Annotated in this window: 54 protein-coding genes and 3 pseudogenes (2 of these 57 cut by a window edge); 23 read left to right on the forward strand and 34 right to left on the reverse strand. The window is 60.2% G+C overall.

Translation table 11 applies throughout. The features are described 5' to 3' along the window. Together PMI07_RS14340 and PMI07_RS14345 are read right to left on the reverse strand one after the other, a co-directional pair. Positions 1–780 carry the 5' portion of an ABC transporter ATP-binding protein gene (locus PMI07_RS14340; RefSeq protein WP_007763878.1) on the reverse strand. 54 nt of this gene lie to the left of the window's left edge, so the window shows 780 of its 834 coding nt (coding positions 1–780); it begins with the start codon at positions 778–780; the stop codon falls past the left edge of the window. Positions 781–840: 60 nt separating this feature from the next. Beyond that, positions 841–2676 carry an adenine deaminase C-terminal domain-containing protein gene (locus PMI07_RS14345; RefSeq protein ID WP_024163811.1) on the reverse strand — a complete coding sequence of 612 codons (1836 nt, stop codon included), beginning with the start codon at positions 2674–2676 and terminating at the stop codon, positions 841–843. A 112-nt stretch (positions 2677–2788) separates the two neighbouring features. On the opposite strand from PMI07_RS14345, the gene PMI07_RS14350 reads away from it, so the two are divergent. Together PMI07_RS14350 and PMI07_RS35970 are read left to right on the forward strand one after the other, a co-directional pair. Continuing rightward, positions 2789–3922, forward strand: coding sequence for a LysR family transcriptional regulator (locus PMI07_RS14350; RefSeq protein WP_007767399.1), 1134 nt, complete (start codon positions 2789–2791; stop codon positions 3920–3922). Between the two features lie 210 nt (positions 3923–4132). Further along, a pseudogene (locus PMI07_RS35970) lies at positions 4133–4306 on the forward strand (LysR family transcriptional regulator); the annotation flags it as partial. Here the strand turns inward: PMI07_RS35970 and PMI07_RS14355 are convergent. The 6 genes from PMI07_RS14355 to PMI07_RS14380 are packed head-to-tail and all read right to left on the reverse strand — an operon-like array spanning position 4228 to position 9889. Beyond that, a complete protein-coding gene (locus tag PMI07_RS14355) occupies positions 4228–5529 on the reverse strand; it encodes an LLM class flavin-dependent oxidoreductase (RefSeq protein ID WP_024163812.1) in 1302 nt (433 codons plus the stop codon). The pseudogene PMI07_RS35970 and the gene PMI07_RS14355 sit on opposite strands and share 79 nt — an antisense overlap. 7 nt (positions 5530–5536) lie before the next feature. Beyond that, positions 5537–6298: an ABC transporter permease gene (locus tag PMI07_RS14360; RefSeq protein ID WP_007756855.1), complete on the reverse strand. Its 762-nt coding sequence runs from the start codon at positions 6296–6298 to the stop codon at positions 5537–5539. Next, positions 6295–7092, reverse strand: a complete 798-nt coding sequence (locus PMI07_RS14365) for an ABC transporter permease (RefSeq protein ID WP_007756854.1) — start codon at positions 7090–7092, stop codon at positions 6295–6297. The genes PMI07_RS14360 and PMI07_RS14365 overlap by 4 nt, the downstream gene beginning before the upstream one ends. Beyond that, the gene (locus tag PMI07_RS14370; RefSeq protein ID WP_007756852.1) at positions 7089–8114 is read right to left on the reverse strand and encodes an ABC transporter substrate-binding protein; all 1026 of its coding nucleotides are present in this window, start codon (positions 8112–8114) and stop codon (positions 7089–7091) included. Before PMI07_RS14370 ends, PMI07_RS14365 begins: the two co-directional genes overlap by 4 nt. A gap of 57 nt (positions 8115–8171) precedes the next feature. Next, entirely contained in the window at positions 8172–8942 is a 771-nt protein-coding gene (locus PMI07_RS14375) for a class II aldolase/adducin family protein (protein WP_007756851.1), read from the reverse strand. 17 nt (positions 8943–8959) lie between these two features. Next, a complete protein-coding gene (locus PMI07_RS14380) occupies positions 8960–9889 on the reverse strand; it encodes an ABC transporter ATP-binding protein (protein ID WP_007756847.1) in 930 nt (309 codons plus the stop codon). A 403-nt stretch (positions 9890–10292) separates the two neighbouring features. Here PMI07_RS14380 and PMI07_RS14385 point away from each other — a divergent pair, with 403 nt between their 5' ends. Beyond that, entirely contained in the window at positions 10293–10868 is a 576-nt protein-coding gene (locus PMI07_RS14385) for a hypothetical protein (protein ID WP_007756845.1), read from the forward strand. Further along, positions 10865–11275 carry a hypothetical protein gene (locus PMI07_RS14390; RefSeq protein WP_024163813.1) on the forward strand — a complete coding sequence of 137 codons (411 nt, stop codon included), beginning with the start codon at positions 10865–10867 and terminating at the stop codon, positions 11273–11275. The genes PMI07_RS14385 and PMI07_RS14390 overlap by 4 nt, the downstream gene beginning before the upstream one ends. A 58-nt stretch (positions 11276–11333) precedes the next feature. On the opposite strand, the gene PMI07_RS14395 is transcribed toward PMI07_RS14390, so the two are convergent. From PMI07_RS14395 to PMI07_RS14420, 6 genes are read right to left on the reverse strand one after another with little or no spacing between them, the layout of a single operon-like run. After that, entirely contained in the window at positions 11334–12278 is a 945-nt protein-coding gene (locus PMI07_RS14395; RefSeq protein ID WP_007764255.1) for a nucleoside hydrolase, read from the reverse strand. Between the two features lies 1 nt (position 12279). Further along, positions 12280–13209 (reverse strand): hypothetical protein, encoded by a 930-nt coding sequence (locus tag PMI07_RS14400; protein ID WP_024163814.1) that lies wholly within the window; start codon positions 13207–13209, stop codon positions 12280–12282. After that, entirely contained in the window at positions 13206–14465 is a 1260-nt protein-coding gene (locus tag PMI07_RS14405) for a hydantoinase/carbamoylase family amidase (RefSeq protein WP_024163815.1), read from the reverse strand. The genes PMI07_RS14400 and PMI07_RS14405 overlap by 4 nt, the downstream gene beginning before the upstream one ends. Positions 14466–14469: 4 nt before the next feature. Next, positions 14470–15348: an alpha/beta hydrolase gene (locus PMI07_RS14410; RefSeq protein WP_007756292.1), complete on the reverse strand. Its 879-nt coding sequence runs from the start codon at positions 15346–15348 to the stop codon at positions 14470–14472. Positions 15349–15391: 43 nt separating this feature from the next. Continuing rightward, complete coding sequence (locus tag PMI07_RS14415) at positions 15392–16522, reverse strand: pyridoxal phosphate-dependent aminotransferase (protein WP_007756291.1); 1131 nt, start codon at positions 16520–16522, stop codon at positions 15392–15394. Positions 16523–16527: 5 nt separating this feature from the next. Continuing rightward, complete coding sequence (locus tag PMI07_RS14420) at positions 16528–17304, reverse strand: SDR family oxidoreductase (RefSeq protein WP_007756289.1); 777 nt, start codon at positions 17302–17304, stop codon at positions 16528–16530. 317 nt (positions 17305–17621) lie between these two features. Here PMI07_RS14420 and ugpC point away from each other — a divergent pair, with 317 nt between their 5' ends. The 6 genes from ugpC (at position 17622) to PMI07_RS14450 (ending at position 23464) form a co-directional block, all read left to right on the forward strand. Then, positions 17622–18707: a sn-glycerol-3-phosphate ABC transporter ATP-binding protein UgpC gene (ugpC, locus tag PMI07_RS14425; RefSeq protein ID WP_007756288.1), complete on the forward strand. Its 1086-nt coding sequence runs from the start codon at positions 17622–17624 to the stop codon at positions 18705–18707. A 39-nt stretch (positions 18708–18746) separates the two neighbouring features. Beyond that, entirely contained in the window at positions 18747–20051 is a 1305-nt protein-coding gene (locus PMI07_RS14430) for an extracellular solute-binding protein (protein ID WP_007756286.1), read from the forward strand. A gap of 17 nt (positions 20052–20068) precedes the next feature. Further along, entirely contained in the window at positions 20069–21013 is a 945-nt protein-coding gene (locus PMI07_RS14435; RefSeq protein WP_007756282.1) for a sugar ABC transporter permease, read from the forward strand. Between the two features lies 1 nt (position 21014). Then, positions 21015–21860: a carbohydrate ABC transporter permease gene (locus tag PMI07_RS14440; protein WP_007756279.1), complete on the forward strand. Its 846-nt coding sequence runs from the start codon at positions 21015–21017 to the stop codon at positions 21858–21860. 4 nt (positions 21861–21864) lie between these two features. Then, positions 21865–22662 (forward strand): alpha/beta hydrolase, encoded by a 798-nt coding sequence (locus PMI07_RS33595; protein ID WP_007756277.1) that lies wholly within the window; start codon positions 21865–21867, stop codon positions 22660–22662. Between the two features lie 94 nt (positions 22663–22756). Then, positions 22757–23464, forward strand: a complete 708-nt coding sequence (locus PMI07_RS14450; protein WP_197032496.1) for a GntR family transcriptional regulator — start codon at positions 22757–22759, stop codon at positions 23462–23464. 503 nt (positions 23465–23967) lie between these two features. Here PMI07_RS14450 and PMI07_RS14455 read toward each other — a convergent pair. Together PMI07_RS14455 and PMI07_RS35975 are read right to left on the reverse strand one after the other, a co-directional pair. After that, a complete protein-coding gene (locus tag PMI07_RS14455; protein WP_007756271.1) occupies positions 23968–24219 on the reverse strand; it encodes a hypothetical protein in 252 nt (83 codons plus the stop codon). Between the two features lie 626 nt (positions 24220–24845). Next, on the reverse strand, positions 24846–24980 hold the full coding sequence (locus PMI07_RS35975; RefSeq protein WP_280949764.1) for a hypothetical protein: 135 nt from the start codon (positions 24978–24980) through the stop codon (positions 24846–24848). Positions 24981–25176: 196 nt separating this feature from the next. Between PMI07_RS35975 and PMI07_RS14460 the strand changes: the two genes are divergently transcribed. Next, a complete protein-coding gene (locus tag PMI07_RS14460; protein WP_007756265.1) occupies positions 25177–25944 on the forward strand; it encodes a class I SAM-dependent methyltransferase in 768 nt (255 codons plus the stop codon). A 251-nt stretch (positions 25945–26195) separates the two neighbouring features. On the opposite strand, the pseudogene PMI07_RS35635 reads toward PMI07_RS14460, so the two are convergent. After that, positions 26196–26449: pseudogene (locus PMI07_RS35635) on the reverse strand (hypothetical protein); the annotation flags it as partial. A gap of 301 nt (positions 26450–26750) precedes the next feature. On the opposite strand from PMI07_RS35635, the gene PMI07_RS14465 reads away from it, so the two are divergent. Further along, a complete protein-coding gene (locus PMI07_RS14465; RefSeq protein ID WP_007756263.1) occupies positions 26751–27596 on the forward strand; it encodes a TIM barrel protein in 846 nt (281 codons plus the stop codon). Positions 27597–27675: 79 nt separating this feature from the next. Further along, positions 27676–28408 (forward strand): annotated as a pseudogene (locus PMI07_RS34060) (IS6 family transposase). Positions 28409–28622: 214 nt separating this feature from the next. Here PMI07_RS34060 and PMI07_RS14480 read toward each other — a convergent pair. From PMI07_RS14480 to PMI07_RS14530, 11 genes are all read right to left on the reverse strand, one after another. After that, the gene (locus PMI07_RS14480; RefSeq protein ID WP_007756260.1) at positions 28623–29213 is read right to left on the reverse strand and encodes a dimethylsulfonioproprionate lyase family protein; all 591 of its coding nucleotides are present in this window, start codon (positions 29211–29213) and stop codon (positions 28623–28625) included. Positions 29214–29275: 62 nt separating this feature from the next. Then, positions 29276–30151 carry a CoA ester lyase gene (locus PMI07_RS14485; RefSeq protein WP_024163816.1) on the reverse strand — a complete coding sequence of 292 codons (876 nt, stop codon included), beginning with the start codon at positions 30149–30151 and terminating at the stop codon, positions 29276–29278. Beyond that, on the reverse strand, positions 30151–30606 hold the full coding sequence (locus PMI07_RS14490; RefSeq protein ID WP_007771600.1) for a MaoC family dehydratase: 456 nt from the start codon (positions 30604–30606) through the stop codon (positions 30151–30153). Before PMI07_RS14490 ends, PMI07_RS14485 begins: the two co-directional genes overlap by 1 nt. Before the next feature lie 17 nt (positions 30607–30623). After that, a complete protein-coding gene (locus PMI07_RS14495) occupies positions 30624–32240 on the reverse strand; it encodes an ABC transporter ATP-binding protein (RefSeq protein ID WP_007771601.1) in 1617 nt (538 codons plus the stop codon). After that, the gene (locus PMI07_RS14500) at positions 32237–33115 is read right to left on the reverse strand and encodes an ABC transporter permease (protein ID WP_007771602.1); all 879 of its coding nucleotides are present in this window, start codon (positions 33113–33115) and stop codon (positions 32237–32239) included. The genes PMI07_RS14495 and PMI07_RS14500 overlap by 4 nt, the downstream gene beginning before the upstream one ends. A 10-nt stretch (positions 33116–33125) precedes the next feature. Then, on the reverse strand, positions 33126–34067 hold the full coding sequence (locus PMI07_RS14505; RefSeq protein WP_007771603.1) for an ABC transporter permease: 942 nt from the start codon (positions 34065–34067) through the stop codon (positions 33126–33128). Next, positions 34067–35650, reverse strand: coding sequence for an ABC transporter substrate-binding protein (locus PMI07_RS14510; RefSeq protein WP_007771604.1), 1584 nt, complete (start codon positions 35648–35650; stop codon positions 34067–34069). Before PMI07_RS14510 ends, PMI07_RS14505 begins: the two co-directional genes overlap by 1 nt. Before the next feature lie 43 nt (positions 35651–35693). Continuing rightward, positions 35694–37337, reverse strand: coding sequence for a gamma-glutamyltransferase (ggt, locus tag PMI07_RS14515; RefSeq protein WP_280949765.1), 1644 nt, complete (start codon positions 37335–37337; stop codon positions 35694–35696). A 225-nt stretch (positions 37338–37562) separates the two neighbouring features. After that, complete coding sequence (locus PMI07_RS14520; RefSeq protein WP_245277140.1) at positions 37563–38531, reverse strand: LysR family transcriptional regulator; 969 nt, start codon at positions 38529–38531, stop codon at positions 37563–37565. Positions 38532–38606: 75 nt separating this feature from the next. Continuing rightward, positions 38607–39815, reverse strand: coding sequence for a CoA transferase (locus tag PMI07_RS14525; RefSeq protein WP_007771607.1), 1209 nt, complete (start codon positions 39813–39815; stop codon positions 38607–38609). A gap of 23 nt (positions 39816–39838) precedes the next feature. Then, positions 39839–42133 carry a molybdopterin-dependent oxidoreductase gene (locus tag PMI07_RS14530; RefSeq protein ID WP_007771608.1) on the reverse strand — a complete coding sequence of 765 codons (2295 nt, stop codon included), beginning with the start codon at positions 42131–42133 and terminating at the stop codon, positions 39839–39841. A 211-nt stretch (positions 42134–42344) separates the two neighbouring features. On the opposite strand from PMI07_RS14530, the gene PMI07_RS14535 reads away from it, so the two are divergent. Then, the gene (locus PMI07_RS14535) at positions 42345–43640 is read left to right on the forward strand and encodes an FAD-binding oxidoreductase (RefSeq protein WP_007771609.1); all 1296 of its coding nucleotides are present in this window, start codon (positions 42345–42347) and stop codon (positions 43638–43640) included. Between the two features lie 220 nt (positions 43641–43860). On the opposite strand, the gene PMI07_RS14540 is transcribed toward PMI07_RS14535, so the two are convergent. The 4 genes from PMI07_RS14540 to PMI07_RS14555 form a co-directional block, all read right to left on the reverse strand. Next, positions 43861–44226 (reverse strand): cupin domain-containing protein, encoded by a 366-nt coding sequence (locus PMI07_RS14540; RefSeq protein WP_007771610.1) that lies wholly within the window; start codon positions 44224–44226, stop codon positions 43861–43863. Positions 44227–44288: 62 nt separating this feature from the next. Then, positions 44289–45578, reverse strand: a complete 1290-nt coding sequence (locus PMI07_RS14545; protein ID WP_024163817.1) for an FAD-binding oxidoreductase — start codon at positions 45576–45578, stop codon at positions 44289–44291. A 5-nt stretch (positions 45579–45583) separates the two neighbouring features. Beyond that, the gene (dapA, locus tag PMI07_RS14550; RefSeq protein ID WP_007767624.1) at positions 45584–46507 is read right to left on the reverse strand and encodes a 4-hydroxy-tetrahydrodipicolinate synthase; all 924 of its coding nucleotides are present in this window, start codon (positions 46505–46507) and stop codon (positions 45584–45586) included. A gap of 24 nt (positions 46508–46531) precedes the next feature. Then, positions 46532–48025, reverse strand: coding sequence for an aldehyde dehydrogenase (locus PMI07_RS14555; RefSeq protein WP_007767623.1), 1494 nt, complete (start codon positions 48023–48025; stop codon positions 46532–46534). A 188-nt stretch (positions 48026–48213) separates the two neighbouring features. Between PMI07_RS14555 and PMI07_RS14560 the strand changes: the two genes are divergently transcribed. The 7 genes from PMI07_RS14560 (at position 48214) to PMI07_RS14590 (ending at position 55596) form a co-directional block, all read left to right on the forward strand. After that, on the forward strand, positions 48214–48843 hold the full coding sequence (locus tag PMI07_RS14560; RefSeq protein WP_007767610.1) for an XRE family transcriptional regulator: 630 nt from the start codon (positions 48214–48216) through the stop codon (positions 48841–48843). A 139-nt stretch (positions 48844–48982) separates the two neighbouring features. Continuing rightward, positions 48983–49834, forward strand: coding sequence for an ABC transporter permease (locus tag PMI07_RS14565; RefSeq protein WP_007767604.1), 852 nt, complete (start codon positions 48983–48985; stop codon positions 49832–49834). Then, entirely contained in the window at positions 49831–50640 is an 810-nt protein-coding gene (locus PMI07_RS14570) for an ABC transporter permease (protein WP_007767600.1), read from the forward strand. Before PMI07_RS14565 ends, PMI07_RS14570 begins: the two co-directional genes overlap by 4 nt. A gap of 14 nt (positions 50641–50654) precedes the next feature. Further along, a complete protein-coding gene (locus PMI07_RS14575) occupies positions 50655–51836 on the forward strand; it encodes an ABC transporter ATP-binding protein (protein ID WP_245277141.1) in 1182 nt (393 codons plus the stop codon). Between the two features lie 33 nt (positions 51837–51869). Continuing rightward, positions 51870–52934: an ABC transporter substrate-binding protein gene (locus PMI07_RS14580; RefSeq protein WP_007767596.1), complete on the forward strand. Its 1065-nt coding sequence runs from the start codon at positions 51870–51872 to the stop codon at positions 52932–52934. Positions 52935–53009: 75 nt separating this feature from the next. Continuing rightward, a complete protein-coding gene (locus PMI07_RS14585) occupies positions 53010–54440 on the forward strand; it encodes an FAD-binding oxidoreductase (RefSeq protein ID WP_024163818.1) in 1431 nt (476 codons plus the stop codon). A 19-nt stretch (positions 54441–54459) separates the two neighbouring features. Continuing rightward, the gene (locus tag PMI07_RS14590) at positions 54460–55596 is read left to right on the forward strand and encodes an alpha-hydroxy acid oxidase (protein ID WP_007758198.1); all 1137 of its coding nucleotides are present in this window, start codon (positions 54460–54462) and stop codon (positions 55594–55596) included. Positions 55597–55671: 75 nt separating this feature from the next. Here the strand turns inward: PMI07_RS14590 and PMI07_RS34065 are convergent, their stop codons facing one another. After that, positions 55672–55944 (reverse strand): substrate-binding domain-containing protein, encoded by a 273-nt coding sequence (locus PMI07_RS34065; RefSeq protein ID WP_081760741.1) that lies wholly within the window; start codon positions 55942–55944, stop codon positions 55672–55674. On the opposite strand from PMI07_RS34065, the gene PMI07_RS35330 reads away from it, so the two are divergent. Further along, positions 55879–56448, forward strand: a complete 570-nt coding sequence (locus PMI07_RS35330) for a hypothetical protein (RefSeq protein ID WP_007758197.1) — start codon at positions 55879–55881, stop codon at positions 56446–56448. The genes PMI07_RS34065 and PMI07_RS35330 overlap by 66 nt on opposite strands. Here PMI07_RS35330 and PMI07_RS14595 read toward each other — a convergent pair. After that, the gene (locus PMI07_RS14595; protein ID WP_245277142.1) at positions 56431–57069 is read right to left on the reverse strand and encodes a TetR/AcrR family transcriptional regulator; all 639 of its coding nucleotides are present in this window, start codon (positions 57067–57069) and stop codon (positions 56431–56433) included. The genes PMI07_RS35330 and PMI07_RS14595 overlap by 18 nt on opposite strands. A gap of 105 nt (positions 57070–57174) precedes the next feature. Here PMI07_RS14595 and PMI07_RS14600 point away from each other — a divergent pair, with 105 nt between their 5' ends. Further along, positions 57175–57378, forward strand: the start of a protein-coding gene (locus PMI07_RS14600; RefSeq protein WP_007758195.1) for an SDR family oxidoreductase. Its footprint extends 537 nt past the window's final position; only the first 204 of its 741 coding nucleotides appear in the window; the start codon lies at positions 57175–57177; its stop codon lies beyond the right edge, outside the window.

The raw sequence follows: 57378 nt of genomic DNA on the forward strand, positions 1-57378 counted from the left end.
GAGGTGGTGAAATTCGACCGTCCGCATCACGTCCGGGTGACGCGGGCGTTCGAACGGAATGGCGACCTCCCGGATGATGTGACCCGGCCGCCCGCTCATCACGATCACCCGGTCGGCCAGAAAGACCGCCTCATCGACCGAATGGGTGACGAGGAGCGTGGTCGTGCGCTGCTCCGACCAGATACGCTGCAGCTCTACATTCATCTGCCGCCGCGTGACCGCATCGAGCGCGCCGAAGGGTTCGTCAAGCAGCAGCACGTCCGGATTGAGAAGCAAGGCCCGGGCGATCGCCGCGCGCTGCCGCATGCCGCCGGACAGTTGCTTCGGCCGCGCCTTTTCGAAGCCGGCGAGGCCGACAAGGTCTATGAGTTGTGCGACCCGACCCGGATCGGCCTTGAGATGCGCAAGCCTGTAAGGCAGCGCGACATTGTCGAAGATCGTCAGCCATGGCAGCAGCGCATGGTCCTGAAAGGCGATCCCCATCCTGTGATTGGCGGCGCAATCGGCAGGCGTGGTTCCGAGCACCGACAGCGTGCCTTTCGTTGGCTCGTCGAGCGACGCGATCATTCTCAGGATCGTGCTCTTGCCGCATCCGCTCGGTCCGAGAATGGCGACGAACGCGCCCTTGCCGACGTTCATGGAAACGTCGGAAACTGCCTTGACCTCGCGACGCGCATCGAGCCGGAAATTCTTCCCCACCCGATCGAGGTTGATGGCCGGGATGCCGGCGGTCCCAATGATCGGTTCCGGGGCAGTCGGCTGTATTGACGCTACGCTCATGGGGCTTCCCCTGCCATCTGGAAGAGCGAAGAATATTTCCAGGCCAAAGGCTTATATGCTTCAGTGCGCGCAGCCATCATGGTCTTCGGCTTCCAATTCAAAACGTCCGATAGGTTCGATGACCGTGTCCCGGATCGCCATTTCCTGTGCGTCTATGAGGCCGAAATCCGTAAAGCCAAAGTTCGGAATGTTGGCCAGGCTGAAGCCGTTGAGCTTCAGGAGTACGCGGGGAATCGGCGGGCAGCCCAGTTCGTCGATCAGAATGCGCTCGAGCTTGCGGGTCTTGTCGGCGACCGCCTCCAGCGGCTCTTCCGACATCAGCCCGGCGACCGGCAGGGCGAGTTCGAAGATCAGCTTGCCGTCCTTGACCAGCGCGTAGCCGCCGCCACGGCGGATCACCTCGTTGGCCGCTTGCGCCATGTCGTCGTGATTGGCGCCCACCACCATCAGATTGTGCGCATCGTGGCTGACGGTGCAGGCGATCGCCCCGTATTTGACATGGACGCCACCCATGAACCCGCGGCCGATGTGACGCGTCTCGCGATGGCGATCGATGACGGCGACCGCGGAAATACCCTGATCGGCATCGGGCATCACAAACCCGCTCTCCGTGTCGAGCACAAATTCCTGCGCCGATTTCGGGCTGGTGGTCATGATCGCCCAGACTTTCGTCTTTGGTGCGTTGTGCGGCACGCGCAGCTTGAGGTCCTCGGCCGTCACTTCGCCGCCGACCCGCATCGTGTTCAGCGCCCATTCCGGGTAGCGGAAGCCACGATCCGGGGCATCGTAGATCCCATCCCGGAAAACGAACTTGCCATCGATCATCACTGCGTCGACCGCAACTTTTTCCAGGTCGGACAGGATGATCAGGTCGGCGCATTTGCCAGGCGTCACACTTCCGTAATCGCGGTCGATCCGCAGCCCTTCCGCGACATTTAGCGTGCCGATCTGGAATGCAGTGATCGGATCCATGCCTTCCTCGATCAGCATCCGGATCCGGCAATCGATATGCCCGTCGTCGACGAATTCGTGCGGATAGACATCGTCCGTGCAGAACTGGAAATAACGGGTGTCGAGATTCTTTTCGCGAATGAGACTGCTGAGTTCCCGGAACTGTTCGCGGTCGAGACGATGTTTCGGTCGCCAGGCAAGGACCGAGCGCATGCCGCTGCGGACATTCTCCATCACCTCGGCAATGTTGCCGGCGACATGGTTGTCCTCCGGACCACCCGCGATGAAGGCATTGAGCTTTGCGCCTCTCAGACCCGGGGACTGTCCCGAGACCGTCATGCCGCGATCAATGGTGATGTCGATCTTTTCGAATTGTTCGTCGTCCTGACGAATGATCAGATTGGGATTGATGTCGCCTGCCAGGCACACAGCCTCGGGCCAGTCCATCATGGACTCGGTGTCGGCGATCGAGATCTTGGCGCCGGAAGTCTCCAGCCAATCAGGCATTGCCGGGATGCGGGCGGGAACACGCAGGAGCAGCTTCATGGGCACGGTTGCAGCTTCGTCGAACATTAGCCGCATGCCCGGCAATCCGAGCACATTTCCGATCTCGTGAGGGTCTGCTGCGACCATCGTCACTCCGTGCGAGACGGCGGCGCGGGAATATTCGCGCACGGTAATCATCGACGCTTCGACATGCACATGCGGATCGATGAATCCGGGGGACACATACCGGCCGCCCAGGTCCTCGACCGGGCAGTCCAGCCAGCCACCCTCGCCAGGTTCAGCGATTGCGGCAATCCTGCCGCTCTTGATGGCGATATCGGCCGCGACGATTTCCCGCGTGACGGTGTTGACGATCCGGGCATTTGCCAGCACCAGATCAGGAGCGAGCTTTGCGAGAGCGGTATCCGAAAGAATGCGCCTGAGATCTTTTCTGGCCACTGAATTCTCCTCACGTCACCATGCATGCAATCCCGGCAAGAACTGCCGTAATATCCAAAACACGACAAGCGCAATAAGCGGCACGGTGCGTTGATGATTTGGCTACGACCCGATGGCCGACGCACTCCACAAGCTCGGTGACAAATTTTTAGGCATGACCTCGCGGGGCGTGCCTGTTTTCGGTGCTTCCGTCGTTGCCTTTGGGGCCAGAGCGCAGGATTGGCGGGCGGAAAAGGCCACCTGCATGGCATGCTTCTTGCTTCACTATGTCGAATGGAGAATGGCGATGCTATTGATCTCGCGTGCAGCACTACTCCTGGATGAGGTCGCCCGTGTCGGATCGATCCGCGGTGCAGCGGACAAGCTCAACACCTCGCCGTCCGCCGTTAATCGGCACATTCTCGGCCTCGAGGCGCAATACGGCGTGCGGCTTTTCGAACGCTTGCCAAGAGGCATGCGGCTTACGCCTGCCGGCGAAGTTCTTGTCAGCAACATCCGCCGTTGGCGGCGCGAGCAGGAACAGGGCGATATTCAGGTCCAGGAATTACAGGGCCTTCGAAGAGGGCACGCAAGGGTCGGCATTATCGATTCACTTGCTGACGATCTCATGCCCCGGATCTTCAAGCGGCTCAACGAAACCGATCGACGCGTGACACTGGACGTTTTGGTCGGCGGGACGGCAAAGCTCGCTGAAGAACTCACGGCCGGAACCCTGGATCTTGCGATTTGCTTCAATCTGAAGAGCCGCAAGGAATTCGACGTCGCGCTTGTGCTGCCTTCGCAAGCCGGCGTAGCGGTTCGCCTGGATCATGCGCTTGCCCAGCGAAAGAGCGTCTGCCTGGATGAATTGGCGGCGTATGAACTCATACTGCCGCACTCGTCCTTCGTTCTACGACAGGCGCTGGAGGAAGCCTTCGATCGTCTACCGCTGCGTCCAAAGGAAATCGTCACCACCAATTCCACGATGATCATGAAGGCGCTGATGTCGCAAGGTAATCACGTGGCGGTCATCGGCTCGCTTTCTGTACGTCGCGAGGTACGGGCGGGCGAACTGGTATTCATTCCCATCACCTACGACCGCCCGCTCACCACCGAACTTTCGCTTGCCGTGCAAGCTCACCATTTTCAGACGCCGGCCCGACTCGACCTCGTTGAAATCTTTCGGCAAGAACTCCTCGACCTTGCAAATGATGATCTCGCCCCCCACCTGCCTGCACCACCTCGACATGCGGCCGCTGCGCGATAAGTCGAAGTCGCATCCGTCAGGTGGCTGCGGGTGGCACGCAGCACCCGATTCCTGCGATAGGTGGAGCGGCAGATACCAAGGCCGGCAGCGTGCAAAACAACGATGCTGGGACACAACTGAGGGAACCCGACCCCAGCGATGATCCAGCAGGCCTCCCCTCGCTATTTCCTTCCCGTCGCCGACGCGACGTCCATCTGAGCGGTCAGCCGGCAGATCCAGCAACTGGAGGCGGAAGTGGGTGTGCCGTTGCTCAACCGGTTGCAGCAAGGAGTGGGACTGACGGCGGCCGGCGAGGTGTTCCTACGCTACGCCCGCTCGACACGCACCGGCCTTGCCAGACCCAAGCGGTCGCGCAGCGTCGTGCCCTCGTATTCCGTGCGGTAGAGTCCACGCTGCTGCAGGATCGGTACGACCATATCGACGAAATCCGTCAATCCGCCCAGGAAATGGGACGGCATGATGTTGAAGCCATCCGCCGCACCCGTCGTGAACCACGTCTCCAGCGTATCCGCCACATAGTCCGGCGTGCCGCAGAGAACCCAGTGGCCGCGTGCCGCAGCGACCAGATTGTAGAGGTCCCGCAGGCGCATGTTTTCCCGCTTTGCCTTGTCCAGCATGACCCGCGCAAAGGCATGATAGTTGTCTGAGGGGCCGATATCGGGGATCGGTCCATCGAGATCGAATTGGCTCATGTCCACACCGAAGCGGTCGCTCAGAATCGAAAGCCCGTTGGTCTCGCTGATGTACCCCTGCAACTCCGCGAGCTTGTCGTGGGCCTCACGATCGGTGCGCCCAACGATCGGCATCACGCCCGGCAAGACGACCATGGAATCCGCGGTGCGACCATATTTCGGAAGAAGTCCTTTGACTGAGGCATAGAAGGCGCGCGCCTCATCGAGATCCTGGGTGACGGAGAAGACGACATCGGCGGACTTGGCCGCGAGTTCCTGTCCCGGACCAGAGCCGCCGGCCTGCAAGATGATCGGCTGCCCTTGGGGAGACCGGCTGATGTTGATCGGTCCCTTGACCTTGAAATAGGTGCCGTCGTGATCGAGCGCGCGAACTTTTGCGGCGTCGATATAAACCCCGCTCTCCCGGTCGGCGCGGATCGCGTCATCGGCCCAACAGTCCCACAAACCGCGAACCACGGCCAGGAATTCTTCAGCGATCTCGTAACGTTTGGAATGGTCCGGATGGATCGTTCCGAAATTTGCCGCCGCCGCAGGATTGGCCGTGGTGACCGCATTCCAGGCGGCGCGGCCACCACTGATATGGTCGAGCGAGGCAAATGCGCGGGCGACCGTAAACGGATCGCTGTAGGTCGTCGACATCGTGGCGCCGAGACCGATATGGCGCGTCGCGCCGGCAATCGCCGCCAGCAGCGTCAGCGGCTCGAGCCGCGCCGTGTACGAGGGATGGGCGCCCGGATCCGCATTGAGGTTGTCGCCCATGAAGATCAGATCGAATAGCCCGCGCTCCGCTTCCATGGCAATGCGCCGTACCATCTCGATATCCTGGAAGCTGTCCATCGCCCCCGGTACCCGCCAACCGGCTACGTGGCTGCCGGTTCCAAGGAGAAAGAGTCCGAAGTGAATGCTGCGCGTCATAAGATGGTCATCTCCAGAAAATGTAACGCTGCTCTATGAAACTGATCACGCCAAAGAAGCAGAGGCTGATCGCCGACGCGACGATGATGGCCGCCCAGACCTGCACGAAATCGATCTGCAGCACGGCCTGATAGATCACCCAGCCAAGGCCCCCATAAGCACCCAGCATTTCGGTGACGATGGCGACGATGACGCTGCGGACGGTGGACACACGCATGCCGGCAATGATCAGCGGCAAAGCTGTTGGGAGCCGCAAACGCCAGAGCACCGCCATCCGCCCTGCCCCGAACGAGCGGACCAGATCGATCGATTTACGATCGATGCGATCCAACCCCGCGATGGTGCTGAGGAAGACGGTGAAGCTGACGGCGACGGCGACCATGACGATCTTGGACGTCATGCCGATGCCGAACCAGAGCAGGACGAGCGGCGAATAGGCGACGACCGGCACCGAGTTGATGGCCGTCGCAACCGACATGACGGCGCTGCGGGTGCGAGGGACCATGCTGACCCCGACGGCAACCGCAATGCCGATGACGCAGCCCAGTAGATAGCCGGTCAGGGCCTCGGCGGCGGTGAAGCGGGCGGCGTCGGCGAGTTTGCCCGCATCGGCGAACATGCCGGTAATAATGCTGCTTACGGAAGGCAGGACATAGGCTGGCAGGTTAAAACCGCGGACGCTCAGTTCCCAGATTGCCGCGAGGAGGAAGGCACCGGCAAAACCCCGGCTGATGCGGCGCGCGTTGCTGCTTGCGGTGACGGGGCTCATTGTTCCGCTCCCCAGAAGACGATCCGCCTTTCCGCTTTGGAGACCGCGCCGTAAAGGCCGATCCCCAGGCAGGCAGAGGCGACGATGGTGACCCATATTCCGACGACGTTTTCGTTGTACATAGCCTGCAGCAGCAGCACGCCGAGGCCGGTCGTATCCCCGAACCATTCGCCGACGATCGCTCCGATCAGCGACAGCGACGAGGCGAGCTTGAGGGCGACGAAAATCTGCGGCAGCGCGGCCGGCAGGTAGAGACGCCGCAGGATCTGACCCTCTTTTGCACCGAAGCTGCGCATCAGCGCGACCTGGCGCGGATCGACCGTTGCAAAGCCGAGAAGCGCGTTCACCGTCACTGGTAGGAAGCTGATGTAGAAGGCGATGACGGCCTTGGCGAGCAGCGTATTGCCGAACCACAGGACGACGACGGCGCCGAAGGCGATGACCGGTATGGTTTGTGACACCACGAAGAGTGGAAAGAACAACTCCCTGAGCAGGGTCCAGCGATGGAAAAGAACGCCCATGGCAACGCCAAAAAGGCTGCCGGCGACGAAGCCGATCACCGTTTCCAGCAGCGTGCGCCACATGCTCAACAGATAAGCCTGCGGCGTGGCAAGGAATGCGGCTGCGATCGCGCTTGGTCGTGGCAGGTAATAAGGTCTGATGCCTAGCGCCACGACGATCAGTTCGACTAGCAGCAGAAAGGCCGCGATCCAGATCAGTGACTTCAGGATCGGGACGAACCTGCCCGCCTTTGCAGCGGACAGGGATGCACGGGACAGGCCCGAGAGGCTCACAGGCGCTTCTCCGCAACCGGGATCTTCGACAGGAAGCTGTCGTTGAACGCGGCGTCGAGATCGATGGGCTTAGAGATCACCTTGTATTCAGCGAGCAGGCTGTTGGCAGAGCCGACGGCTGTTTTGTCGATGGCGAAGAGGCCATCACTGCCGCCCTTGCCGGCGACCATCAGCTTCTTGATCTCGGACAGCATCACTTCCTGCTGGGCGCGGTCGAGAGTCGGCGCCACCTTCATGACGATGTCGATCGCTTCTTTTTCGTTGGTCAGGGCGTATTTCCACCCCTTGATGCTGGCGCGCAAGAATTTCTCGACCAGTTCCGGCTTTTCCTTGGCAGTCTGTTCCGACACGATCAAAGTGTCTCGCGGGAAGGAAACACCGCTATCTTCGGGCACGAAGATCCGCAGGTTATCCATGCCGGCGCGTTGTGCGACGATCTGCAGTTCATTGTAGCGGGTTGCGGTCGCGACATCGACCTGCTTGTCGATGAACGGCGTCATCGAGACCTGCTGCGGCTGGACATCGACTTCGCCAGCCTTGATGCCTGCCTTGGCCAACATGGCCGAGAGCACGTGGTTTGCGCCGGTGAACCAAGCGGTCACCTTCTTGCCCTTGAAATCCTGGATGGTTTTGACCGGGCCGTCCTTGTAGGTCACGAAGACGAACGGCGTCACCTGATGCGCAACCCCGATGCAGACGATCGGCAGGCCCTTGTCGCGTGCGGCAAAGACGCTGTCGGTGCCGCCCGAAAGGCCGAACGTGTCGGCGCCGGTCGCCACCAGGTTTTCCGTCAACAGATTGGGGCCGCCGGGGTTGATGGTGAGGTTGATGCCCTCATCCTTGTAATACCCCTTCTCCAGCGCGACGTAGAAGCCGGCGAACTGAGCCTGGGTCAACCATTTGAGACGCAGGCTGGCATTCACTGTCTGCTGGGCAGCAGCCGGGGTTGCGCCGTAGCCCAAGCCCTGAATGCCGATGAACGTTGCGGCAAGCGCCGCCAGAAGCTGTCGTTTTTTAAGCATGGTCCCTCTCTGTCGATTCTTGGTTGGTTATGGTTGCGTTAGTCGTTCTCCTCCCGACTATCGGCGGTAATCCGATCCCTCGCGTTCGAGCTGGCGAAGGAACGCGGGCCATTCCCGTTCCCCCGCAATCAGGATGTCACCCTTGTTCTCCCAGAACTGACGTGCCGCCTTTTCGCAAACCTCGTGCGGCGGGGTCAGAAGCTCGGCACCGGAAGCCTGCAGATCGAGCTGAATGCGCGCGGCGCGCTCGAAATAATAAAGCAGCATGAAGGCTTCGCCCGGCGTGCGACCGAGCGTCATGATGCCATGGTTGCGCATCAGCATCACCCGGTTGTCGCCCATGTCGGCGATGAGGCGGGCCTGTTCGTCCATGTCGATCGCCACACCTTCGTAATCGTGGAAGGCCTGCCGCTGGTAGAAGCGCATGGCAAACTGCGTCAGTGGTAGAAGTCCGTTCTTTTGGCAGGAGATCGCGGTGCTGGCATCGGAATGGGTGTGGAGAACGCAGGCTGCATCATGCACGGCCTTGTGGATGGCGCCATGGATGACGAAAGCGGCCTTGTTGATCGTATAGGGCGTGTTGTCGAGCTTGTTGCCGTCGATATCGATACGCACGAGGCTGGAGGCGGTTATCTCACCGAACAGAAAACCATAGGGGTTGAGAAGGAACTGATCGTCATGCCCCGGTACGCGCATGGAAATGTGGTTGTAGATCAGGTCATCCAGGCCCAGCCGTGCGACCATGCGATAGCAGGCAGCGAGATCGACGCGCGCCTTCCACTCGGCTTCAGAAATGTGGGCGGGACGTTCGGCATATTCACTGGCCATCGTGTTCCTCTTTTATTCTAATGTCCTGAAGTCATGAACGACTTCATGCTTTCCTCCTCGATGGCATCGAGGAGTGTCTTCTTCAGCCCGACGAATTCGGGCGACGTGACGATGTCGGCCTTGCGGGGTCGCGGCAGGTCGATCTTCTGTTCAAGTTTCACTTTGCCCGGCCGGGCCGTCATGACCAGCACGCGGTCGCCGAGGAAAATCGCCTCATCGACGTCGTGGGTGATGAAGAGCACTGTGCGCCGGTGTTTCTGCCAAACGTCGAGCAGCCAGCGCTGCATCATCGTCCGTGTCAGTGCGTCCAGCGCACCGAACGGTTCATCAAGCAGCATGAGATCACGCTTGAAGAGAAAAGTGCGCATCAGGGCCACGCGCTGGCGCATGCCGCCCGAAAGCTGATTGGGATATTGTTTTTCAAACCCGGCAAGCCCGAATTCCGGCAGCATCTTCAGTGCCTCCGCCCGGGCCTGTGCCCGCGGCATGCCTTCGATCTCCAGTGCCAGGATGGCGTTGTCGATGACGTTTCGCCATGGCAGCAGCAGGTCCCTTTGCGGCATGAAAGAAACCTGTCCGAGCAGCTCCGAGGCCGCGGAGCTCTTGCCGCGGAAACGCAGGATATTGCCCGGATCCGGCTCTTCCAGGCCCGCCAGGATGTTGAACAGCGTACTCTTGCCACAGCCGGAAGGGCCGACGACCGTCACCAGTTCACCCGGAAGGATGGTTGCCTCCAAGTTATCCAGCGCCATGACAGGGCCAAAGCTCTTGGATACCTTGCGGAGTTCGATGAGCGGCCCGTCACCCGACACGGTCCAGGCCGGTTCCGCGGCTGGTGCCGCAAGGGCTTTGGTCTTTACCGGCCTCAACAGGCCCGCGAGACCGCGCGCTCCCGGATTCAATCCGCATGCATAGTCCTCACTCCAGGCAATCGACATGTCGGTCATCGAGAAGGCATCTCCTTGCATGCAATTATTACAATTAAGGATGCAAGCAAGCATCGTGCCAAACACACCAGCTTTCCTACTTGCTAAAAAATACCACTAATCGAGGGGTTTTTCGCCCAAGATTGAGCCGTCAAGGCGCTACCATGAGACAAATCACAGCTCAAATATCCAAGAATTAAAATTATGCATACGTATTACGCATATTTTGGACGCAGATTGACCGCTATTGCGGCATTGTGGCGGGTGGCATTTCCCGCGAAGCGTTCAACTCGCCGGAAACGGTCAGGCGCAGGAACAGTGGCATGGCGATTGCATCGAAGACCAATCAAACATGTCAAGCCAACCGCATGGCAGACTTCGACTATCCGTATCGGGCAGATCAAGACATCGGGAGAAGCACATCATGCAGGATGAACCAAGACGAGTAGCCTATGTGGCGCACTGTCTCATGAACCAGAATGCCAAGGTCAGTGAGTTCGCGAAATGCGCCGGCGTTTTTTCTCCCTTGGTCGAGCGGCTGGTCAAGAACGGCTTCGAGCTGCAACAACTGCCCTGCCCGGAGATGAGCCATATGGGTGCCGTCCGGTGGTGGGCATCTCGAGAACAGTACGACACACCTGGTTACCGGCGCCACTGCCGCAACCTGGCAAAAAGCGTCGTGGATCTCGTGATGATGCATCAGGACGCCGGCTACGACGTCGTCATCGTCGGCCTGGACGGCAGTCCGTCGAGCGGCGTCCGTCTCACCAGCACCAAGGCATCCTGGGGTGGCCGACCAGAGGGCGCCGTCCACGGCGGAAGCGACCGCCGACCCGGCATGGGCATCTGGATGGAAGAGCTGAAGTTCGAGTTCGAGGAACGCGGCCTTGCATTCCCGCGCGCGACGGGCGTCGCGATGGATGCGCAGGATTTCGATCTCCAGAAGGCAATGGTCGAGCTCGATGAGTTTCTGACCGAAGGCACGGAGAACGCAGCGTGATCCGGGAAGACCTGAGAAGCCGCCGCATTGCGGTCATCGCCGATTTCGTCGTCAATCCCGGCTCGGCACTTTACGGCAGACAACAAGCACCGCCGAGCGGCTTCATGGATGCGCTGGTGGAGCGCGGCTGGGGCATCATGAAGATGCCGCCGCATGTGGCAAAACCGGAAAGCTGCGAAAGGCTGATCGAGGTTTCCGTAGGCGATCTCATCGATTACCGCAAGAACGGCTATGACGTAGTGATCGCCGCCGTGGAAGACCTGCCGCAGCAAGGCGTCTGGCTGGATGCCATGGCGACCTGCTTCAGGAAGGTCGGCAAGGACATGCCGCCGATCGTCACCATCCGATCGGATGCCACGGCGGCCGATGCCGACGCACTCGATGTCGCCTTGGCGCCGGCGGCCTGAGCCCCGCGGCAACATCGAAACGGATCGGTGGGATCACTTCCGCCGAAACCGCAGGCCTTCAGTTTTCCGCGAATGCCTGCTTCATCATCTTGAGAAAGCCTTCTGTCGACGCCTTTTCGATGATACGGGCGTTGATCTTGTATTCCGGCCAGCGGGTGCCGAGCTTCGGCGGGTGGATGGCGGAGAAACCGCGGGTGATTTCACCCGACGTCTCGATGCGCACCACGGCCTCGCGCGAGGATTCGATCAGATCCGGGTTGAGAGCGCAGGCGCAGGTCAGCGAATCCGGATGGGTGCTGACCGGCCGACCGTAGCGCGCTTCGGCAGTCTCGCGCGGCACCGCAGAAACCTTCCGGTAGAATTCCGAAAGAGGCGTCTGCATCGCGAAGATCTCGTCCAGCTGGTCGCCCTCCAAAAGCCCGGAACGCATGGTCAATGTCCAGGTGGACAGCGTGATATCGAAACCCGCCTCGAAGACGATACGGGCGGCTTCCGGATCGATGAAGAAATTGTATTCGGCGCAGGGCGTGATATTGCCGACCGCGTTGTCGGTGCCGCCCATGATCCAGAGGTGGCGCACCGCCTTGGCGATCCGCGGCTCCTTCATCACCGCCAGCGCGATATTGGTGAGCGGCGCCTGGGCCAGGATATCGATCTGGCCCGGCTCTGCCATCACCCGTTCGATGATGGCATCAACCGCATGCATTGTTTCCGGCCGCTGACGGGCGATCGGCAGGTTAGCGCCGCTCATTCCGTCGTTGCCGTGCATGGTGGATGCTTCCCAGGGCTTCACCATGGGCCGGCGGGCGCCGAGATAGACCGGCACCTTTCCGGAGAAACCGGCCGCCTCGATGGTCGCCAGCGCGTTTTCAACCTGCTGGTCGAAGGGCACGTTGCCGACGCAGATAGTCACCGCCTCCAGCGTCGAGCCGGGGGTGCGCATGGCAAGCAGGAGCGAATAGGTGTCGTCTCCCGCCGTATCGGTGTCTATGATCAGCCGCATATCAGTAGAACTCGAAACCCATCGTGCGGGCATGATAGTGGAAACCGCCGTCCTGGACGATCAGGAATTCGGCGCGGGTATCTCCGTCATTGTGGTGGCTATGCTTGGCGGCCGGAGGTGTCACCAGCGTCGCCCATGGCGACCACGCGCATTTGGCATCCGCCACCATCGAATAAGCCGGATCGCCGTTGACCACCAGGGTGATCGCGGCGGAATTGTGCTTGTGCGGCGGCTGGAAACTCCGCGGCTTCAGCGTGTTCAGCGACAGGGTCATCGTCGTTGCGATATTGCGGCTTGCTTCCGTCTTTTCGGCCGAAAAGATCAGCGCATGGCCGGATGTGCTGGCATTGGCGTTGGTCCCATAGACCACGTCGAGCTGATGGCTGATCTCGCCTGCCGGGTAATGCACGAAGCTGACTGCCGCGTTGTCCCCGATGATCGGCATCGACGCGTCGAACATCAGCTGCGGATCATTGCCCACCAGCCAGAAGATGCTGTCCTCGCTCGCAGTGATGGCAGAGGGCACACCGCCGGGAAGAAGGAAGACATCTGCCTTGCCCAGTACAGCCTTTTCGTCACCTACGACGAGAGTGGCCTTACCCTTGATGACGTACCAGATCGAGGCGGTATTGGTGAGCGTCGTATCCAGGACTTCGCCGGACTTGACCACCGCATAGCGGGCCAGCATCAACGGGGTCGTCGCCGGAAACGGGCACTGCATTTCCGCGGACAGATCGCAGTTGATGAAACCGGTCTTTTCGAGCGCGAAGGCGCTGGTCGGTTCATCGGTGAAGATCTTGCCCGGCACCGATGGAAGCTTGATGTTGAAGGCATTGCCGGAGTTGAAATAGCGGCCCCGCGCCTCGGCAGCATTGGCTGGATTGCGAGGCAGCTGAACCGCCATTTCGGCCATGTCGTTGACGGTGCTCATGATGCATCTCCATATTTCTGTGAAAGACCTGTCTGCTCCAGGAGCAGATCGAGAAGAACGGCCGCGCCGGCTGCGACGTGTTCCGGTTCAGCCCACTCGTCGGGATGATGACTGAGGCCAGCGCGACAGGGGATAAAGATCATCGCACTCGGAGCAAGCGGCGCCATCTGCCGGGCATCATGCCCTGCCGCCGAAAGCAAATCGAGCGCGAAATAGCCGTGGCGGTCGGCGGAATGGCGTATCGCTGCCCTAAGCCCCTCGTCGAACGTGTTCGAGGGAGCATCGACCAGGCGTTTGACACGGAAGCTGCAGGGGTGCGCCTCTTCGGTAACGATCGCCTCCAGGCGCAGGCCGAGCCGGTCGAGCACTGCATTGTCCGGATGCCGAAGATCGATGCGGAAGACCGCGCTGGAGGGCACGACCGATGGTGCGTTGGGTTGGATTTCCAGCCGGCCGATAGTAAATTTCACCACGTCGTCGACCGCCATATCTTGCTGCATGCGCAACGCCATGCGCGCGAACGCCTGCAACGCGTCCTGGCGGCGCTTCATCGGCTCGGTGCCGGCATGCGCCTCGCGTCCGGATATTATGACCTCATAGGTCTTCTTGCCCTGAATACCGGAAACCACGCCGATTATCGCACCGGCACGTTCGAGCACGTCCGCCTGTTCGATATGCGGTTCGATATAGGCGTGGACGGGAAAACCGAGCGGCCGATACTCTATATCCGGAAAGGCGGCATGCACGACGGCCAGCGCCTCGGCGACGGAAATGCCGGCGGCGTCCTTGACCGCCATGACCTCATCCATCGTTCGCTTGCCGGCGAAAAGCTCGGACCCCATCATTCCGGGCGCAAATCGGCTGCCCTCTTCGTTCATCCATGCGACAACCGTGATGGGCCGCTCCGGTATCATGCCCGCCTCGGCTATAGCCGTTACGGCTTCGAGCGCCGCCAGCGTGCCGAATGCCCCATCAAAAAGACCGCCCGTCGGCTGACTGTCGATATGACTGCCGGCGACGACGGGCGACAGGTGGGGAAACTTGCCGTCGAGTGTCAGAAAAAGGTTTCCGGCCGCGTCCGTGGAGGGTTTCAAGCCTTCCTCGGCGCTCCATGCGATGATGCGGCGCCAGCTAAGAATTTCCTCGGCCGACAGGGCCTGGCGATTGACGCCCTTCTCGGGCAGGGCGCCATCTCTGCCGAGTTCCATGAGCCGCGACCACAGCCGCTCCGGGGATATCGAGGCCACGCCGGTCATTGCGCTATTCCGTCCGCATCACCTGTCCCGGATCGGCGCGCGGATCGCGCACTTTCCAGGCGCCCGCTTCCACCTGGCCGATAAAATCGGATACCAGCGTGTTGAACAGGGCGGGTTCCTCGAGATTGAGCGTATGGCCGGTCTTCGGCAGGATCGCGAGGCCGCTGGCGGGAAGCGTCTTCTTCAGGAAGATGCTCGGCTGGAGGCAATGATCGTCCTCGTCGCCGGACATGATCAGGGTCGGAACCATCATCTTCTTCAGTTCGTCTTCCAGGTCCCAGAAAGATGGCCGGCGGCACTGTACGCCGCGCATGGTGTTGGCCGCACCAACGGCAGAGTGCCGCGACAGCCGCTCCGCGAAAGCTGCCCAGCCGCGCGGGTCCTTGTTCTGGAACTGCACGCGGCTTGCGCCGAGCGAATAGATCTTCGAGAAACCAACCGGATCCTTTTCGAAATTATCGGCAACCTTCAGCGACGTGTTGCGGAAATAATCGGCCGTGGCGCGCTCCGTGCCGTAACCGGCGCCGGCGACCGTCAGCGATAGCGCCCGCTCCGGGAAGCGCAGGCCGAAATGCAGTGTCGCAAAGCCGCCCATCGACAGGCCGACGATATGCGCCTTCTCGATGCCGAGACCGTCGAGCACGGTCAGGGCATCTTCTGCCGCCAGCGCCTGCGAATACTGTTCGACATCCGCCGGGATATCGGACGGAGCATAACCGCGGGCCGCATAGGTGATGCAGCGGTTGCGCCGGGGAAAAAAGTTCATCTGCGGTTCCCAGGCGTCGTAATTGCCGCCGAACTCGTGGATGAACAGGATCGGCGTTCCGGTCTCGCCTGCCGTTTCGTAATAGAGCTTGATGCCATCCTTGCTGGTCACGAACATGAATCGGCTACTCCTGTAATATGCTTGGTTCCTAGACCGGCCCCTAGAAGAGGGCCGGCACGTCGTTCAGTGTCCGCGCGGTCGCGATATAGGCGGGCAAGCCTTCGCAGAAGCGCTCGGCCCACGCGCTCGGTACCGAGGTCGAGACCTTGATGAACCGGTCGCCGAAACGCGCTGTGTGGTAGCGCCCTTGGCGGATCATCACGCCCTCGCGGCGGGCAGCCTCGACGATCGCTTCCGGGGAGACGCCGGTTGCCGCGGTCTCTAGCACGAGGAAATTGCCATGTGATGGTTGGACCGGCACGGTTATGCCGGAGGCTTCGGCAGCAGCGACGATCATCGCCTTGTTCGCACGGTCAATGGAGCGCACGTCCTTCATCCACTCGGTCTTGACAGAGAGTCCGGCCATGGCAGCGCGCTGCGCGACGACCGACGCTCCCAGCACGGAGGTCGAGACGGATGAAAACTCGTCGACCAGTGCGGGGGATGCGACAAGCGCGCCGATGCGCATGCCCGCCAGCCCCAGCCACTTGGAGAAACTCAGCGAAACGACGGTGCCTTCCGGCGCGACCTGCAGAACAGGCGTGTGGCCGTCGGCGAAATCGCGGTAGGTGCAGTCGTGGATCATCAAGGCGCCGACCGAACGGGCGATCTCGGCAAAGGCCTCGATTTCCTCGCGGTCGTAACGGATGCCGAGCGGATTGTTGGGATCGACGATGTAGATGATCGCGCAACGGTCATCGACGGCAGCCCGCAGTGCATCCGGGGTCAGTTTGTATTTGGTCTCCGGATCGTAGATCGGGATCTGGATGACCTCGGCACCGGCCTGTTCGGCAAACATGCACGGCCATTTCCAGGTCGGGTCCGTCGTCACCAACGTCGTGCCGGGCTTGGCGCGCGCCTTGCAGATCATCGCAAGCGCATTGACGCCGCCTTCGGTCACCAGCGCTTCGGCTGAAAAGACGCCGAGATCGGCAACGATCCCGGCGCGAAGCGCCTCGAAGCCCATCGGTGGTGCGTAGGCATTGAATTCACCGGCCTCGATGGAACGAATCATGGCCTCGCGCACGGCGGGATGCGCGGGGATATGGTTGGTGTTCTGCCCCATCCACGCCAGATCCGGCGTGGAGAACAGGTCGTCGAAATAGCGGTTTCGAATACGGGCGTCGCTCATGATCGTCAGATCACCGAACCACGCGCGGCGATACCACCGTCGATGGTGACGACCGTGCCGGTAATATAGCCGGCCTTGGGCGAGGCAAGGAAGGCGCAGAGATCAGCGACTTCCTCGGCGGTGGCCGGACGCTTGCCCGGATACTTGTCGTAGAGTTCTTCCCAACGGGATTCATCACCGAGCATGTCGATCGCCTTGCGCTTCATGATCTTGAGCATGCGCGCGGTATCGACCGGGCCCGGATTGACGCCGATGACTCGGATGCCCTGATCGAGACTGCGGCCACCGAGTGCCTTGGTGAAGCTCATCAGGGCTGCGTTGCCGGTCGAGCCTGCAAAATAGGCCGCATCCCAGTTTTCGCCGGAATTGCCGATGACGTTGATGATCACGCCGTCGCGACCCTTGCGGCGCTTCCAGAATTCGCGGGAAAGGGTAATGTAGCCGAAGACCTTGAGATCAAAACCGCGGCGGATGGCTTCGTCGGTGACGTCCTCTATCGAACCGGCCGGGATATCACCGGCGTTGTTCATCAGGATATCATAGTCGCCACAGGCCTTGTCGAGTGCGACCATGGCTTCGGTCGTACCCAGGTCCGCCTCGTGCACCGTGACGTTGACCGGGTACTGGGCGAGTTCCTTCTTGAGGTCCTGCATGGCTGCGCCATTGCGAGCGGCCAAGTGGAGGTGGCATCCTTCAGCGGCCAGGACCTTGGCGATCGCGTAGCCAATGCCCTGTGATGCTCCGGTGATGAGGGCCGTTTTGCCCGCAAGATTGAGTTCCACCCTACGTCTCCTATGATGAATACATATTTGTCTTTTTTGCATACGACATTTCCGTGGCCTGTCCATAGAAATTTTTAAAGGAATTTGGAAGTTTCCGCCGGATAAACTAAACAATTGCCGCCATTACCCCAATTTGCTCCATATATAAGCAACAATCTTGAGAATTCAGCCAAAAAAATGAGCATAAAAAGCGGTTGGCCAAAAAAATCGATGACGTATACATTTATCTCTTGCACGAATACATTTTCCATCCCTAATGTCTGGCTAGCGGGATCAGCGGTCTCGGAAATTTTCAATGGAAAGGCCTTACAGCCGGCATGGCAGACGTTCAGCTTAAAAAGGTGGGCAAGACCTACGAGAGCGCTTCGGCAACCACGATCGATGGACTTGACCTGCACATTCGCAGCGGTGAATTCGTGGTACTTGTCGGCCCCTCGGGCTGCGGCAAGTCCACGACGCTGCGCATGATTGCCGGCCTGGAAGAGGTCAGCAGCGGCGAGATCTGGATTGGCGAGCGCCGGGTTGACGAGCTCGATCCGCGCGAGCGCGATATCGCCATGGTTTTCCAGAACTACGCGCTCTATCCGCATATGACCGTCGCCCAGAACATGAGTTTCGGCCTGCGACTCGCCAAAGTGGACAAGGCGGAAATTCGCCGCAAGGTCGAGGAAGCCGCCAAGGTGCTGGAGATCTCCGCACTGTTGAACCGGCGGCCGAAGCAGCTTTCCGGCGGCCAGCGGCAGCGTGTTGCCATGGGGCGCGCCATGGTTCGCGATCCGGCAGTCTTCCTATTCGACGAACCGCTTTCCAATCTGGACGCCAAGCTGCGCGGACAGATGCGCACGGAAATCCGCCGACTGCACAAGCGCCTGAAGGCGACAACCGTTTACGTGACTCACGACCAGGTCGAGGCGATGACGCTCGCCGATCGCGTCGTGGTGCTGAACAACGGCAAGATCGAGCAGCAGGGCACGCCGCAGGAACTCTATGAACGTCCCGCCACCCGCTTCGTGGCCGGGTTCATCGGTAGCCCCTCGATGAACTTCCTCCCGGCGCAGGTTGCCCTGGACGGCGGGGCGCCGGTGCTGAAACTCAATAATACCACCCTACCGTCGCCAGCCGACCGGCGCGATGCTCTCCTTCCGTATGTGGGCAAGACGGTCGAAGTGGGTCTGAGGCCGGAACACTTCCTGGCCGGTGACGGCGAGCCGGATCTTTCGGTTCCCGTCGATATGGCCGAACTGCTCGGACCCACCACGCTGGTTCACTTCACCCTTGCCGGCGTGCCCTGCGCAGCCATGCTTGCGCCGCAGCACGCGCTCCCCGAAGGAGGTCAGCAGCCGCTCCGCATCGCCCAAGACCGCATGTCGCTTTTCGACCCCGATACCGGCGGCGCCATCTGAAAGACGCTGTCCGATAAAACACCAGAAGGAGAACGGCTGATGAAGATCTATTCTATCGTTTTTGCCAGTCTGCTCGGCGCCACGGCGTTGGGTGCGACCGGCGCCAACGCGCAAAGCACGCCTACCTGCACCGGCGAAACCGTGACGTTGCGCATCCTGCGAACGCCTGGCAACTACCCCTATCCCAAGCCGATGGAAGCCTGGCAGAAGGACAATCCTTGCGTCAAGTTCGAAATCAACGAAGTCCCGTTCCCGCAACTCGCGGACACGATTTCGGTTCAGGCAGCCAGCTCCAATCCGCCTGATATCATCGTTTATGACGGCCCGAACACCCAGTCCTACGCGGCTGCCGGCATCCTGCTGCCGATCACCAAATACCTGCCGAAGGGCTGGGATGCCGACATCCTGCCGGCCACCAAGGCCGAGCACAGCTACAATGGCGAGGTCTATTCGCCAGGCATCGAGCAGACCACCGTTGCCATGTACTACAACAAGAAGCTGGTCGAAGCCGCAGGCGTGAAGCCGCCGCAGACGCTTGCAGAGGCATGGACATGGCCCCAGGCGCTCGAAGCCTTCAAGAAGTGCCAACAGGGTCCGGCAGGTGCCGCCACGGTCTGGGGCCTCGGCCCGACCCGCTTCGGCAACGGGCAGCCGGGTCTCGTCTATCAGGACCTGACCTACCAGCGCTCCGCCGGCGACCCGAAGGCAGCCCCGACCAGCAGCGCCTACAAGACCTTTTGGGCGTTCGCGCCGGACGGCAAGACGGCTGAAGGCTATCTCAATACGCCGGAAGCCGTCGAAGCGCTGAAATTCTACCAGTCGATGTTCAATGCCGAAGGCGTTGCGCCGAAGGTCGGCATTCCGAATGCCTTCTTCGATGCCAAGGCCTGCTTCTACATCGACACTCCGGCCGCCGGCAACGCGCTGATCAAGGATCCGAAGATCGAATGGGGTATCACGCCGCTGCCGTATTTCAAGACGCCGGTCGTGCATACGGGCTCGACCACGTTCGGTGCGACCGCCCGCTCCAAGCATCCCGAGATCGCCGCAAAGTTCGTGGTCGATATGTCATGGGGCGAATATGCCTATATGAACGTCAGCCAGCGCGGCAATCTGCCGACATTGAAGAGCCTGTTCTCCCGCTTCGACGTCTACAACAAATATCCGATGAAGGTGTTCGTCGATCAGCTGCAGTCCTGGGGCCAGCCACGCCCGCCGGGCCCGAAATTCGCCCAGTATGACAAGATCGTCAGCGAGGCTCTTCGCGGCGTTGCCTTCGGCGGCGATCCGGCAGAACTGATGGCGGACGCTGAAAAGAAGGTTCAGCGTATCCTCGACCGATAATGACAATGGACGCGAGAATGTCGACAGGCGAACAGATCCTTACCGTTTCGGCGGGTGCAAAGACCCGGCCACGCAAGGCCGCCACCCGGCGGCAAAAGCAGGAGCGTCTGGTCGCTGTCGGCTTTCTCGCGCCTTTCATGCTGCTGCTGCTGATCTTCCAGTACGTTCCGCTGCTGGTGATGGCGCGAAACAGCTTCTACGACTATTCGCTGCTCAACCCGGCAGCGGAGAAATTTGTCGGCCTGCGCAACTTCGCCGACATGATCGAATACGATGACGCCGGCAGGAGCTTCGGCATCACCTTCCTCTTCGCGTTCGGTGTGGTTGCGTTCGTCATCCCGATCGCTTTTGCGCTCGCACTCTTCCTCAATTCGAAACTGCCGGCGCGCGGCCTGGTCCGCACCATGATCATGCTGCCGGTCGTCACCTCCTCGGTGGTGACCGCGACCATGTGGTCCTTCCTGCTCGATCCGTCGAACGGGTTGATCAACGGCGCGCTGGATATCGTCGGCATCACGCGGCAACCATTTCTGACCAGCACCACCCAGGCGTTACCGTCGCTGATCGCCATGACGCTGTGGCAGCAGGTCGGGTTCGGCACTATTCTCTTTCTCGCAGGCCTTCAGGGCGTGCCTTCCGAACTCGGCGAGGCGGCTCGCATCGATGGCGCCACCCGATGGCAAGTGCTGTGGAACATCACGATACCGCTCCTATCGCGCACCACGCTGTTCGTGGTGGTGATCATGACGGTCTTTTCGCTGCAGACCTTCGCACCGGCATTCTTGATGACCCAGGGCGGGCCGCAGGAAGCAACGAACCTGATCGTCTACCACATCTACAATACCGCCTTCATTATGCAGCAGGCCGGTTATGCCTCGGCGCTTTCCGTCGTCCTGCTGCTCGTCGTCCTCGCCATCTCGATGGTCCAGATGGCACTCCTGCGATCCCGTTGGAACTACTGACATGAGAACGACCCGCATCCGCCGCACCGCCCTCACCCTGGTGATCATCCTGCTGATCATCGCCTGTTTTCTGGCACCCTATGCCTGGGTCGTAGCTTCGTCCTTGAAGAACCAGTTCACCGTGTTCGGCGACGTCACGCCCCTTTCCTGGCGCGCATTCGTGCCGGTCGGCGCGACGATCGAGAACTACGTGTCGCTGTTCGAGCGCACGAATATTCTGAGGGCCTTGCTGAACACCGCGATCGTCGCGATCGGGCAGGTCGCGTTCACCCTGCTTCTCTGCTCGATGGCCGCCTATGCCCTGACCCGCATCAAGTTTCCCGGCGCCCACATCGTCTTCATGCTGATCCTCCTGACTTTCCTGTTGCCGATCGAGGCGATGATGGTGCCCCTCTACCAGGTGGTTTCCGGGCTCGGCCTTTCCAACACGCTGGTCGGGATCATGATCCCCTGGATCGCCAGCCCCTTCGGCCTTTTCCTGCTGAAACAGGCCTTCGAGGAACTGCCGACCGAGTTGGAGGATGCGGCGCGCATCGACGGTGCCGGACATGTGCGCATCTTCTTTTCCATCGTCCTGCCGAACGTCAAGGTACCGATGGTGACGCTTGGGCTCATCACATTCCTGTTCTGTTGGAACAGCTTCCTGTGGCCTCTGGTCATCGTCCAGGATCCGGCGCGACAGATCATCCAGGTGGCGATCGCCCAGCAGGGTTCGCCGACCCAGCTGCCGAACTGGGGTGAGACATTTGCCGGAGCGACGGTCGCCACGGTGCCGCTCATCCTGCTCTTCCTGGTCCTGCAGAAATACTTCACCCAGGGCATGGCCACCAGCGGGATAAAGGGCTGAGCGGATGAGCGATCTTCATCTGCTGGACGCACCTTTCGGCGGCCAGATCGGCTATCGTGCGCTCGGCGCCGCAGGAGATTGGCTGGTGCTGATCCATGGCTGGTGCGGCAGCGCCGATCACTGGGATATCATCGGGCCCGAACTGGCCCGCAATTTCCGGGTCCTTGTACTTTCACATCCCGGTTTCGGTGGCACTGCACCGCCGCCTGCAAGCGGCCAGACAATCGCGGCCATGGGCGCAGCGGTCGCGCATGTCCTCGATCATCTCGACATTTCGGGCGCCATCCTGGTCGGTCACTCCATGGGCGGTCCCATCTCCACGGAGACGGCGATTGCCGCACCGCAGAGAGTGGCCGCGGTGATCGGTCTCGATACGCTGTCCGACCGGGACTATTACGGACGTGTGCCGGATGACGAGATCCGGCGTCGGCACGAGGATTTCCAGGCGGACTATCCAGGCCGGATGCGGGCCATGGTCGATATGATCGTTCATCCCACCACCGAGGAGGCCATGCGAGCCCGGATTACGGAGGGCATGCTGGCCGCGGCACCGGGCGACTTCGCGCTGGATATTAAGGACGACCTGTTCTTCTGGAATGCCGAAGATCGCTGGCCGCTGGTAACCTGTCCGAAAATGCTGCTGAATTCACCTTACGTGGCGCGTCTGGCCCATCCCGATCCCATGCCTTGCTTTGCCGCAACTCCGATAGCCACCTACGATTCCGGCCACTTTCCCATGGTGGAAGCCCCTTCGATGATTGTGGACAAGATCAGAAGTTGCATCGCAAGCCTGGTATACTGATTATATGATATTGAATGCAGCAGAGAAATAAACATATATGCGCGCCACTAAAGCCCGACCGGTCACGAGCAAGGCCGGCAAAGGAGCATTCCAATTGAACCAAGATGCGGTTCGCATATCCGGTGTCGGCACGGCACGTCAGGCGACACGATCGGACGAGTTGCGTGATCATCTCGAGGAGATGATCCTGGACGGCCGTCTGGCGCCCGGAGAGCGGCTGGACGAGATGGAATTGTCGCGCCGGTTCGGGCTTTCGCGCACGCCGGTTCGTGAAGCGATCAAATCGTTGCTCGCCATAGGCCTGATAGAAACGCGCGGACGCCAAGGCACGCATGTCGCCCTTCTGTCGATTCCGGCGATCATCGAGATGTTCGATGTCATGGCTTCACTCGAAGGGCTATGCGCCAAGCTCGCCGCTCGTCGCGCGACGCCGACCGAGCGGGCCGCCATGCGGGCGGTTCATGAAGAACTCGTCAAGGCCTATGAGGTCGGCGATCCGGTCACCTTCTACAAGATCAACCAGCAGTTCCACGACCTACTCTACGATGCAGCCCACACGCATTTCATTGCCGAACAGGCTATCCAACTGCGCCGTCGGATCGGCGCCTACCGGTTGCGTGCCACCTATCAGCCGGGACGTATGCTTGGAACGCTGACCGAGCACGTGCGGATCATGGACGCAATCGACGCGGGCGATCCGGACGCCGCGCAAAAGGCGGCGAGTGACCACGTCCAGCTTTTGGGCGATCAGTTGACCGACTTCATTTCCTCACTGCCGCAACGCATCGGAGTTGCGCAATAGTGTTCCGCTCGTACGGGGGGCGCGACACACTCTGCAAAGCCGGTACGATCAGCTTTGGAAGACGGGGCCCGGCCCGCCGATTCGTATCCGCAGCCTTCCCGGATCACCAGGCAGGGAGTTGTCAGGTTATCGAGTTATGATCGAACGAGCCTGCTACGCCCCGAGATCAGGCAACCGGCCCGTTACGGCTTTCCATTCTATGAGGGAGAGAAGATTGCAGATATCGCCGAGGGCTTGGGCAATGGCGTCGAAGCTGCGGGCGATCGGATTCAGGTCGGCTGAATAGGGCGGCTGGAACTCACTTCCTCCTATTTCTTAGCCAGCCCGTTTGGGATATGTGAGAGGCGGACCCGGCGAGCGGTGATCGGCGACCCGACAACAGATCAACTCCGAGACTTGTTTCTCGACTTCAAGCTCTGGCGTGAGCTGCATCTTGAGCTCGGCCTGCGCGCCGGCCGCCAAGCTGCTACCTTCGGCGGCCGATCATTTTCTTAGTTTGAGCATCAGTCGGAAAGAGGTATACCTTCATTCACGGCCGGCCAATTGTTGTCGCGGCCACCTCTGTTCCTCGCTATGTCGCGAGAATCGCGCTTCTCATCAAAGCTGCCGATGGCGGAGGTGACAATGTAGTCTGGAGCAGAATATCCCGATCGGAAAGTTCCGTCGTAATATTCTCCCTCCTCCGCGGCGGCTACACCTAACGTCGCTGATGCGAAGCCCATCAGAAGCGTCAGGATTGAACACATCTTGAACATCTCGGCATCTCCCATCTGGACACCGACGTCACTGATCTAGACTTGCCGACGCCCGGTGTCTTGACACAGTCATTGGGGTTGTGCGGTCGCATCGGATATCGTCGCTTGCGCCAACGACAAATCAAATCACGCGACCGCCTTCATCTCTGGCCGTGGAATTGATTAATTCAGGTGCTATCGATTTGGCTGGCGACAATAGGGCACTGCCGGGACACGTTTCGATGTTACTCCCATGATCCTGAGAAGCAACCCGGACCGCCTCAACAAGCTGGTCTAGCTACAAGGTGCAATTCCATGAGTGGCGTCGCCCAGGGGAGAAACATTCTTGACCCGGCGATTGCCCACGGCGGTAAAACGGGTCGCTTGACGGCCGGTCGGCAACCCAGCGCACCAGGTCGTTGCGGGGTCCATAGGGACGAGCACAGCCTCGCCAAACGCTATCCTGCTGTGACAGAGAGTGCCCCGCGCGACCTTTCGTTCGTCGTCGCGGCGAACGGCATCCTGTTCTTCACCGCTCACCCCTGAACATGGAAAGCGAAGCCGGCACGGGCAAGCTTGTCCGTTCTTTTCAATCTCTCCAACCCGTGCGGGCACATCGACGGCAGCAGTGGCATCCATATTCCACCTCATTTGCTCTGCGCAATCTTTACATTTACAGCACCCAGCCTGTATTTCCATTTGATGCCATCTGGGATCAGGAACTGCGAAATCGCGACGCCAAAAAGCCCGCTGTCGCGTGCGCGGGCCACATTCGCCGACATGCTTGATGACCGACTTCCTCGGCGACGTCTGTGCGCTGACGGCTCGGCCTCGTCGCGGGAGTCCAGGTTTGCAGGTCGCGGCCGCAACCTGCAAGTTTATCGTGGTGTAGTTCACCATGCCCCTGTTGCCACAGGGCTTTACCACCTACCCCGAGCCGGTGGCGTCAAATCATCAAATATAAGGACTACGACCACCATGAATATCGGTGAACTCTACGATCGGAGCGTCGCGGGCACTTACGATCGCGACGAAAGAGGCCTGCTTTCGGGAGGCAGGAATCTCGCGTTTCAGCAGATCGAAAAGTTTGTGCCTGCAGATGATGTCAGGAATGTCCTGGATCTAGCTGTGGGAACCGGCCAATCGCTTGTCGCGATGCAGAGGTTTTTTCCGCGCGCCGCGCTGCATGGCATAGACCTCTCAGCGGAAATGCTGAGGATCGCCGAAACCAAGCTCGCCTTCCATTCCATCCGTGACGACGTGGCCAACACCGATCGGCACTTTATGCGGAACAGCATGAACTTGTTGCTCATGCATTTTCTGACAACATTTGTGGACGGCGAAGACATTGTGGAGAGCACAGCGAAACTTCTGCAACCTAAAGGCCACTATTCGATAGTCAGCACCACGTTCGAAGCTTTTCCTCGGATATATTCGCTTGCTCGGACGTTGTTCTCGGAAGAATTCATCCAGGAGAAAAATCCGGCACCTGCCAACACCGAAACCATCGTTTCCTTCTGTGCGAATGCCGGGCTCGATGTTGTCTCAGTGGAGCGCTTCACGAAAAAAGTCAGCTTTGTTGACTTCGAGGACTTCTACGATTTCGGGATGAATTCCGGCTTTTTTACCCATGTCCTCTCACATCTCGACGAAGCTCAAATTGCGGGACTAGCCAGCATGGGAGGGGTGTTTCCGCTGGAAGACGAATATAGTGCGTCCGTCGTATTGGCGCGCCGCCCGTGGTGAACGACGCATCGTGGACGGAAAGAGCGTTCTGATCAGTTCCGAGAACTGGTCAGATGCAGCCGTCTCGAAAAACCGCGAGGCAAGCGTGTGGCTCTCGCATGAGGCTATCGCAACGTATTTCACGATGCTCTCGAGAACGATTGACAGAGTGGCTTTCTTCCCTCCCCTGCCCTGGAGCCCGAGTGACTTGGGTAGGTGATCGGGCTAGTCGAATTATTCCCCGCCCGGAACTGAATGCCGAGCCAACTGCGTCAAGTAGGATCGGCGCCCCTTGGCTCACCAGGATTGTGACCGCCTTGTCGATGACATACGATGACCCCCGAGCCTGAGAAGTCGTGGTTTTCGTCGGCATTGGGCGAGAGCGCCGAAAGGATCGCGGATTGACCCCGCAGACCTCGGTTGAGAAGGGCGCCAAAGAGTACTTTGCCTCATTATTGTAAAGTTCGAGCAACAGATCGAATGCAACGTCCTTGATTTCCTGGTGGAGTTCTTTCGTCAGCCGCTTTCGATCGTCCATAAAGAGGCCCCGTGCGGATTGGAAAAAAGAGAGATTCGATGAGGCCTGACCCCTTGGCCCGTTTTACGCGACGCGATGAAAGCGACCGCTGAGTGAGAACGGCGAATCATCTATGCTTCCCCGCGCGACCGCGATCGAGGGTCCGATTTCATCTAGACCGAGACCATGGCCGGGGTTTAGGAGGAGTCGACCGCCGCCCCGGGCAATGGAAAAAAGCGCCTCCTGAAATCTAACATCGATAGTGCGGACACCTGCCCACCGGGCGGCTACCGGCGGAAGGAGAACTGACTTGGCCAGCACGATAAATTTCGCTCTGAACCATATGGCCGCTCCTCGGCTGAACAGCCGCGAGTTGATCGATGTCGCGTCTCAACTCGGCTGCGTCGGCGTCGAACTTCGGAACGACCTTGCCGAGAAGGGCCTCACCACGCGAGTGTTCTTTGATGGCGACAAACCTGGGGCGATCGGCGAATATGCACGCGGCAAGGGCGTTCGGCTGCTGGGCCTTTCCGAGGCCTACGGCTTCAATCGCTGGTCGGATGAGATGAAGGACAAGATCAAGCTTCTGATAGACCAAGCGAAGGAAGCCGGAGCCGAGTCAATCAGTCTCATCCCGAGCAACGCGGGTACAAAGGAGACGGACGAGGAGCGCCTTTCCGATCTACGAGGCGCGCTCGCCCTGATCCTGCCGCTGCTCGACGAGGCGGACCTGATAGCGCTTGTGGAGCCCCTCGGCTTCACGACGTCTTCGCTGCGCCGCAAGCGCGAAGCCATCGAGGCGATCGAGGCGATCGGCGGGAGAGATCGGTTCCGGCTGGTGCACGACACCTTCCATCATCATATCGCGGGTGAAACTGAGTTTTTCCCAGAATGGACCGGGATCGTGCACATCTCCGGCGTGGTCGATCCGACATTGGCGCTTGACGAGATGGAAGACCGGCATCGCGTTCTGATAGACGAGGCCGACCAATTGAGGAATGTCGAGCAGCTCAAGACACTGGCCGGTATGGGCTACGAGGGCGCATATTCCTACGAGCCTTTCGCGCCGGTCGTCCAGGCCGACGCCAACATCCAGACAAGTCTGGGAACGAGCATGCGCTTCATCAAGGAGGCGATCGGTAAAGTGGGCGCCTAGGTCCGTCGAAGGCTCTGTTGCAGAAATTCGGTTTGGTTGGCAAAAGCTACCATTTGATTGTCGAGAGTGGTGATGTCGGATTTCAAGTGGCCATTTTGAGGGCGAGGTCATTCTTTGGGTGATATTGCCGCTATCTTGAACAAACGATGGGTGAGCCCCGCGTCCCTTGTCGATCATTCGACGATCTATCGCTGGGCCCAGAAATACGCACCGGAGATGGAAAAGCGGCTGCGTGGGCATTGGTGGCGACCGCGATCGACGAGTTGGCGCGTCGACGAAACCTATGTGAAAGTCCGCGGCCAATGGACGTACCTCTACCGGGTCGTCGACAAACTCGGCAACACCATTGATTTCCATCTGTCGCCGACGCGCAATGCCAAGGCCGCCAAGAGATTCCTTGGTAAAACCGTGAACGGCCTGAAGGATTGGGAAAAGTTCACAATCATCAACACCGACAAGGCTCCGACCTATGGCATTGCCATTGCGGAATTGAAGGCTGAAGGTAAATGCCGTGAGGAACTTGTGCACCGTTAGGTCAAATATTTGAACAAGGTCGTCGAGGCCGATCACGGCAGGCTGAAACAGTTGATCCGTCCGGTCAGGGGTTTCAAGACGTTGACGACGGCTTACGCGACGATCAAGGTTTCGAGGTAATGCGGGCGCTGCGCAAGGGTCAGGCTGCGATTTTTAACCTGACCGGCGACGTGCGTGGCGAAGCGCGCATCGTCGAACGGGCCTTCGGCATCGGGCCGAGCGCGCTCACAGAGGCCGCGACATTACTCGCTCAACATCTCGAAGGGCAAGCAGCGTGACAGCCATCAGTGCGGAATACCGGTTCCACTAACCAAGCCGATTTTTTTGCAACAGAGCCATGAGGATGCCCCCACCGTGGGCTGAGTCTTTCGCGCTTATCCAGTAAGCATGATAGGCTTGGACCTCCATCTGAACGGACCCTGACGGCACTCGAAACTCGCCTCGATCAAAACATCGAACCGTTCGGAGGGCGCTCGGGGCAGATCCGGAATCTTAGATCAGAGGCAGAGCCCAAAAAGCGAAGAATGGTCGGTCGGTCGAACGCATGGCGTGTTTGATCCCGGGAACGTTGTAGAAAGAACCGCCGACGCCCGGCGAAAACCAGTGGCCCCCTCCCTGCCTGAACTCGCCGGGCGACAGGGCAAGATAGATTTCTTCCGGTGGATGGCCATGGTCCGGGTATCGAACATCCGGCGCCATCAGCGTCACGCCCAGCCACACGTCGTTCCGCTCTTCTATTCCACCCGGTCCGAGGATCATGCCGTTGGCATGCCCTTGCGCGAAATTGGTGCTGGCGGATGTGTCCGGCCGTTCCTTAAGGTCCCAGATCAGACGCGACTCAATAGGACGAAACTTTGCAACCAGATCGGTGAGTTCAGCCTGGCCCATATCGTGATCGAGCGCTTCGTCAAGTATCGCGCAGACCGGAAGACGCAGTCCTTGCCCCTCCCTTTCGCGCGCCGGCGTCTGTAACATAGAAGCCATCCGCTGCAGTGGTTCGCGGCTGCGCCGATCTACCGCAAAGCGGTCATACGCTACGAATGCAGCATCGATAAACTGCTGAAGTGCAATACTTCTCGCCATGGCGTGATACTCCTGACAGTGATCTCGACCTGTTGCTATTCTGGTTTGGCGAAGCGAGGCGATCACGACCTTTGCCGGACCGAACGTGCTGCCTCCAGGATCTTTCGCGCCTGGCGCTGGTGCGGCCTGTCCACCATCTTACCGTCGATACGGATGACGCCGGCTGCGGGCTCGTCGGTAAACGCCGCGGCGACCCGCCGAGCCCAGTCGACCTCCTCGCTGGTCGGGGTGAATGCCCGATTGACCGGATCGACATGGCTTGGATGGATGACCGCCTTGGCGCCAAAACCGTCGCGGCGGGCCTCCCGCACCTCGCTCAAAAGGGCCTCCACGTCGCCAATATTCGTGCAGACCGTATCGATCGCCATCACCCCCGCCGCGGCCGCCCCCGCAAGGCAAAGATTTCTGGCCATCAGGAACGGAGCGGCAAAAAAACCGTCGCCGGTCCGATTGTGCGTCGCGCCAAAAGCCGCGGCCAGATCCTCCGCGCCCCACATCATGCCTGCGAGCCTCGGGCTCGCATCCTTGTAACTGCCGAGATTGAACAGGGACTCGGGCGTTTCCGTAACGATAGCGATGATGTCCGTCGTCCCTGCCTCAATGTCATAGGCTGCCTCAAGCGCATCGAGCCAAGCCGCCAGTTTCCCGACATCGTCTCCATGCGCGGATTTGGGCAGCACTATGCCATCGGGTCGATGCGGCATGGCGGATACCAGATCCGTGAGGCTCAGGCCGGTGTCGAGGGCGTTCACCCGAACGAACAGCTGCTGGCGGTTGCGCGGCGCCTTAAGCATCTCCGCCAGCATTTCTCTTGCCTTGTCCTTGGCGTCGGGTGCAACGGAATCCTCCAGATCGAGGATCAGGGCATCGGCCTCACCGGTGCTCGCCTTCCGGAATTTGGCTATGCTGTCGGCCGGCACGAAAAGGAAGGAACGCATCAGCCTGCGCTCCTCTTGCGCATCATCGCCATGCGCTTGCAAATCGCTACCACCTCGTCGCGTTGATTGAGGCAGGTATGTTCGAACTCTACCAGACCGACATCCCCACGCGACTTGCTTTCGCGCTTCGACAACACGGTGGTGCGGCTGCGCAAAGTATCGCCGTGGAAGACAGGTTTCGGGAACCGAATATCAGACATGCCGAGATTGCCGACAGTCGTGCCGAGCGTCGTATCCTGAACGCTCATGCCTATCATGATCGCCAGAGTGCAGAGACTGTTAAACAAAGGCTGACCCCACTCGCTCTGTGCGGCGAAATGCGCATCGATATGAAGCGGCTGCGGGTTGAGCGTCATAAGGCTGAAGCTCATATTGTCCGCTTCCGTCACCGTGCGGCTCAATTCATGGCGGAATTCGTGGCCAACGACGAACTCCTCGTAATACAATCCGGCCATGGGTTTCCTTTCAGCCGTCAGCGAAGTTCGGAGCCGGGCAGCGCCGCCAGAAGCTCTCGCGTGTAGGCGTTCTGCGGGTTTTCGAAGATCTCCCTCGCCTCTCCCATCTCCACGATCTTGCCGCGGCTCATGACGGCGATGCGGTTGCAGATATTGGAGGCAACGCGGAGATCGTGGGTGATGAAGAGCATTGCGAAACCGAGTTCGCTCTGAAGCGACTTGAACAGTTCGAGGACCTGCGCCTGAACCGTCACGTCGAGCGCCGATACGGCCTCATCGGCGACGATGACGTCTGGTTCCAGAGCGAGCGCCCTGGCGATGCAGAGCCTTTGTCTCTGGCCCCCCGAGAACTCGTGCGGGAAACGGTCCATGGAAGACGGATGCAGGCCCACCAGTTCCAGCAGTTCGACAGCACGCCGGCGTGCCTCGGCCGAAGACTTGCCGTGACGCATCGGGCCTTCGACCAACGACTGGCCGATACGGCGGCGCGGATTGAGCGAGCTATAGGGGTCCTGGAAGATCATCTGGATGCGATGGCGTGTGCCGGCGAGAGCCGTCTGGGATAGCGAAAACAGGTCCTGCTTGCAGAACAGGATCTGGCCGCTGCTCGGGGTCTCGAAGCCCAGCACAGCCTTGGCAAGCGTGCTTTTGCCGGATCCGGATTCGCCTACTATGCCCAGCGTCTGACGTGGCGCGAGCGAGAAACTCACGCCGGCAAGCGCATGAACGGCCTGGCTCTTGCGGATCCAGCCGGCCTGGCGGTAGGTGAGATGGAGGTCCTTCACCTCCAGCATCGGCATCGCCGGTTCCAGATCGGGCAGGTAACGCAGCCGAGGCACAGCCGCTATCAGCTCGCGCGTATAGGCATGCTGCGGATTGCCGAGCACCTGGTCGGGTTTCCCGCTTTCGACCACACGCCCGTGCTGCATCACCGTGACATGGTCCGCGACGTCAGCCACCACGCCGAAATCGTGGGTAATCATCAGGATTGCGCTGTCGTGCTTGACCAGCAGTTCCCGGAACAGCTGCAGGATCTGGGCCTGAGTGGTGACGTCGAGTGCCGTCGTCGGTTCGTCCGCAATAATCAGGGCCGGTTCCATGGCAAGCGCCATGGCGATCATCACCCTCTGGCGCTGTCCGCCGGAGATCTGGTGCGGATACCGCCCGTAGATTGTCTCCGGCGACGGAAGACGCACATCCTCCATCAGTTCCAGGACGCGCTTGCGCACGGCGGTCTTGCCCATTTCCTTCCTGTGCAGTGCCAGCACTTCGGCAATCTGGTCGCCGAGGCGCATTACCGGATTGAGTGCGGTCAGCGGCTCCTGGAAAATCATCGCCATGCGGTTGCCACGCAACGCATTCATGCGTGCTTCCGGCGCCCCGCCGATTTCCTCGCCCTCGAGCTTGATGGAGCCGCCCGCAAGACGCAGCGCATTCGGCAAGAGCCCCATGACCACCGAGGCCGTAACCGATTTGCCCGAACCGGACTCCCCGACCACGCAGGCGATTTCCCGCGGCCTGACCGAGAGCGAGATGCCCTCGACGGCGTAGGCCCGATCCAGGCCGTAAGGAAGAGCGACGCTGAGATCGCTGATCTTGAGGATCGGAACGTCCGTTGACGACGAGGCGGTCATGAATGCACCTTTGCGCGACGAGACAGGGTGGGATCGAGCCAGTCGCGCAGACTATCTCCGAGAAGGTTCACCGACATGACCGTGATGGCGAGAACCATGCCGGGCGCGATGATGGTCCACGGCGCGCGCAGGAAAACCGCGCGGCCTTCCGCGACCACGTTGCCCCAGGTCGGCGTGCCTCGCGGGAACCCGACGCCGAGAAAGCCGAGCACGGCCTCCGAGAGGATGGCGGCCGCGAATATGTAGGTCGTCTGGACGATCAGCGGAGCGATGCAGCTTGGCAGGATGTGGCGTATCAGGATCAGCCGCGCCGGGATCGACATCCCGACTGCCGCATGCACGTAAGGCTCCTCGCGCACGCTCAGGACGACACTGCGGACGAGGCGTACGACGCGCGGGATCTCGTTGAAGACGAGCGCACCGACGATGGTGAGGAGACTGGGGCCAAGCAGGGAGACGACGGCCACCGCGAACAGAATGTTCGGGATCGCCATGATCGCATCCATGATGCGCATGACGAAACCATCGAGCCGGCGAAAATATCCGGTTATCAGCCCGATCGCCGTTCCTACGAGACCACCGCTGACTGCAGTCATGAACCCCACCAGAAGCGAGAGCCTGGCGCCTTCGAGGGTAAGCGCAAACACATCGCGGCCCATGGCATCTGTTCCGAACCAGGCAAGTTCGGACGGGGCCTTGAGACGCATGCGCGGACGCACCATTGTCGCATCACCGGCCACGAACCATGGCCCGATCAGCGACACAAGGATGATGATTAGCAACACCGCGACGCAGGAGAGCATCAGCAGGTTGCGGGAAACAAGAGCTTGCCAGGAAGCCGAGCGACCGGGAAGCGTGGACGTTTGAGATGCCAAAGCCCTGTCCTCAATATCGAATGCGCGGATCGACGATGATGTAGGTAATGTCGATCAGCAGGTTTACGCCGACATAGATGAATGCGAAGAACAGCATCAGCCCCTGTACCACGGGATAATCCCGCGCCAGGATTGCATCGATGGTCAGTCTCCCGATGCCGGGAATATTGAACACGCTCTCGGTCACCACCACGCCGGAAATCAGCAGCGCGATGCCGAGACCTATCACCGTGATGATCGGCACGGCCGCATTTGGCAGCGCATGCCGCCAGAGCATGCGGAAGGCAGGATTGCCCTTAGCCTTCGCCGTGCGGACAAAATCCTGCCCGAGCACTTCGAGAAGACTGGAGCGGGTGACGCGGGCGATAAGCGCCATGAGCACCAGCGCCAGGGTCAGCGATGGCAGTATGAGATGCCGCATCGCCGCCGCCGGGTCGACCAGCGGACTGACATATCCCTGCACCGGCAACAGGCCGGCGCTGATGGAGAAGAACAACATCAGCAGGTAGCCGACCACGAAAGCCGGAATCGAGAAACCGAGGACCGACAGCGTCATAACCACCCAGTCGACCCAGGTATTGTGCCGCCAGGCTGCCAGCGCTCCGAGCGGCACGGCGACCAGAACCGTGACGACGATGGCACAGAGGGCAAGCATCAGCGTCGGTCCCAGGCGATCGGCGATCAGGTCGCTCACCGGCATGCGCGAGAGGATGGATTGCCCCAGATCTCCCTGCACGACGCCTGCGATCCAGGCTAGAAACTGCAGCGGCAAGGGCTGATCCAGCCCCATACTCACCCGTAGACCCTGGATTTCTGCGGGCGTCGCTGCATCACCGGCCATGATCGTCGCCGGATCACCCGGGCTCAGCCGAAGCAGGAGAAACACGATCACGGCGACAATCAACATCACCGGGACGGCCGACGCCGTGCGAAGGATTATTAGTCGCAGCATCAGCTCTTGGCCACGTTCCAGAGAACGACGACTGGAGAGTTGACGTAATCCTTCAACTCCGGCCTCAGCGCGATGAACTGCTTGTAGGTTCCGAGCGGAATGTAGAAGACCTGGTCATAGGCGCGCTTCTGCATTTCCTCGGCGATCGCTTTCTGCTTGGCCGGATCGGGTTCGCGCTGATATTGCGTCTTCAACGTCTCCGTTTCCGTGTCGTCGATGAAACCGGTATAGCCGGCCTTGCCGCGGGCATCGAAATTCATGTTACCCAGCGGCGAGATTAGGTCGATCCCGTCGAAGACAGCATGGGCGAGGTTCCAACCACCCTCAGCCACCGGGCCAGAATTGGCACGCCGCGTCAGGAAGGCGCTCCATTCCATCGTCTGGATTTCGCTTGCGATGCCGATCGAGGCGAGAATCTGCTGGGTCATCGGTGCCAGCGCTGAGAAGGAGGCCACGTCACCAGGCGTGATGATGACGACCTTCTCGCCTTTGTAGCCTGACTCCTTGACCAGTTGTTTCGCCCGTTCCAGGTCCGGAGTACCCTTGTCGGCGAAGCCGGCGGCGGATTCCAGCGGCGTGTCGCAGCCGAACAGCGCGCCACATATGCGGTAGTCGTCGGGATTGCCGACCACGATGTCCAGATAATCTCGCTGGGTCACGGCCGCCTGCACCGCCTGGCGCAGTTTGACGTTGTTGAAGGGGGCCTGCGCCCAGTTGAAGCGGATCGTCGAAACGGTCGGGCTTGCCCTTGCGATGACCGTGATATCGGAACCGTCAAAGATCGGCTTGCGGTCTGGGCTGACCGACTCGATGATATCGAGCTCCTTGTTCTGCAGGGCGCTCATCGCCGTATCCGGGCTCGGAAACCAGATCACCTCGATGCGATCGACGGCTGCCACCTTGCCACCGGACAGCCCATCCGCAGGCTCCTTGCGCGGCACATATTTGTCGTTCTTGACATAGGCCCAGCTGACACCCGGCCGGAACTCCTCCTTGACGAAGCGATAGGGGCCGGAACCGACTACCTCCTCCAGAACGGTCGCCGGCGGGAGATCGGCAATACGCTTCGGCATCACGAAAAGCGGGATAGAAGTCGGTCGTGCGAAAGCCTCTAGCATGATGCCGAAGGGCTCGGTCAGAGACACGCGGAAGCTGCGCTCGTCGGCTGCGGCAATCTCCTTCGTCACGGCCTTGAGGCGCAGGCCGACGACATCCTTCTGCCACCACCGCTTGATGGAGGCAACGACATCGCCGGTCGTCACCGGTGCTCCGTCATGGAAGGCGAGACCCTCTCTGAGATGGAAATCCCAGGTCAGGCCATCATCCGACATTTTCCAAGTATCGACCATCTGCGGCTTCGGCACATAGGCGGAATCCATGCCGAAAAGAGTATCATAGACCATGAAGGCGTGGTTGCGGGTAATGTAGGCATTGGTGGTGACCGGATCGAGGACCCTCAACGCGGCATGCGGCGCGAAACGGATGACGCTTTGCCCCTGTGCGCTGGCGAGACCGGGTCGGGTAGCGGCAAAAAGAAGTGCACTGCTGGTGAACAGCAGCGCTTCACGACGGTTCATATCCATTGCAATTCTCCTCTGAAGTTTCTGTTATCGTTGTTTATTTTTATCAGTACGCCTTGCCGCGGCGCGGGTCCGGCCAGAACGAGGTGTTGGCGCGGGCTGGACCGCCGCCGGCCGCCATTGGCACGCCGTCTGCGCGCCAGCACGAGGCTCCGGTCATCGATCCATCCGCGTGGAACTGGATCGCTCCCATGCCGCCTGCCACATGAGCCGAGGGCACGATCTCGTGTCCCTTCTGCGCGAGCCCCTCCCTGACGGCCTCGGAAAATTCCATCTCGACTTCGACTTCCTGGCCCCAGGTAAAGACCCGCGGGGCTTCGACAGCCTCCTGGATCGACATGCCGTGATCGATGAGGTTGATGACCGCCTGCATTGCCGACGCCGGAATACGATGAGCGCCCGGAAGCCCGAGAGCGAATGCGAGCCTGCCCTCCCTTCTGGCAATAAGGGCGGTTATCCCGCTGGTGATCCGTTTTCCAGGTGACAGCGACAACGCTTTGCCAGGATGAGGGTCAAACAGATACATGTAGTTGTTGGCGATTATTCCGGTTTGCGGAATGACCACGCGCGCTCCAAACAGGCTGTTAATCGTCTGCGTCGATGTCACGACGTTGCCGTCGCCATCCGCGATCGTCACATGCGTAGTGTTGGCCGACTCGTTGCTGAGAATTTTCGCTTCCTGCCGGCGGGCGCGCTCCGGATCGAAGTCCCCATGCCTTTCCTGCGCATAGGCCTTCGATGTCAGCCGTTCCAGCGGCACGTCGACGAACGCCGGATCGGCCGTCACGGCAAGCCGGTCTGCTGCAGCAACCTTCATGGCCTCGATCAGTCGGTGCAGCGTCGATACGGTGCCAAATCCTTCGGCCGACACGTTCGCGGCTTCGAGCAGGTTCAGCACCTGGATGGTCTGTACGCCGCCCGAACATGGGGGTGGCGGGCCTATGATCTCGAAACCGCGATAGATTCCGCGGACGGGTTCGCGTCGGATCACCTTGTAATCGCGGATATCCTTTTCCGTTACCCATGTACCGGAATTCTTCAGGAAAGCGCGGACATCGTTGCCGAGTTCACCCGCCAAAAGCGCTTCAGCCCCTAAATCGGCGATGGCTCTCAGCGTTTCGGCGTAATCCTTCTGGACAAGCATCTCGCCGGCCGCCAGCGGTTTACCGCCCGGCAGGAAGATCGCAGCAATCGCTTCGTCGAGCGCCAGGTCCGGACTGATCTCGCCGATACAGGTGGCAAGATAAGGAGACAGCACAAATCCCTCTTCCGCATAGCGGATCGCCGGATCCAGAACCCGCTTGAGAGGCAGCCGGCCGAAATCAGCCGACATCTGACACCATGCCTTGAGATTTCCCGGTACGGCGATCGCCTTGGGGCCGACCCTGTTTTGCCGGCCTTTGGTTTCCATATAGTCGGGCCAGCTTTCCGAGATCGGCGTGTAGCCGTCAGGTGTTGCGCTTGCAGGTGCCGTTGCCAGGCCGTCAAAGACATGCAGGTCGCCGTTGGCGAGATGGACGACCGAAGTGCCTCCGCCGAAGATCCCGACCATCATAGGCTCGACCACCGTCAGAGCGAATAGCGATGCGACTGTCGCATCGAAGGCATTTCCGCCCGCCGCAAGCATTTCCATCGCAGCCGCAGAGGCCAGCGGATGATTGGTCACGGCCACGCCGCGAGATCCTGTCACCGGGGCCTTCTCACATCGAAAAATAACCCCTGCACGCTGCTGCCAGTCGGACAATTTGCTGCCTTCCACCCTAATGAGAATGCTGGACACATGCGCGCAGGCGATTACGCGGTGCACATTCTGCTGCGATCTCGACTATGGCGGACATTCGAATGCGACCGCCGTCAACATATTAAATGACAGCTGGATGATCATCACAATATTGCTGGAGCTTTAATTTGATAATCAGGACTTATCAGACGAGCCAGAGACAGTGCGTCCCGCTTCGGTCATCTGCTGCATATGATGGCGGGTAATTACAATGAAGGAGCGCACGATCGGCGAATGATCGCCACGCCGGAACGCGACGGCTAGTTCAGCCTTCACGTGCTGCCCCTTGATCGGCCTGTAGACCAGGGATGGCAGCTGGATGCACCGAGTGGAGCGCGGCACAAGCGCCACGCCAAGCCCGATCGAGACCATGCTGGCGATCGTCATGAAATCACGGCCATGCGGCCCGAAGCGCGGTTGGAAGCCGGCTTTCTGGCAGGCAACGGTAGTATGGTGATGAAAGCTGATCTGGGAAGAATGCACGGGGATGATGAAGTCTTCGCCTGCAAGATCCTTCAGATCGACCTCGGCCTGATCAGCCGCGGGATGTCTGGTATTCAGGGCGATATCGAGATCCTCGAAAAGGATGGGGATCGTATCGATGTTGCGGGGCAGCGGTGCGGGCGGGCGGATAAAGCCGATATCCATCCGCCCTTCGGCGATGGCATCGAGCTGGCGCAGCATTTCAAGCTCCGAGATGTGAAGCTCGACCGATGGATGATTTTCCCGGAACTCGCCGATGACCCGCGTCAGCATGCCGGTATAAGCGGCCGACCCGACATAACCGACGGCCAGCCTGCCGACCTCGCCGCGCGCCGCGCGCCGCGCGATCTGGGTCGCGACATCGAGCTGCGTTATGATCTTGCGCGTTTCCTCGTAGAACAGTTCGCCCGCCAGGGTGAAGCTCGGCTTGCGCCGCGAGCGATCGAACAGCCGCACCTCGAGTAGATCTTCGAGGATCTTGATCTGCTGGCTCAGCCCGGGCTGTGCGACCCCCAGGCGCTCGGCGGCCCTTGCAAAACTCATCTCCTCGGCAATCGCCATGAAGTAGCGGAGATGCCGCAACTCGATGTTGCCGAAACCACGGCGTTTTGGCGCGTCCAACTGCAGCCTCGCTTTTTTGCATTCACGGGGCGGCAGCATAGGCGAAGTCCAATCGATATCAATTGCTATCGGACGTCAGGCGGTCTCCGGTGCGACGATCCTGACGGCACCTTCCTTGACGAGGCCTAAGATCTCTTCTTCGGAATAGCCTAGTTCCCGCAGCACATGTTCCGTATCCTGTCCGAGCACCGGTGCCGGCCCCGAATGCTCGGGCTGCGATACGCTCCAGGTCGAAGGAACCCGCATCGTCCTGATCCGGCCCTCCACCGGGTGCTGGCCGTCCTCGAAAAAACCCACAGCTTTGAGGTGGGGATCGTCCATGATGCTGGTCAGGGAATGCAGCGGCATGCAGGGTATGTCGGCCGCATTGAGAAGCTCTTCCCATTGCGCCGTCGTTTTTGTCACAAATATCTCCGTCAGGCACTGGTTCACCTCGTCGATATTCTCCTGGCGCCCCGCAAATGTCCGGTATCTGCTGTCGGCAAGCTTCACTGGGTCGCCCACCAGGGCGCGAAAACGCTGCCAGTGCTGATCCGTATAGATGACGGCACCGAGATAGCCGTCTGCGGTGGCGAAGGGCTTTCGGCCGCGAGAGAGCAGGCGGCGGTAGCCGCCCTGATCGAGCGATGGCTGGAACGACAACCCACCCATATGGTCACCGAGCACGAAGCTCACCATGGTCTCGAACATCGGCATGTCGATGCGTTGCCCGCCACCGGTCAGGTCGCGGTGGCGAAGGCCGGCAACGATTGCAATCGCCGCATGCAGGCCGACGATCCGATCTGCCATGTTGACAGGCACATAGGCGGGTGCCTCGCCGGAAGCCTGGGCAATCAGCATCGGTATCCCCGATGCGGCCTGAATGAGGTCGTCATAGGCGGCGCGATCAGCGTAGGGGCCGTTTTGACCGAAACCGAAGGCGCCGACATAAAGCAGGCCGGGATTGATCGCCGCTACCTTGTCGTAGCCCAGTCCCAGCCGTTCCATCGCCTTCGGACGGATGTTGTAGAAAAGCACATCGCAGGTCTGCGCAATACGCAGCAGCGCATCCAGCCCGCCTTCCGTTTTGAGGTCGAGCACGACACTGCGCTTGCCGATGTTGGAATGCATGAACATGCCACCCATGCTGCCGCCGCGACTGGCACCGGCATGGCGCAATATGTCTCCCCCGACCGGCTCGATCTTGATGACTTCGGCGCCCATGTCGCTGAGGATGGCGGTAGCGTATGGCCCCATCAGAACAGAGGTCATGTCGAGGATGCGTATCCCGTCGAGAGGACGCATGGGCAGTCTCCTAATCGTCTTGCTCAGCAGCCAACCAGTGTTGGTGGGTCGTAGGCCTGGATGGGAGGGAGCGGGCCGTCGTAGCGGCACACATCCACTATGGTCACCTGGCCGGAACATCCCTGGGCTAGTTTCGAGGTGCCGACGTCGCGGGTTACCGTGTTGGGGTTGCCATGGCGGCATTCGGTCCGGTTCACATCATGCTCAATCGGGTCGAACCAGGCACCGGTCGAAAGGTTGATGACACCCGGCATCACGCCGTCGCTCAGCACGGCACCGGCAAGGCAGGCGCCACGCGAGTTGAATATCCGGATGATGTCGCCGTCGCCAATGCCACGTGCAGCCGCATCCTGAGGGTTAAGCCGAGCCGGCTCCCGTCCACGAACCTTCGACGACTGGCTGTAGGCCCCGAAATCGAGCTGGCTGTGCAGCCGCGTCGCGGGTTGATTGGCGACAAGCACGAAAGGATGGTTGCTGTCGGGTTGATCCTCGGGTGCGAACCAGGTGGGATGACCGGGGCAATCATCATACCCGAAATCAGCAATGGTCTTGGAAAACAGTTCAATCCGTCCGCTCGGAGTCGGCAGTGGCGTTGTCTTCGGATCGCACCGGAACGAACGAAGCAGTCCGCCGTCGTCGGGCGCCGAAGGCAGGGCAAGTTCCCCACGCCGCCAGAATTCCTCGAAATCCGGCGCATCCCATCCTCTGTCCGCGAGCGCCTTGCGCGTCGGTTCGTAGAGATGCGCCATCCAACCGCGCGCGTCCCGCCCCTCGGTAAAGGCACGCTCCGTCCCCATCAGCCGTGAAAGCTCTGAAAATATCTCGTAGTCGTCGCGTGCCGCGCCGGCCGGCGGAGCGAGCCTTTTCATGGCGATCAATCTCGGATCGGTCGCCGCAGCGCCGATATCTTCGCGCTCCAGGGTCATCGTCGCCGGAAGCACTATATCGGCGGATCGTGCCATCGGCGTCCAGGCATTCTCCTGAACGATGATCGTCTCCAGCACGGCAAAGGCCTGTTGCAGCCTGTTGAGGTCCTGATGATGATGGAAGGGGTTTCCACCTGCCCAATAGACCAGGTGGATATCCGGGTAGGTCATGTCCCGGCCATCGAACTGATAGGTCGAACCGGGATTCAGCAGCATGTCGCAGATCCGTGCGACCGGAATGAAATTCGCGACGCCGTTGGTCCCCTGCGACAGGGTCGGGATGGGGACGGAATTGAGGCGTCGTCCCGTGTGTCCCATGGCGCCAAGAGCGTAATTGTAGCCGCCGCCGGGCAATCCTATCTGGCCGGCCATGGCCGCGAGCGCGACACCGGCCCAGACGGGTTGTTCGCCGAACCGCGCCCTTTGCAGCGCATGCGCCACCGTCACGAGGGAGCGCCTTTGCGTCATCTCCCGCGCAAGCTCGACGATCGTTTCCACGGGAACGCCGGAAACTGCGCTCGCCCATTGCGCCGTCTTCGGCTGCTTGTCGTCGCGCCCTTCCAAATAGGCGGCAAACACATCGAAACCCGTGCAGTAGCGATCGAGGAAATCTCGATCATGACGTCCCTCTATCAGCATCATATGGCAGAGCCCGAGCATGACCGCGACATCGGTCCCCGGATTTATCGGGTGCCAGATCGCCCCCGCCTCCGGTGGAAAATCGTCTCGCAACGGGCTGAAAAGGTGGAACCTGCAGCCGCAGGCAGCGGCCTGCGCCATGGAGCCCCGTTCGATATGGGAGGTGATGCCGCCGCGGGCGATGTTGGAATTCTTGAGCGCCATGCCGCCGAATGCAAGCACGAGATCCGTGTCCGCGACGACCTGGTCCCAGGTCACGTTGTGGCGCGAGAGCGCCTCGAACGGGCCCATCACCCGCGGCAGGATCACCGACGAAGCACCCGCACTGTAACTGTTGACCGATCGCACGTAGCCGCCGATCGAAACATTCAAAAACCGATGGACCTGGCTCTGAACATGATGGAAGCGCCCGGCGCTCGACCAGCCGTAGGAACCGCCGTAAACGCCTTCAGGCCCATGCCGGTCGCGAACCTCGCCGATCGTTCGGGCAACGATCGGCAGGAGGTCTTCCCATTCCATCTCGACGAAGACATCATCCAGCCGGCGGTGCCCCGAACCCGGCCCCTTCTCCAGCCACCCCTTTCGAACCGCCGGCTTCAGGATACGGGCGCGGTGCCGCAGGACATCACTGAGATTCCCCAGGATCGGAGACGGATCGGGATCGGACGGATGCGGCCGGACGTCCAGCCGCTCGCCATCCCATCTCGCAGTGAACGTACCCCAGTGGGCCGCATGGGAAACATGACCGGACATCGGGCAGCCCTTCCTAAAACCGAAGCGCTTCAGCCAGCAGCTCCGTCACTCGGCTCATTCTGTCGGACCCCGGCACATAGATCCAGTACGTGCAAAACATAACTTCGATAAGTATATCCTATCAAAAAAGGTCGCTTCGCATCCTTGGATGGGGTCATCGCGATAGCTAGGCTCTCGTCGGAGCCCATCGTGAGGTCCACGGAGATGCGTTATGAAACATGCACCTGCCTACAATTCGAGATCAGGGTGGAATGCCTTTCTGCCAACACGTCAACCGAAGACTGACCTGCCCTCAGGCCGGCGTTTTCGTACGATCGTCGTCGGCGCGGGCTTTACCGGACTGGCGATCGCCCGCCGGCTTGCTGAGCTGGCACTGAAAGAGGAAGTTCTGCTGATCGAGGCATCGACGATCGGCGAAGGCGCCTCCGGACGAAATTCCGGGTATCTCCTGATCAACCCCGGCGAACCCAGCGCCAATGCCGCCGGCTTTAGGGAGAACTGGGCAGGCAGGCAGATGGGTCTGGTCGGCGAAGGCTTCGAACTGCTCCGCTCGCTCGTCAGATCCAACGGAATAGATTGCAACTGGAACGATAACCCGCTGGCAATCACCGCTGCAGCGACACCGGGCGTAGAGAAGACGGCTCGCGAAACACGCGTGACCTACATGGGATGGGGCCTCGATACCCAGGAATACGATCGGCAGGACCTGCGACGGATTACGGGAACGGACTATTACCGATACGGGCTGCAGTCGCTGACAAAGGCGTTGATCCAGCCCGCCGCGCTGCATCGCGGGCTTGCGGATACGCTTCCGGCTGCCGTTACGCTTTTGGAGAACACCACGGTCCGGGGTTTCAGCGGGAACTCGCCAGTCGACGTGGCGACCGATCGCGGCGAATTCCGGTGCGACCGCCTGTTTGTCGCCAACAACCTGCATGCCAGGTCGCTTGGCATCGCCCGCAATCGCATGGTCGGTATTTATACCTATGGCGCCTTCACGCCGGAACTTGGCGACGACGATCTGCAGAAGTTGGGCGAGGAACCAGACTGGGGTATCCTGCCGGCGCATCGCATGGGGACGACATTGCGCAAGACCGGTCGTCGTCTGCTGATACGAAGCGGCGACTCCTACGAAAGCGAACTTTCGACGGACGATGCACGTCGCATGTTGACGACGCTCTACCGCAACCGTTTCCCGCTTATGCGCAGCCACGAGCTGGAATATACTTGGGGCGGGCTGACAGCCGTCACCCACAATGGCGGTTTCTATTTCGGACAGGTCAGACCGGGGATCTATGCATCCGTCGGCTGCGGTGGAGCAGGCGTCGTCCGCGGCACTGTGCAAGGCAAGCTTCTGGCAGAGCTTGCCTGCGGCATCGATTCCCGCCTACTTTCGGACCGCCTTGCCATGAAAGCTGCAAACTGGCTTCCGCCGGAGCCGTTTCGCGGGATCGGAGCGCGGCTGCAGATTGCATTGGAGCAAAGGCAGGCAGGACAGGAACGTTGATCCTCCTCATGCCCGCGAGCATCATAGCTGTAGGGACGCCATCGATTGCTAGGAAGCGTCTTGAGCCAATTCGAACTGTCGACCCCTGCCGTTCACTTTCTCAAGTTGTTGAAAATCCAACCTTTGCTGCACAACGTGCTATTATGGAACTCTGTCGTCAGAGGAGCGTCGCCGCGCTGGTTTTGACTGCGCTTAAATTTAATTTAGGCCACGCTGAATTCTACTGGCCCGCATCGCCGGCCGAAATGAAATAGACTTTTCGCACGGTCTCGTGCACTTCCCAGGTTCCACTCCAGCCGAGCGGCAGGGTGAACATGTCACCGGGACCAAAGAAGTACGACCGTCCATCCTGGCTGTGGATGGTCACACGCCCGGTCAACAGAAAACATGTCTCCGAGGTCGCCTCGCGCGTCGTGGCAAAACGGCCGGGTGTGCATTCCCAGATTCCGCTTGAAATCGCGCCATCGGATCTTTCCCAGAACTGCAGGGAGGCTTCTGTCTGCCCCTCGTCTATGGACGTCGGTTTCACCTTGAACTCTCCAATGTCGAGCGTCAGAGGAGCGTGGAAAGACAAAATATCGGTCATGTATCTCACAAGATTTAGGGTCGTATGTTTCTGAAAAGCGGGAATGCGAAGGCGGGCATCGATCAGATGCCAAGCCGGTCCTTCATGCGGCCATGCCAGATTGCGACCTTGGCGCCGATCGGCCAGAAACGGTGGAAGGCGATCGGCTCGACCGGCGAGACCGCCAGCGGAAAATCCTTCACCGCCCCGCCCTGAAGAAGTTTTGCGAGGTGAGGCCCAAGGGCGGTGCTGAGCGCCACGCCGCGGCCGTTATAGCCCAGTAAGGCAAACACGCCTTCCGCCGGATTGTGCAGATGCGGCAAATGATCGCCGGTCATCGCCACCCGGCCGTTCCAGCCATGCGTCCATGTCGCCTGCGACAGCGATGGCCAGAGGCGTTTCGCATAACCAGTCAGGTTCGGCAGCAGATCGGCGGAAAACAGCGGCCGCATCGGACCGCGCCCGCCGATCAGCAGCCGGTTTTGCGCGTCCATCCGATAATAGACGGTGATATTGCCCGATTCGTAGAGCACCGAGCGCGAGGGCATGATCTGCGATGCCTGCCTGCCACCCAGCGGTTCGGTCGCAGCGATCGCGCTGAAGACCGGAATGACCGAGCGGCGCAGGCCGGGCCACAGGTCGTCCGTATAGCCATTGGTCGCGATCAGCACGCGCTTCGCGGCAACAGAGCCTCTCGATGTCTCCAAAACCCAGCTGCCGCTGCGGTCTGTGAGCGACTTGACTTCGCTGTCGCCGTAAATGGCAGCACCTGCCGACGACGCGGCTGCGGCAAGCCCGCGCACCAGCTTTAATGGACTGACGTCGCCGCCCCTGAGATCGAGCATCGCAGCCCGGTAGCGGTCGGTGCCCGTGGCCGCGGTGGTGGCCGATGCGTCCAGAAGCCGGACCGGCATGCCGTAATGCTGCCATTTCTCCACGGTGTGCTTCAGGATATCGACGGCCCTGCCATGGCTCGCTGCACGAATGGTGCCGTTCTGCCGCGCATCGCAATCGATGCCCAGCCGGCGGATCAGTGAAAGGGTAAAATCCGGGCCAAGCCAAGCGAGATCGACCAGTGCCCTGCCCCGCTCAGGGCCGAACATCGCCTCCAGCGCGTCGGGGTCAAATTTCAGGCCCGGGTTGAGCTGCCCGCCATTGCGGCCGGACGCGCCCCACCCCGGCTGGCGGGCTTCGACAACGGCAACGCTGGTGCCCGCTTCGGCAAGGTGAAATGCCGCCGACAGGCCGGTCAACCCACCGCCCACGATGGCAACTTCGACTTCGTGTTTTCCATCGAGCGCCGAAAAGTCGGCTCCCCTACCGGCCGCTTCGCGATAGAGGCTGCTTAGGCTGGCGTCTTCGTCGTCATGCATAGAAGTCAGGGCCTTTGGACCGGTTTGATGGGCAAGATGCCATCGGCATGCAGGCTCGACAGCACCTCGAAGAGTTTTTGCTTCAGGCCGGAAGAAACCTGGCCGAGCGGCAATAGCGATGGGCCGTTCGCAAGACCGATCAACTCCAGCGCATAGCGGAGCGGCGACGGGTTTTCCTCGGCAAACAACTTATCCATCAGCGGGCTCAGCTTGCGCTGCAACGTAAGCGCCTCCTTGAACTTGCCTGCCTCGGCCAGCGCCTGGATCTCGTTCCAGACGCCGGGTACGAGCACAGCCGAAGTCAGGATACCACCACGGGCGCCTTGGCTGACCTGCTGGGTGAACAGCGTATCTTGACCGCTCAGCATCTGGAAATCCGGGGTTACCCGCTCCATGACGTGGTCGAAGTGGTAAAGGTCGGTATTCGACGCCTTCATGCCGATGACGGTGCCATCGTTAGCAAGGGTTGCGATCGTATCGGGTGTCAGCACGAAGTGGCTTCGCGCCGGGTTGTCGTAGAGCACGATCGGCAGATCGACGGCTTCGCGATAGGCTTGAAAATACCGAATGACGCCGACCTGATCGTTGCGGGCGTAATACGGAACGATCACCATCACGGCGTCGGCGCCGGCGGCCTTGAAGTCGCGCCCGACATCAACCGCGTCGCCGAAGCCCGGCGACAGCACGCCGGCGACAACCGGGATTTTGCCTGCAGCCGCTTCGACGCTCGCTTCGACCGCCTGAATGCGCGTCCTTTGCGAAAGCGCGGTGAACTCGCCGGTACCGCCGAGTGGCACGACTCCATTGACCCCATGCTCGATCATATAGCCGATCAACGCCATCATGCCGGCTACATCACAGCTGCCATCGGCAAACACCGGCGTCGGGCAGGCAGGCAACAGGCCACTTAGGAAAACAGGTTTGGTCATATCGTTCCTTCCTTGTCTCGCGTGTCAGCCGAGATTGATCCAGGTGGCCTTCAGGTCGGTATATTTTTCCAGCGCGTGAAGCGACTTGTCGCGCCCCGACCCAGACTGCTTGAAACCTCCGAAAGGCGAGGATATATCGCCATGATCAAAGCAGTTGACCCAGACGACGCCTGCCCTCAGAGCGCTGGAGACCTTGAAGGCGCGGTTGATGTTGCTTGTCCAGATGCCGGCTGCCAAGCCGTATATGGTGTCGTTGCCAACGGCGATCGCCTCGTCTTCATCCTTCACCGAAATGGTCGAGAGAACCGGGCCGAATATCTCTTCCTGGGCGATCTTCATCTTGTTGTCGACGTCGTCGAACAGGGTCGGCTCTATGAAATGGCCGTCACCCGCCTCCATCCGCTTGCCACCCAGACGGAGAGTTGCGCCTTCGGCAATGCCGCTTTCGATATAGTTCATAATCGTGTCGGCCTGTTTGCCATCGACAATCGCGCCGATATCGGTCCTCGGATCGAGCGGATCTCCGACCTTCATGGCCTTCGCGGTCGCGATGATCTTCTCGACCACCTGGTCTTTGACCTTGTCTTCGACGATCAGGCGGGAGCCGGCATTGCAGACCTCGCCCTGATTGTAGAAAATTCCCCAGGCGGCAGATATTGCCGCCGCATCGAGATCCGGAGCGTCGGCGAAGATGATGTTCGGAGATTTGCCACCACATTCCAGGCCGACCCGTTTCAGGTTGGACTGCCCGGCATATTGCATGAAGTATTTCCCGACTTCAGTCGATCCAGTGAAGGCTATGCAATCGACATCCATGTGAAGGCCGAGGGCCTTGCCTGCGATCTCCCCGCGGCCGGGCAGCACATTGAAGACGCCGTCGGGAATGCCGGCAGCCGCCGCGAACTCCGCGATGCGGATAGCCGTCAGCGAAGACTGTTCGGCGGGCTTCAGAATCACCGAGTTTCCAGCCGCGAGAATGGGAGCGATCTTCCATGAGGCCATCAAAAGCGGGAAGTTCCAGGGCACGATGGCAGCCACCACGCCGAGTGGTTCGCGTCTCATCAGCGAGATAGCGGTCGATGGGGTCGGCGCGATCTCGTCATACACTTTGTCAACTGCCTCCGCATACCAGCGGATGCAGTTTATCGACAACGGCAGGTCCACGGAAAGGCTGTCACGGATGGGCTTGCCCATGTCGAGGGTTTCTAGCAGCGCAAGCTCATCGGCGTTCGATTCTATCAGTTCGGCGAACTTGAGCAGCTTGGCCTTGCGCTCCCTCGGCGCGGCTTTTGACCAGGAGCCTTGTGCGAAGGCTTTACGCGCGGATGCTACGGCACGATCGACATCCGCCTCCTCGGCCGAGGCGATGACGCCGAGCAGCTTGCCGGTGGCAGGGTTGAATGACTCGAACGTGGCATCCGAGAGCGCTTTCGTATAACGCCCGTCGATGAACGCCTCGCCCCTGATCTGAAGATCTCGCGACCTCGCGTGCCAGATATCCACCGTCATATCGTTCATCACCGCCGCCCTTAATTTTTAGGAAAATGTGTGCGGCAGGCTACACAATTTCAGAAAATCCACAATGCTGCTTTTCTGAATTATGAAAATTATTGTGGGAGCCGCAAAGACAGGGTAGTCCTGCAGTAAGCATCCATTGCAAGCGCCGCACGTGGCCAACCGAGTGATCGTGGAGAAAATTTCAAATCATGGGAAAGGTCAAAAATCGCCAAAACCGATCCAAGGCGCCCGATGTCGAAAATGGGCAGCCTTCCGGCGGATCGGGCGGCACTCATCCGGCGCTCGGCGCCAGGATTCGCGACCTCCGGCTTGGACGCAACCTGACATTGGCAGATCTTGCCGCGAGCACCGGCATTTCGATAGGCACGCTGTCGCAGATGGAGCGCGATCTCGTTTCTCCCACAGTGAGAACCCTTTTCACGTTGAGCAATGCCCTCGACGTATCGCCTGCCTGGCTTATCGATCCGGATCATGATAGGGAAAGGGATGAGCCTTATATCGTCCGTGCCGACCAACGGCAGCCGTTCATTCACACCGAAGGGATGCGCAAGGATTTGATTGCTCCGCCGGCCACCGGCCGGCTGAAAGCTTTCTACCTGATCATAGAGCCGGGTGGCGGCTCCGGATCCGTTCCATACGTGCATACGGGCGAAGAAATCGGCCTGGTGATTTCCGGGGTACTTGAACTGCGTATCGAGGATGGTGTTTTCGTTCTTCGAGAAGGGGACTGCTTTTCGTTCCCGAGTGACAAACCTCACAGCTTCTCGAATATCGGCACCGCGCAATGTACGGTTTTTTGGGTTAATGCCGATTTTTAGTTGGAAATTTTCATTTTTCAGAAAATTGCTTGTCGTCGATTTGTTTTTATGCCAGCGTGATGGAAATTCCAAGGCAGCTTTTGGTGCCGAATTTTGGAAATATGAAAACGCGTCGAGCTGAACTCGAACGGGGAATAGCATGTCTGGAGATGCTCCATATCTGACATCGCGCGCAGGGATCTTATTGCTTGCGCCGCTCGTCATCCTGCTTCTGCTGTTTTTCGTCTACCCTCTTCTGTTCACCCTGTGGAACAGCGTTTACGAGGGCGGGCTGACGGTGAGAGCCTACGAGGAGCTGTTCACCAGCACGCTTTTCTACAAGGTGCTACGGACGACCTTCGTGATAAGCTTCACCGCGACGGCGGTCAGCCTCCTGCTTGGTTATCCGGTCGCGCTGCATATTTCACGCCAGCCGCCAGGGCGCCGCGTCATCTACCTGACGCTGGTGATGCTACCCTTCTGGACCAGCATCCTGGTGAAGAGCTTCGCCTTGACCGTGCTGCTCGGCTATAGCGGGATCATCAACCAGATGCTCGGCTCGATCAGCGGCGGCCAGCTCAACATTCCGATGGTCTTCAACCGCTTCGGTGCCATCATCGGGATGATCAACTACCTGCTCCCTTTTATGATTCTGTCGATCCTCGGCAGCCTTCTGGCCCAAGATCCGAACCTTGCTCGCGCCGCCGAAGTGATGGGCGCCGGCCGGTTCCGGATTTTCCGCAAGGTAACGCTACCGCTCAGCATGCCGGGCGTGATGGCCGGCGTTATCATCAATTTCACCTTGTCGATCGGCATGTATATCACCCCTGCCCTGCTGGGCGGCCGGCAGGACATGATGATCGCCAACCTGATCGATTTCTATACGCGCCAGACTTTGGACTGGCCGGTCGCATCGGCGATCGCAGTGGTGCTGCTTGCGATATCCGGCATCTTGGTGGCGATCCTTGGCAAGGTCCGCGGCAGTCAGGGCACGATGGGAGCGGCAGCATGACATCGCATCGACTGCCTTCTCTCGCGGGCGCACTGTTCGTGCCTCTTGTGGCCTGGATCTGCTACCTGCTGCTGCTGATCCCTACGCTGATCGTCTTTCCGATATCGCTCGGCAATTCCGCCGAGATGGAGTTTCCGCCGAGCAACCCGTCGCTGGATCTCTACCGGCAGTTCTTCTCCGATCCCGCTTGGTGGGGTTCCATGATCCAGAGCGGCATCATCGCCCTGATCACCACCGTGCTGACGATCGTACTGGCGGTTCCCGCGGCCTATGCCCTCCAGCGCAGCCACATCCGTGGACAGGGCTTCGTGCAGGGTCTGATCATGGGACCGCTCTTGGTGCCGGTCATCGTGCTTGCGCTCGGTCTCTACTTGCAGCTTGGCCCCTGGGGCGGACTGAACAGCAATCTCACTTTGGTTCTGTCGCACACTATGCTGGCCGTGCCGTTCATGATGCTCTCTGTCGGTGCTTCGCTGCGCCATATCGATCCGGCGCTTGAAAACGCCGCACTGATCATGGGGGCATCGAAACGCGCGGTCTTCTTCCGGGTTGTGCTGCCGCAGCTTGCATCCGGCATCGCGGCCGGCAGCATGTTCGCCTTCCTGATCTCGCTGGACGAGGTGATCGTCGCCTATTTCATCACCGGACCGGATACTCAGACTCTGCCGGTGAAAATGTATAGCGCCATACGCTGGGAAGTTTCACCCGTCATCGCTGCCATCTCCACGCTGCTGACCATCGTCTCTTTCGTGCTCGCCATTGCGATCATGTTTCTCGAGCGCAACCAGCGCACCAACACAGGTTGATGATGATGGATCTGATGAGCCAAAACACAAAGGGACAGTCGCCGGCGATGACGTCCCCCGCCCCTATGCGGGACACGAAGGAGCCCGCCAAGATGATGATCGAGGTCCAGAACCTTACCAAGCAATACAGCGACTTCCGCGCGCTCGACCATGTCAGCCTCTCCGTCAGGAAAGGCGAGTTCGTCACGCTGCTCGGCCCGAGTGGATCGGGCAAGTCGACGCTGCTTAACCTGATTTCCGGAATGACGGCGCCGACCTCCGGCACGATCACCATCGACGGAACAGATGCGACGAACATGCCGACCAACAAACGCGGACTGGGCATGGTTTTCCAGAATTATGCGCTGATGCCGCATATGACGGTGTTCCAGAACATCGCCTTCCCGCTGCAGGTCCGCAAGATCAGCAAGGAAGAAATCCGTCGGCGCGTGATGGACGTCCTGAAACTTGTCCAGCTCGAGCATGTCGCCGATCGCCGGCCCCGTGCGCTGTCCGGCGGGCAGCAGCAGCGCATCTCGCTTGCTCGCTGTATCGTCTACAACCCCTCAATCATTCTGATGGACGAGCCGCTCGGCGCGCTCGACAAGAAGCTGCGCGAAGACATGCAGCTGGAGATCAAGCGCCTTCATGCCGAACTCGGCGTTACGATGCTCTACGTGACCCATGACCAGGACGAGGCTCTGACCATGTCCGACCGGATCGTGCTGATGCGCAACGGCCGCATCGAGCAGCAGGGAAGCCCGGCGGCGCTTTATTTCGAGCCGGAGACCGTGTTCAGCGCGGATTTCATCGGCAGCTCCAACCTCTTCAGCGGCAAGCTGAAAACTGTGGACGGCAGCAAGGCGCTCCAGATCGATGGCGCGGCACTGTCTGTGCCTCAAGCCCAGTCTGCATCTTTCGCCGATGGCAGCGATGCCGTCCTACTGGTGCGTCCCGAAAATGTCCGGGTCGGTGGCCAGGGCGCTGCGTCGGCGGAGCACAATTCAATCGTTGCGACAGTCAAGGATACGCTGGTCCTCGGCGGCGTGGTCCGGCACTTCCTCACCCTGAAAGGCGGTGTCGAAGTCATTGCCCAGGATCTTAACCAGCCGGGTATGGCACTGCCATCACGCGGCAGCGAGGTACAGATCACATGGCGCAACGAGGACGCGCGCCTGCTGCCGGCAGATCCGTCGTTCTCGAAGAAACAAGTCTAGCCTGAAAGCCGATAGAAAAAGGGGATACCGGAAATGCTGAAAGACAGATTGATCATCTCGCGCCGTACCTTCTTCAAGGGCGCAGCCCTTGGCGGTGTCGCGCTCGCTGCGCCTGCGGTTGTCACAGGCCGTGCCGTTGCTGCCGACAAGGAGTTAACTGTCACCTCATGGGGTGGCGACTACCACAAAAGCGTGCAAGAGCTCTTCGTCGATCCCTTCACCGCCGAAACCGGCATCAAGGTGACGCTGGTCGACAATGGCGACATGGCCAAGGTCAAGGCACAGGTGCTGAGCAATTCCGTTACTTGGGACATCATCGATGCGCCTGCAGCCTTCGCCACCTCCGGCGCCAAGGACAAACTCTGGGAAGAGCTGGATGCATCGCTTGTCTCGACCGGCGACCTCCTCGAAAAGCCCAATCCGTTCTATATGCCGCTCTACCTCTACAGTGGCGGAATTCTGTGGGACAATAAACGCAATCCGGAAGGCAAGCATCCGGTCGATTTCGCAGGCTTCTACGACGTCGAAAAATTCCCCGGCCGGCGCTGCATGCGCAGCCTTGCGCCCGAGACGCTGGAAGCCGCATTGATCGCCGATGGTGTCGACCCAAAGAAGCTTTATCCGCTCGATGTCGAGCGCGCTTTTGCCAAGCTCGACAAGTTGAAGCCGCATGTCTCCAAGTTCGCTGGCACGACGCCGGAGCAGGTGACCTCCGTCAGCCAGAACGAGGCCGATTTCTCCTACAGCTATTACAACCGCGTGAAGAGCGCCCAGAGCGGCGGTGCCGCACTCGACTTCTCCTTCGCGCAGACTAACAACTCACTGGACTTCTTCGCCATTCCGAAGGGTACCAAGAACAAAGAAGCCGCGATGCGGTTCATCGCGTTCTGCCTTCGCCAGGATCGGCAGACCGCTTGGTCCTTGCGTGGCTATTACCTGCCAAACAATCTCAAGTCGGTCGCCGAGATCAAGGCATCGCCGAACGGCGGCTTCCTGCCCGACCTCAAAAACGGTAAGAACGTCGTCATCAACGCCGAATGGTGGGGCGACAACTATAACGCCGTCCAGAAGCGCTATTCCGAATGGATCATCTCCTGATCCGGATTGGGCATAATTGAACAGGGCGTCCCGGCAGCGGTTGCCGGGATGTAGTTTCCCACTGGCAGCAAGTACATGACAGACAACGACACTTTTCTCGGCGCCCTTTCCGATATTGTCGGAGAACACAACGTAGTCTCCGATGCCGGCGACATGGGCGCCTACCTGATCGACGTACGGCGGACCTACACGGCAAGCGCGCTTTGCGTGGTCTTCCCGGGGTCGACCCAAGAGGTGTCAGACGTCGTCAAGCTTTGCGCCAGGCATGACGTGCCTATAACGCCGATGGGTGGCAATACCGGGCTTGTTGGGGGGGCTATCGCCAGGACGGACACGCCCGGGATCATTCTCAACCTGCGCAAGATGAACCGCATCCGCGAATTGTCGACCATCGACGACACGATAACCCTCGATGCCGGCTGCGTGCTTCAGGACATCCAGAAGGCAGCCGTCGATGCCGATCGTTTCTTCCCACTCAGCCTGAGTTCGGAAGGCAGCTGCCAGATTGGCGGCAACATCGCCACCAATGCCGGCGGGCTGACGGCCATCCGCTACGGCGTGATGCGAAACCTCGTCCTCGGCCTCGAAGTCGTTTTACCGTCTGGCGAGATCATGAGCAACCTCCTGAAGCTCCGGAAGGACAATACCGGCTACGATCTACGGCAGCTGTTCATCGGATCGGAAGGCACGCTCGGCATCATCACCGGCGCGGTTCTCAAGATCTTTCCGCCGCATCGTTCGGTCGTCACGTCGATGCTGGCCGTCGACAGCATCGATAACGCGCTTGCCGTGCTGGGGCTGATGCGCGACGCTTTCGGCGAGCGCGTCACCAGCTTCGAATTGACCGGCTCGGACTATATGGACGTGATCCTCCGCAATGTCGAAGGAACGCGCCTGCCGTTCGAATCTAAGGCAGCCTGGTATGTGCTTCTGGAAGTCTGCGATTCTGCGCCGAATGTCGACCTGACGAGCGCGCTTGAGACTGCCCTGGGTGATGCCCTCGAAAAAGGCCTCTTGGGGGACGCCGTGATTTCACAGAGCCAGGCCCAGACCAATCTCTTCTGGCACCTGAGGCACGCGGTTTCCGACGCGATTCGTTATGCGGGACCGAACATGTCCCATGACAGCTCGGTGCCGATCGACAAGCAGGGCGATTTCGCCGAGAGAACCGGCAGGGCGATTAAAGAGCGGTTTCCCGAAAGCGAAGTGCTGTTCGTCGCCCATCTCGGCGACGGCAACATGCATCTCGTCGTGCTGTTCAAGCCGGACCGGTTCCCGACCCGCGACGACTACATGGCGACTGCCGGCGAACTGGATCTGATTATCGACGAGGTCGTGGTCGAACTGCAAGGCAGCATCACGGCAGAGCACGGTATCGGCATCAGCTATCGTTATCGTCTGCAGCGGACCACAAACCCGATCGAGCTGGAGCTGATGCGGGGGATAAAGAAAGTCTTCGATCCACAGAACATCATGAACCCGGGCAAAATCCTGCTGCCCGCCTGATCGGTAAGGTGGGCATACCATGGCGATCGACGCCCTGAATTTCCACGAGTTGCGCCAGCTGGCAAAGGCACGGCTGCCCCGCGGCATATTCGAATATATTGACCGCGGCAGCGAGGACGAGCGCGGCCTGCAGCATCTCCGCAACCTCTTCGACGAACACCGGATCGCCCCGCATGTCCTGACAGGCGGAGAGACGCGGTCACTCGCCGTCGAACTGTTCGGCGAGCGTTATGCGTCCCCGTTGATCGCGGCCCCTACCGCTTTCACCGGGCTTGTCTGGCATAAGGGAGAAGTGGCCCTTGCGCATGCGGCGGCCGCAGCCGGCATACCCTATTGTGCCGCCACGGAGGCCGTCACCTCGATCGAGGAGATCGCGGCGGCATCGTCCCGGCCAGTCTGGTTCCAGCTCTATCTCTGGGAAGACAAAAGGCTGTGGAAAAGGCTGCTGGAGACCGCTTGGGCCTGCGGTGTCAGGACCCTGGTTCTGACAGTCGATACGCCGGTTTTCGCCAAGCGGGAATTCAACCTGCGCAACGGTTTCGGCATACCGTTCCGTTTCTCGGCAAAGAACATGCTGGATGTCGTCACGCATCCCCGCTGGGCTTTCCAGGTGCTTGGGCGCTACGCGATATCCGGCGCCCTGCCGGACTTTGCCAACTATCCGCCCGAGTACAGGCACAACATCCTTGGCCGCGGGCCGAAAGCCAGGATGCGGCATATGCCAGGATTATCCTGGGACCACATCGGCGACGTGCGCCGGGAGTGGAAAGGAAATCTTCTCCTCAAAGGAATATTAAGGCCAGATGACGCAGTAAAAGCGGCCTCGGCCGGCATGAATGGAATCGTCGTATCGAGCCACGGCGCCCGCAACCTGGATAGCGCAGCCGCCCCTATCGAGGTGCTTCAGAGGATTACCGAAACAGCAGGCAATCACCTCACAATCTTGGCCGACAGCGGCATCCAGCGGGGTAGCGATATATACAAACTGCTGGCCAGCGGAGCAAAGGCGGTTATGGTCGGCCGTGCATTTCTCTACGGCACCGCCGTCGCAGGACAGGCCGGAGCGGAGCACTCGATAAACATGCTTACCGGCGAACTCGACACAACGATGGCGCTCGCCGGATGCTCGTCGGTCTGCTCCATCAACCCGGATTAGCTCTAGGCGTCTTTCGATTGAGCCCTCTGCGAATCGGGTTTCGGAGCTTTACCAATTCGAGGTTGAGCGAATCCTTTAAGCCAGCCGACCCGGTAGCTCGGTACAGCACGCAGTTAGTCGACAGTAGGTCGAGCGTGCGTCACGCTCTACGATTCGCAGAGCTTGTCCAGTCGAACTGCGCACGACGAGCGAAGCCTTGGTGATGGTCGTGGGGCTGATGGGCTTGCCTTCTCGGATGCTCTCCAGCACCAGCTTGGCAGCCGTCTTCCCTAGTTGACGGGCATGAGTGTCGACCGTCGTCAGCGGCGGCATGGTGAACGCGGCGTCCGCGATATTGTCGAAACCCACGACGGAAACGTCCTAGCCGACCTTGAGGCCCAGCCGCTCCAAGCCCGCCATCGCACCCACAGCGACCACACCATTGAAGCAGACAAACGCGGTCGGCAGTTTTCCGAACCGGGACAACTCGGCCACGGTATCAACGGCACCGAAACGCCGCAGGGCGCATGCGTGGGTTCAAGCTCGCGCTCTCAGCCATCTCGCGATGCTGCGTCGACCATATCCTGTACGAAGTGCAATTTCCGAGCACGACAGACCTTCTGTGCTCAAGGCGTGTACTGTCGTGAAGACATCCTTCCGGGACTGCCGATGTGCCCGGCGAAGCTGATCGCGCTTTGGCGTTTCAAGGAGCTCTCCATGCGAGATTCGATCGTGATGATCAATCTCGATGTCCGTCCTCTTCGAGCATGTTGCCAAGGCCCGCAAACGAAGGTTGGTGCACGTTTCGACCGAATTGGTCCGCGGCTCGTCCGACGATCGGAAGGGGAACCGGGGTCAATCCGCGGCTTTTGAGACAAAACCGTCCCAGCCGGCCATGGCGATCTCCGCGACGCTTTGAAGTTCGGCTGTTTCCGCTCCGTCACGGGCGCGGATCGCCATCCCACTCTGAACGGTCTGGAGAAACCTGCCGACCTTGGCGATATCGAGCGCCGGTGGAAGCTCTCCTTCTTCGGCGGCCCTTTCCAGACGTGACACGAGCACATCGAAAGCTCCCGCTCGCGTCGACCGCATCAGGCCGGCGAGTTCAGCGTGACCATCGCTCCCGACCGTTCCGAGCGTCGCCATGCACCCGCGAGGCAGATCGCAATCCGAACCGGTCATGGCGGCGGCCGAGTCGTACAGATAGGCCTTCACCGCGTCCCGCACCGTGGTCGCCTCACGGAAACGTCCCCAGACCAGATTCTCGTAGTTGGCGGCGTAGTGCCGCAGTGCTTCCGCATAGAGCTCATCCTTCGAGCCGAACGCCGCGTATAGGCTGGTCGTCCCGACGCCCATCACCTCCGTCAGGTCCGAGATCGAAGTCGCCTCGTAACCCTTGATCCAAAATATCCGCATGGCGCGGGCCAGCGCCGCGTCACGGTCGAACGCCCGGGGCCGGCCACGTCCGGAACCTGTCGGGGCGGTTTTCGCCAACGTGCTTTTTCGATCTTTTTGCATCGATCACTACATAAACCCATTGACTTCGATTTTCAACACCCATAGACATTCTGCATCGATCGCTACATAAATGGAGTTGACATGATTGATCTGAAGGGCAAGAGAGCGCTTGTGACCGGCGGCTCTCGCGGTATAGGAGCGGCAATCGCCCGGACGCTCGCTGAACACGGTGCCGACGTCGCTTTGACGTTTCAAAGCTCGGCCGATCGCGCGATGGCGGTCGTCAAGTCGATCGAGGCCCACGGCAGGCGCGGCGTGGCGATCCGGGCCGACAGCGCCGATCCG

It is taken from the genome of Rhizobium sp. CF080 (assembly GCF_000282095.2).
Lineage (GTDB): Bacteria > Pseudomonadota > Alphaproteobacteria > Rhizobiales > Rhizobiaceae > Neorhizobium.

What these genes read in the sequence shown, in the direction of transcription:
- PMI07_RS14585 (WP_024163818.1), top strand. Translation starts at nt 53,010, where the DNA reads ATGACAGACAACGACACTTTTCTCGGCGCCCTTTCCGATATTGTCGGA.
- PMI07_RS14435 (WP_007756282.1), top strand. Translation starts at nt 20,069, where the DNA reads ATGTCGACAGGCGAACAGATCCTTACCGTTTCGGCGGGTGCAAAGACC.
- PMI07_RS14350 (WP_007767399.1), top strand. Translation starts at nt 2,789, where the DNA reads ATGGCCGACGCACTCCACAAGCTCGGTGACAAATTTTTAGGCATGACC.
- PMI07_RS14530 (WP_007771608.1), bottom strand. Translation starts at nt 42,133, where the DNA reads ATGTCCGGTCATGTTTCCCATGCGGCCCACTGGGGTACGTTCACTGCG.
- PMI07_RS14410 (WP_007756292.1), bottom strand. Translation starts at nt 15,348, where the DNA reads ATGTTCGTGACCAGCAAGGATGGCATCAAGCTCTATTACGAAACGGCA.
- PMI07_RS14360 (WP_007756855.1), bottom strand. Translation starts at nt 6,298, where the DNA reads ATGAGCCCCGTCACCGCAAGCAGCAACGCGCGCCGCATCAGCCGGGGT.
- ugpC (WP_007756288.1), top strand. Translation starts at nt 17,622, where the DNA reads ATGGCAGACGTTCAGCTTAAAAAGGTGGGCAAGACCTACGAGAGCGCT.
- PMI07_RS14565 (WP_007767604.1), top strand. Translation starts at nt 48,983, where the DNA reads ATGTCTGGAGATGCTCCATATCTGACATCGCGCGCAGGGATCTTATTG.
- PMI07_RS14545 (WP_024163817.1), bottom strand. Translation starts at nt 45,578, where the DNA reads ATGCATGACGACGAAGACGCCAGCCTAAGCAGCCTCTATCGCGAAGCG.
- PMI07_RS14555 (WP_007767623.1), bottom strand. Translation starts at nt 48,025, where the DNA reads ATGAACGATATGACGGTGGATATCTGGCACGCGAGGTCGCGAGATCTT.
- PMI07_RS14575 (WP_245277141.1), top strand. Translation starts at nt 50,655, where the DNA reads ATGAGCCAAAACACAAAGGGACAGTCGCCGGCGATGACGTCCCCCGCC.
- PMI07_RS35330 (WP_007758197.1), top strand. Translation starts at nt 55,879, where the DNA reads ATGAGTGTCGACCGTCGTCAGCGGCGGCATGGTGAACGCGGCGTCCGC.
- PMI07_RS14405 (WP_024163815.1), bottom strand. Translation starts at nt 14,465, where the DNA reads ATGACCGGCGTGGCCTCGATATCCCCGGAGCGGCTGTGGTCGCGGCTC.
- PMI07_RS14560 (WP_007767610.1), top strand. Translation starts at nt 48,214, where the DNA reads ATGGGAAAGGTCAAAAATCGCCAAAACCGATCCAAGGCGCCCGATGTC.
- PMI07_RS14485 (WP_024163816.1), bottom strand. Translation starts at nt 30,151, where the DNA reads ATGCGTTCCTTCCTTTTCGTGCCGGCCGACAGCATAGCCAAATTCCGG.
- PMI07_RS14525 (WP_007771607.1), bottom strand. Translation starts at nt 39,815, where the DNA reads ATGCGTCCTCTCGACGGGATACGCATCCTCGACATGACCTCTGTTCTG.
- PMI07_RS14370 (WP_007756852.1), bottom strand. Translation starts at nt 8,114, where the DNA reads ATGCTTAAAAAACGACAGCTTCTGGCGGCGCTTGCCGCAACGTTCATC.
- PMI07_RS14580 (WP_007767596.1), top strand. Translation starts at nt 51,870, where the DNA reads ATGCTGAAAGACAGATTGATCATCTCGCGCCGTACCTTCTTCAAGGGC.
- PMI07_RS14395 (WP_007764255.1), bottom strand. Translation starts at nt 12,278, where the DNA reads ATGCGGCTGATCATAGACACCGATACGGCGGGAGACGACACCTATTCG.
- PMI07_RS33595 (WP_007756277.1), top strand. Translation starts at nt 21,865, where the DNA reads ATGAGCGATCTTCATCTGCTGGACGCACCTTTCGGCGGCCAGATCGGC.
- PMI07_RS14440 (WP_007756279.1), top strand. Translation starts at nt 21,015, where the DNA reads ATGAGAACGACCCGCATCCGCCGCACCGCCCTCACCCTGGTGATCATC.
- dapA (WP_007767624.1), bottom strand. Translation starts at nt 46,507, where the DNA reads ATGACCAAACCTGTTTTCCTAAGTGGCCTGTTGCCTGCCTGCCCGACG.
- PMI07_RS14400 (WP_024163814.1), bottom strand. Translation starts at nt 13,209, where the DNA reads ATGAGCACCGTCAACGACATGGCCGAAATGGCGGTTCAGCTGCCTCGC.
- PMI07_RS14355 (WP_024163812.1), bottom strand. Translation starts at nt 5,529, where the DNA reads ATGACGCGCAGCATTCACTTCGGACTCTTTCTCCTTGGAACCGGCAGC.
- PMI07_RS14430 (WP_007756286.1), top strand. Translation starts at nt 18,747, where the DNA reads ATGAAGATCTATTCTATCGTTTTTGCCAGTCTGCTCGGCGCCACGGCG.
- PMI07_RS14480 (WP_007756260.1), bottom strand. Translation starts at nt 29,213, where the DNA reads ATGGCGAGAAGTATTGCACTTCAGCAGTTTATCGATGCTGCATTCGTA.
- PMI07_RS14535 (WP_007771609.1), top strand. Translation starts at nt 42,345, where the DNA reads ATGAAACATGCACCTGCCTACAATTCGAGATCAGGGTGGAATGCCTTT.
- PMI07_RS14590 (WP_007758198.1), top strand. Translation starts at nt 54,460, where the DNA reads ATGGCGATCGACGCCCTGAATTTCCACGAGTTGCGCCAGCTGGCAAAG.
- PMI07_RS14385 (WP_007756845.1), top strand. Translation starts at nt 10,293, where the DNA reads ATGCAGGATGAACCAAGACGAGTAGCCTATGTGGCGCACTGTCTCATG.
- PMI07_RS14495 (WP_007771601.1), bottom strand. Translation starts at nt 32,240, where the DNA reads ATGACCGCCTCGTCGTCAACGGACGTTCCGATCCTCAAGATCAGCGAT.
- PMI07_RS14415 (WP_007756291.1), bottom strand. Translation starts at nt 16,522, where the DNA reads ATGAGCGACGCCCGTATTCGAAACCGCTATTTCGACGACCTGTTCTCC.
- PMI07_RS14505 (WP_007771603.1), bottom strand. Translation starts at nt 34,067, where the DNA reads ATGCTGCGACTAATAATCCTTCGCACGGCGTCGGCCGTCCCGGTGATG.
- PMI07_RS14455 (WP_007756271.1), bottom strand. Translation starts at nt 24,219, where the DNA reads ATGTTCAAGATGTGTTCAATCCTGACGCTTCTGATGGGCTTCGCATCA.
- PMI07_RS14570 (WP_007767600.1), top strand. Translation starts at nt 49,831, where the DNA reads ATGACATCGCATCGACTGCCTTCTCTCGCGGGCGCACTGTTCGTGCCT.
- PMI07_RS14510 (WP_007771604.1), bottom strand. Translation starts at nt 35,650, where the DNA reads ATGGATATGAACCGTCGTGAAGCGCTGCTGTTCACCAGCAGTGCACTT.
- PMI07_RS14460 (WP_007756265.1), top strand. Translation starts at nt 25,177, where the DNA reads ATGAATATCGGTGAACTCTACGATCGGAGCGTCGCGGGCACTTACGAT.
- PMI07_RS14490 (WP_007771600.1), bottom strand. Translation starts at nt 30,606, where the DNA reads ATGGCCGGATTGTATTACGAGGAGTTCGTCGTTGGCCACGAATTCCGC.
- PMI07_RS35975 (WP_280949764.1), bottom strand. Translation starts at nt 24,980, where the DNA reads ATGTCGGCGAATGTGGCCCGCGCACGCGACAGCGGGCTTTTTGGCGTC.
- PMI07_RS14540 (WP_007771610.1), bottom strand. Translation starts at nt 44,226, where the DNA reads ATGACCGATATTTTGTCTTTCCACGCTCCTCTGACGCTCGACATTGGA.
- PMI07_RS14375 (WP_007756851.1), bottom strand. Translation starts at nt 8,942, where the DNA reads ATGGCCAGTGAATATGCCGAACGTCCCGCCCACATTTCTGAAGCCGAG.
- PMI07_RS14380 (WP_007756847.1), bottom strand. Translation starts at nt 9,889, where the DNA reads ATGACCGACATGTCGATTGCCTGGAGTGAGGACTATGCATGCGGATTG.